At 69.3% G+C, this 55,909-nt stretch carries 56 protein-coding genes and 3 tRNA genes (2 of these 59 cut by a window edge); 26 read left to right on the forward strand and 33 right to left on the reverse strand.

The genetic code is table 11. The features are described 5' to 3' along the window. From JEQ17_RS22760 to JEQ17_RS22820, 13 genes are all read right to left on the reverse strand, one after another. Positions 1-422, reverse strand: partial view of a hypothetical protein gene (locus JEQ17_RS22760; RefSeq protein ID WP_200396947.1) — the 5' portion only. Its footprint begins 211 nt before the window's first position; 422 of the gene's 633 nt are visible here — the first part of the coding sequence; it begins with the start codon at positions 420-422; its stop codon lies beyond the left edge, outside the window. Between the two features lie 241 nt (positions 423-663). Then, the gene (locus JEQ17_RS22765) at positions 664-1,011 is read right to left on the reverse strand and encodes a hypothetical protein (RefSeq protein WP_200396948.1); all 348 of its coding nucleotides are present in this window, start codon (positions 1,009-1,011) and stop codon (positions 664-666) included. Continuing rightward, entirely contained in the window at positions 1,008-1,409 is a 402-nt protein-coding gene (locus JEQ17_RS22770) for a hypothetical protein (protein WP_200396949.1), read from the reverse strand. The genes JEQ17_RS22765 and JEQ17_RS22770 overlap by 4 nt, the downstream gene beginning before the upstream one ends. Before the next feature lie 90 nt (positions 1,410-1,499). Beyond that, complete coding sequence (locus JEQ17_RS22775) at positions 1,500-1,949, reverse strand: hypothetical protein (protein WP_200396950.1); 450 nt, start codon at positions 1,947-1,949, stop codon at positions 1,500-1,502. 125 nt (positions 1,950-2,074) lie between these two features. Beyond that, a complete protein-coding gene (locus JEQ17_RS22780; protein ID WP_200396951.1) occupies positions 2,075-2,713 on the reverse strand; it encodes a DUF4326 domain-containing protein in 639 nt (212 codons plus the stop codon). 73 nt (positions 2,714-2,786) lie between these two features. Next, entirely contained in the window at positions 2,787-3,002 is a 216-nt protein-coding gene (locus JEQ17_RS22785; RefSeq protein ID WP_200396952.1) for a hypothetical protein, read from the reverse strand. Between the two features lie 78 nt (positions 3,003-3,080). After that, positions 3,081-3,410, reverse strand: a complete 330-nt coding sequence (locus JEQ17_RS22790) for a hypothetical protein (protein ID WP_200396953.1) — start codon at positions 3,408-3,410, stop codon at positions 3,081-3,083. A gap of 92 nt (positions 3,411-3,502) precedes the next feature. Beyond that, on the reverse strand, positions 3,503-3,709 hold the full coding sequence (locus JEQ17_RS22795; protein ID WP_200396954.1) for a hypothetical protein: 207 nt from the start codon (positions 3,707-3,709) through the stop codon (positions 3,503-3,505). Between the two features lie 211 nt (positions 3,710-3,920). Further along, positions 3,921-6,614 carry a hypothetical protein gene (locus JEQ17_RS22800; RefSeq protein ID WP_200396955.1) on the reverse strand — a complete coding sequence of 898 codons (2,694 nt, stop codon included), beginning with the start codon at positions 6,612-6,614 and terminating at the stop codon, positions 3,921-3,923. Continuing rightward, positions 6,611-6,865 (reverse strand): hypothetical protein, encoded by a 255-nt coding sequence (locus JEQ17_RS22805; RefSeq protein ID WP_200396956.1) that lies wholly within the window; start codon positions 6,863-6,865, stop codon positions 6,611-6,613. Before JEQ17_RS22805 ends, JEQ17_RS22800 begins: the two co-directional genes overlap by 4 nt. After that, entirely contained in the window at positions 6,862-7,071 is a 210-nt protein-coding gene (locus tag JEQ17_RS22810) for a hypothetical protein (protein WP_200396957.1), read from the reverse strand. The genes JEQ17_RS22805 and JEQ17_RS22810 overlap by 4 nt, the downstream gene beginning before the upstream one ends. 132 nt (positions 7,072-7,203) lie before the next feature. Beyond that, positions 7,204-7,557, reverse strand: a complete 354-nt coding sequence (locus JEQ17_RS22815) for a DNA-binding protein (RefSeq protein WP_234048322.1) — start codon at positions 7,555-7,557, stop codon at positions 7,204-7,206. Further along, positions 7,545-7,721, reverse strand: a complete 177-nt coding sequence (locus JEQ17_RS22820) for a helix-turn-helix transcriptional regulator (protein WP_200396958.1) — start codon at positions 7,719-7,721, stop codon at positions 7,545-7,547. Before JEQ17_RS22820 ends, JEQ17_RS22815 begins: the two co-directional genes overlap by 13 nt. A 141-nt stretch (positions 7,722-7,862) precedes the next feature. Between JEQ17_RS22820 and JEQ17_RS22825 the strand changes: the two genes are divergently transcribed. Together JEQ17_RS22825 and JEQ17_RS22830 are read left to right on the forward strand one after the other, a co-directional pair. After that, the gene (locus JEQ17_RS22825; RefSeq protein WP_200396959.1) at positions 7,863-8,687 is read left to right on the forward strand and encodes a helix-turn-helix domain-containing protein; all 825 of its coding nucleotides are present in this window, start codon (positions 7,863-7,865) and stop codon (positions 8,685-8,687) included. Then, complete coding sequence (locus tag JEQ17_RS22830; protein WP_200396960.1) at positions 8,684-10,192, forward strand: site-specific integrase; 1,509 nt, start codon at positions 8,684-8,686, stop codon at positions 10,190-10,192. Before JEQ17_RS22825 ends, JEQ17_RS22830 begins: the two co-directional genes overlap by 4 nt. A gap of 60 nt (positions 10,193-10,252) precedes the next feature. Here JEQ17_RS22830 and JEQ17_RS22835 read toward each other — a convergent pair. Next, a tRNA-Ser gene (locus JEQ17_RS22835) sits at positions 10,253-10,346 on the reverse strand. Between the two features lie 341 nt (positions 10,347-10,687). On the opposite strand from JEQ17_RS22835, the gene JEQ17_RS22840 reads away from it, so the two are divergent. Further along, positions 10,688-11,146, forward strand: a complete 459-nt coding sequence (locus JEQ17_RS22840; RefSeq protein ID WP_200396961.1) for an SSI family serine proteinase inhibitor — start codon at positions 10,688-10,690, stop codon at positions 11,144-11,146. 278 nt (positions 11,147-11,424) lie between these two features. Further along, positions 11,425-16,077: a PAS domain-containing protein gene (locus JEQ17_RS22845; RefSeq protein WP_200396962.1), complete on the forward strand. Its 4,653-nt coding sequence runs from the start codon at positions 11,425-11,427 to the stop codon at positions 16,075-16,077. A 165-nt stretch (positions 16,078-16,242) separates the two neighbouring features. On the opposite strand, the gene JEQ17_RS22850 is transcribed toward JEQ17_RS22845, so the two are convergent. The 8 genes from JEQ17_RS22850 to JEQ17_RS22885 form a co-directional block, all read right to left on the reverse strand. Then, positions 16,243-17,898: a long-chain fatty acid--CoA ligase gene (locus tag JEQ17_RS22850; protein WP_200396963.1), complete on the reverse strand. Its 1,656-nt coding sequence runs from the start codon at positions 17,896-17,898 to the stop codon at positions 16,243-16,245. A gap of 167 nt (positions 17,899-18,065) precedes the next feature. Further along, positions 18,066-18,611 carry a SigE family RNA polymerase sigma factor gene (locus tag JEQ17_RS22855; protein ID WP_143643394.1) on the reverse strand — a complete coding sequence of 182 codons (546 nt, stop codon included), beginning with the start codon at positions 18,609-18,611 and terminating at the stop codon, positions 18,066-18,068. Between the two features lie 611 nt (positions 18,612-19,222). Beyond that, complete coding sequence (locus JEQ17_RS22860; protein ID WP_200396964.1) at positions 19,223-20,395, reverse strand: lipid-transfer protein; 1,173 nt, start codon at positions 20,393-20,395, stop codon at positions 19,223-19,225. Next, entirely contained in the window at positions 20,392-20,889 is a 498-nt protein-coding gene (locus tag JEQ17_RS22865) for a MaoC family dehydratase (RefSeq protein ID WP_234048761.1), read from the reverse strand. The genes JEQ17_RS22860 and JEQ17_RS22865 overlap by 4 nt, the downstream gene beginning before the upstream one ends. Before the next feature lie 17 nt (positions 20,890-20,906). Next, positions 20,907-21,956, reverse strand: coding sequence for an acyl-CoA dehydrogenase family protein (locus JEQ17_RS22870; RefSeq protein WP_200396965.1), 1,050 nt, complete (start codon positions 21,954-21,956; stop codon positions 20,907-20,909). Position 21,957: 1 nt separating this feature from the next. Continuing rightward, positions 21,958-22,929 carry a bifunctional MaoC family dehydratase N-terminal/OB-fold nucleic acid binding domain-containing protein gene (locus JEQ17_RS22875; RefSeq protein ID WP_407700158.1) on the reverse strand — a complete coding sequence of 324 codons (972 nt, stop codon included), beginning with the start codon at positions 22,927-22,929 and terminating at the stop codon, positions 21,958-21,960. A 74-nt stretch (positions 22,930-23,003) separates the two neighbouring features. After that, positions 23,004-24,236 (reverse strand): acyl-CoA dehydrogenase family protein, encoded by a 1,233-nt coding sequence (locus tag JEQ17_RS22880; RefSeq protein WP_200396966.1) that lies wholly within the window; start codon positions 24,234-24,236, stop codon positions 23,004-23,006. A 240-nt stretch (positions 24,237-24,476) separates the two neighbouring features. Then, the gene (locus JEQ17_RS22885) at positions 24,477-24,788 is read right to left on the reverse strand and encodes a hypothetical protein (protein ID WP_200396967.1); all 312 of its coding nucleotides are present in this window, start codon (positions 24,786-24,788) and stop codon (positions 24,477-24,479) included. 383 nt (positions 24,789-25,171) lie between these two features. On the opposite strand from JEQ17_RS22885, the gene JEQ17_RS22890 reads away from it, so the two are divergent. Beyond that, positions 25,172-26,044: a bifunctional DNA primase/polymerase gene (locus JEQ17_RS22890; RefSeq protein WP_200396968.1), complete on the forward strand. Its 873-nt coding sequence runs from the start codon at positions 25,172-25,174 to the stop codon at positions 26,042-26,044. Positions 26,045-26,207: 163 nt separating this feature from the next. On the opposite strand, the gene JEQ17_RS22895 is transcribed toward JEQ17_RS22890, so the two are convergent. Then, a tRNA-OTHER gene (locus JEQ17_RS22895) sits at positions 26,208-26,298 on the reverse strand. Positions 26,299-26,623: 325 nt separating this feature from the next. Here JEQ17_RS22895 and JEQ17_RS22900 point away from each other — a divergent pair. Together JEQ17_RS22900 and JEQ17_RS22905 are read left to right on the forward strand one after the other, a co-directional pair. Beyond that, positions 26,624-27,004 carry a HEPN domain-containing protein gene (locus JEQ17_RS22900; RefSeq protein WP_200396969.1) on the forward strand — a complete coding sequence of 127 codons (381 nt, stop codon included), beginning with the start codon at positions 26,624-26,626 and terminating at the stop codon, positions 27,002-27,004. A 16-nt stretch (positions 27,005-27,020) separates the two neighbouring features. Next, positions 27,021-28,121: a hypothetical protein gene (locus tag JEQ17_RS22905; RefSeq protein ID WP_200396970.1), complete on the forward strand. Its 1,101-nt coding sequence runs from the start codon at positions 27,021-27,023 to the stop codon at positions 28,119-28,121. Between the two features lie 155 nt (positions 28,122-28,276). Here the strand turns inward: JEQ17_RS22905 and JEQ17_RS22910 are convergent, their stop codons facing one another. The 3 genes from JEQ17_RS22910 to JEQ17_RS22920 all read right to left on the reverse strand — a co-directional run bounded on the left by JEQ17_RS22910 (position 28,277) and on the right by JEQ17_RS22920 (position 30,528). Then, positions 28,277-28,933 (reverse strand): hypothetical protein, encoded by a 657-nt coding sequence (locus JEQ17_RS22910; protein WP_200396971.1) that lies wholly within the window; start codon positions 28,931-28,933, stop codon positions 28,277-28,279. Between the two features lie 276 nt (positions 28,934-29,209). Beyond that, positions 29,210-29,752 (reverse strand): GNAT family N-acetyltransferase, encoded by a 543-nt coding sequence (locus JEQ17_RS22915; RefSeq protein ID WP_200396972.1) that lies wholly within the window; start codon positions 29,750-29,752, stop codon positions 29,210-29,212. Continuing rightward, positions 29,749-30,528: a GntR family transcriptional regulator gene (locus tag JEQ17_RS22920; protein ID WP_200396973.1), complete on the reverse strand. Its 780-nt coding sequence runs from the start codon at positions 30,526-30,528 to the stop codon at positions 29,749-29,751. The genes JEQ17_RS22915 and JEQ17_RS22920 overlap by 4 nt, the downstream gene beginning before the upstream one ends. Before the next feature lie 448 nt (positions 30,529-30,976). Here JEQ17_RS22920 and JEQ17_RS22925 point away from each other — a divergent pair, with 448 nt between their 5' ends. The 12 genes from JEQ17_RS22925 to JEQ17_RS22980 all read left to right on the forward strand — a co-directional run bounded on the left by JEQ17_RS22925 (position 30,977) and on the right by JEQ17_RS22980 (position 40,520). Next, the gene (locus JEQ17_RS22925; RefSeq protein ID WP_200396974.1) at positions 30,977-31,243 is read left to right on the forward strand and encodes a DUF6284 family protein; all 267 of its coding nucleotides are present in this window, start codon (positions 30,977-30,979) and stop codon (positions 31,241-31,243) included. Next, complete coding sequence (locus tag JEQ17_RS22930; protein ID WP_200396975.1) at positions 31,240-31,683, forward strand: Pycsar system effector family protein; 444 nt, start codon at positions 31,240-31,242, stop codon at positions 31,681-31,683. The genes JEQ17_RS22925 and JEQ17_RS22930 overlap by 4 nt, the downstream gene beginning before the upstream one ends. Continuing rightward, positions 31,680-32,570 carry a DUF2637 domain-containing protein gene (locus JEQ17_RS22935; protein WP_200396976.1) on the forward strand — a complete coding sequence of 297 codons (891 nt, stop codon included), beginning with the start codon at positions 31,680-31,682 and terminating at the stop codon, positions 32,568-32,570. The genes JEQ17_RS22930 and JEQ17_RS22935 overlap by 4 nt, the downstream gene beginning before the upstream one ends. Further along, a complete protein-coding gene (locus tag JEQ17_RS22940) occupies positions 32,570-32,947 on the forward strand; it encodes an RRQRL motif-containing zinc-binding protein (protein WP_200396977.1) in 378 nt (125 codons plus the stop codon). Before JEQ17_RS22935 ends, JEQ17_RS22940 begins: the two co-directional genes overlap by 1 nt. Positions 32,948-32,974: 27 nt before the next feature. Then, complete coding sequence (locus JEQ17_RS22945) at positions 32,975-33,529, forward strand: hypothetical protein (protein WP_200396978.1); 555 nt, start codon at positions 32,975-32,977, stop codon at positions 33,527-33,529. 21 nt (positions 33,530-33,550) lie between these two features. Next, complete coding sequence (locus tag JEQ17_RS22950; protein ID WP_200396979.1) at positions 33,551-35,659, forward strand: FtsK/SpoIIIE domain-containing protein; 2,109 nt, start codon at positions 33,551-33,553, stop codon at positions 35,657-35,659. 203 nt (positions 35,660-35,862) lie between these two features. Continuing rightward, positions 35,863-36,174, forward strand: coding sequence for a hypothetical protein (locus JEQ17_RS22955; RefSeq protein WP_200396980.1), 312 nt, complete (start codon positions 35,863-35,865; stop codon positions 36,172-36,174). An 87-nt stretch (positions 36,175-36,261) separates the two neighbouring features. Then, entirely contained in the window at positions 36,262-37,176 is a 915-nt protein-coding gene (locus JEQ17_RS22960) for a bifunctional DNA primase/polymerase (protein ID WP_200396981.1), read from the forward strand. Next, the gene (locus JEQ17_RS50130; protein WP_234048323.1) at positions 37,173-37,526 is read left to right on the forward strand and encodes a hypothetical protein; all 354 of its coding nucleotides are present in this window, start codon (positions 37,173-37,175) and stop codon (positions 37,524-37,526) included. The genes JEQ17_RS22960 and JEQ17_RS50130 overlap by 4 nt, the downstream gene beginning before the upstream one ends. Further along, a complete protein-coding gene (locus JEQ17_RS22970; RefSeq protein ID WP_200396982.1) occupies positions 37,523-38,668 on the forward strand; it encodes a DUF3631 domain-containing protein in 1,146 nt (381 codons plus the stop codon). Before JEQ17_RS50130 ends, JEQ17_RS22970 begins: the two co-directional genes overlap by 4 nt. Before the next feature lie 200 nt (positions 38,669-38,868). Next, positions 38,869-39,057 (forward strand): helix-turn-helix transcriptional regulator, encoded by a 189-nt coding sequence (locus JEQ17_RS22975; RefSeq protein WP_200396983.1) that lies wholly within the window; start codon positions 38,869-38,871, stop codon positions 39,055-39,057. Between the two features lie 71 nt (positions 39,058-39,128). After that, entirely contained in the window at positions 39,129-40,520 is a 1,392-nt protein-coding gene (locus JEQ17_RS22980; protein ID WP_200396984.1) for a tyrosine-type recombinase/integrase, read from the forward strand. A gap of 155 nt (positions 40,521-40,675) precedes the next feature. On the opposite strand, the gene JEQ17_RS22985 is transcribed toward JEQ17_RS22980, so the two are convergent. Then, positions 40,676-40,762 (reverse strand) — tRNA-Ser (locus tag JEQ17_RS22985). 41 nt (positions 40,763-40,803) lie between these two features. After that, entirely contained in the window at positions 40,804-42,297 is a 1,494-nt protein-coding gene (locus tag JEQ17_RS22990; protein ID WP_200396985.1) for a S1C family serine protease, read from the reverse strand. A 279-nt stretch (positions 42,298-42,576) separates the two neighbouring features. Here JEQ17_RS22990 and JEQ17_RS22995 point away from each other — a divergent pair, with 279 nt between their 5' ends. The 3 genes from JEQ17_RS22995 to JEQ17_RS23005 all read left to right on the forward strand — a co-directional run bounded on the left by JEQ17_RS22995 (position 42,577) and on the right by JEQ17_RS23005 (position 45,431). After that, positions 42,577-43,389, forward strand: a complete 813-nt coding sequence (locus tag JEQ17_RS22995; RefSeq protein ID WP_200396986.1) for a glycerophosphodiester phosphodiesterase — start codon at positions 42,577-42,579, stop codon at positions 43,387-43,389. Between the two features lie 121 nt (positions 43,390-43,510). After that, a complete protein-coding gene (locus JEQ17_RS23000; RefSeq protein WP_200396987.1) occupies positions 43,511-44,140 on the forward strand; it encodes an ATP-binding protein in 630 nt (209 codons plus the stop codon). 325 nt (positions 44,141-44,465) lie between these two features. After that, positions 44,466-45,431, forward strand: coding sequence for a DUF5926 family protein (locus JEQ17_RS23005; protein WP_200396988.1), 966 nt, complete (start codon positions 44,466-44,468; stop codon positions 45,429-45,431). 243 nt (positions 45,432-45,674) lie between these two features. Here the strand turns inward: JEQ17_RS23005 and JEQ17_RS23010 are convergent, their stop codons facing one another. Both JEQ17_RS23010 and JEQ17_RS23015 read right to left on the reverse strand, forming a co-directional pair. Then, entirely contained in the window at positions 45,675-46,334 is a 660-nt protein-coding gene (locus JEQ17_RS23010; protein ID WP_200396989.1) for a hypothetical protein, read from the reverse strand. A 55-nt stretch (positions 46,335-46,389) separates the two neighbouring features. Then, on the reverse strand, positions 46,390-47,055 hold the full coding sequence (locus JEQ17_RS23015) for a bifunctional DNA primase/polymerase (RefSeq protein WP_200396990.1): 666 nt from the start codon (positions 47,053-47,055) through the stop codon (positions 46,390-46,392). 472 nt (positions 47,056-47,527) lie between these two features. Between JEQ17_RS23015 and JEQ17_RS23020 the strand changes: the two genes are divergently transcribed. The 4 genes from JEQ17_RS23020 to JEQ17_RS23035 all read left to right on the forward strand — a co-directional run bounded on the left by JEQ17_RS23020 (position 47,528) and on the right by JEQ17_RS23035 (position 53,635). Further along, a complete protein-coding gene (locus tag JEQ17_RS23020; protein WP_200396991.1) occupies positions 47,528-49,039 on the forward strand; it encodes a PP2C family protein-serine/threonine phosphatase in 1,512 nt (503 codons plus the stop codon). A gap of 110 nt (positions 49,040-49,149) precedes the next feature. Next, the gene (locus JEQ17_RS23025; protein ID WP_407700076.1) at positions 49,150-50,637 is read left to right on the forward strand and encodes an aminopeptidase P family protein; all 1,488 of its coding nucleotides are present in this window, start codon (positions 49,150-49,152) and stop codon (positions 50,635-50,637) included. A gap of 169 nt (positions 50,638-50,806) precedes the next feature. After that, positions 50,807-52,174: a MocR-like pyridoxine biosynthesis transcription factor PdxR gene (gene pdxR / locus JEQ17_RS23030; protein WP_200396992.1), complete on the forward strand. Its 1,368-nt coding sequence runs from the start codon at positions 50,807-50,809 to the stop codon at positions 52,172-52,174. Positions 52,175-52,345: 171 nt separating this feature from the next. Continuing rightward, complete coding sequence (locus JEQ17_RS23035; RefSeq protein ID WP_200396993.1) at positions 52,346-53,635, forward strand: MFS transporter; 1,290 nt, start codon at positions 52,346-52,348, stop codon at positions 53,633-53,635. Here JEQ17_RS23035 and JEQ17_RS23040 read toward each other — a convergent pair. The 3 genes from JEQ17_RS23040 to JEQ17_RS23050 all read right to left on the reverse strand — a co-directional run. After that, on the reverse strand, positions 53,610-54,449 hold the full coding sequence (locus JEQ17_RS23040) for a triphosphoribosyl-dephospho-CoA synthase (RefSeq protein ID WP_200396994.1): 840 nt from the start codon (positions 54,447-54,449) through the stop codon (positions 53,610-53,612). The genes JEQ17_RS23035 and JEQ17_RS23040 overlap by 26 nt on opposite strands. 33 nt (positions 54,450-54,482) lie before the next feature. Continuing rightward, on the reverse strand, positions 54,483-55,442 hold the full coding sequence (locus JEQ17_RS23045) for an intradiol ring-cleavage dioxygenase (protein ID WP_234048324.1): 960 nt from the start codon (positions 55,440-55,442) through the stop codon (positions 54,483-54,485). 120 nt (positions 55,443-55,562) lie between these two features. Beyond that, positions 55,563-55,909, reverse strand: the 3' portion of a protein-coding gene (locus tag JEQ17_RS23050; protein WP_143643376.1) for an ATP-binding protein. Its footprint extends 109 nt past the window's final position; 347 of the gene's 456 nt are visible here — the last part of the coding sequence; its start codon lies beyond the right edge, outside the window; it ends in the stop codon at positions 55,563-55,565.

The raw sequence follows: 55,909 nt of genomic DNA on the forward strand, positions 1-55,909 counted from the left end.
CCCTCGACACCACCGTCGTCATGCCGCAGACCCGCCGCCCGCAACTCCCCGGCCGTCGACTGCACCAGCGTCGTGTACGCGGCGACCGCTGCCAGCGCCTCGGCCGCAGCCCGGTCCAGGACGGCGACCGCCTCAGCGGCCCTGTCACGGCCCTCCGTCAGCCGGGCCACCGTCTTGCCGCGCTTCTTCGCGAGCGCCGCCTCAGCCGCCTCCCGGCGCGCCTGCCCAGCCTGCTCACGCGCCCACACGGACCGCAGCCGACGCAGATAGTCGCGGGCGGCATGCGCATCGACATGCGCAGCCCGGAACTCATTCACGGCCTGCTTGCTGCCCGAGGTGTCCTGGTACTGCTCGGCCCGGTCGAGCTTCGCCTCCGCCTCCTCGGCAGCAGCCTCAGCCTCCGCGATTTCCTGTTCAGTCACCACAATGCGTCTCCCTCGCTCGATGGCCGCTATTCACATCACGGCAGACCGAATAGCTCAACTCATTCTAGCCGTTTCACCTGCGTAAATCGGCTAGAATGCAAGGGTGTTCGATGGTTGCGGTCACGGCAAAAAGGCCCGACCCCTACTCCCAGGGGCCGGGCCTCCGCATTGTGAAATCCCTCTACCGTTACCAGCTCAACGGGTCATCGAGTAACCCGTCCCACCAGCGCCTCCACGCTCATCGCTCCCCAGCCTCCAACGCCCTGGCAACCGCCCGCCCGATCAACTGCCGACGCCGACGAGCCGACGCACCCGCAGGGATCGACACCACCACCGGACCAGCCGGCGGATTGAGGCGGGCCGACGACTCCGTCACCGCCGCAAGAACGGCATGCGCATCCATCGGCTTACGGTCGACCAGCTCCTTGATGCGAGCCAACTCGCACGCGAACGCGGGGTCCTTCTTCCAGGTGCCGATCGTCGCCGGATTCACACCGACCTCCTCGGCCACCGCCTTGTTGCTCTTACCGCCCGCCAGAGGCAACAACGCATCAACACGCTTCGCGTTCCGCTCACTCGGATTCATGAGGTGGAGCCCTTTCTACGAGATCGCTTCAGATCAGGCGGGCCATCGAGAGTCGGCAGATACGGCCGCCCCCGCGGACACGCCCGCGTCCCACGCTGCGGAGGAATCGGACCAGGCGGCCGGCCATGCCACTCGGGCTGCATCCAGTCGATGAACCACCAGTGTCTGCGCCACGCAGTCGTGACCGACAGATCGAGCGCGGCGGCGGCCTGACGGAAGGAAGCGCCAGCCATGACCCGCTCGAACACGGCAAAGCCCTGAGTGGCCTTGATCCCGAGATCCAGACGCAGATACGGATACGGGCCACCACGACGCGGCCCCCAACGCCCCGTTGAAGGTGAAACGTTTTCGACCAGGGAGCCGGGAGACGTCGGACGCGGCGCCTGCGAGATGGTCATCACGGTGGTCCTTTTCCTCGCGCGCGGTAGTGGTCAACTTGGGCCCGGCCGCCGCGGCGATGACCGGGCCCAAATCATCGAGCAGTGAATTTACGACCCAGGATTCTGCCTGCCATGGGCAAACAGGTGAGGCTGCGCCAACTGCGCCGCGTAGACATGCCCAACCTGCGGCAGAGGCGCCCGACCACGGTGAGCCGCCAAGGTCGCCTGATGCTCAGCCTGCTGCCGCTGCCGCTCCCGGCGGGCGTAACGCTCGGCCGTCGACACCGGCTCGTCATCCTCCTCGACGTCGTCCTCGTCAATCTCCTCCTCGTCGACGACTTCGTACTCCTCGTCCTCGTCGGGCGCCTCATCGGCGGCCGAGATGACGCCACGCGCCCGGAGCTCACCCATGCGGGCCTGCGCGCGAAGCTCCTCATCCCGCCGGTAACCAGGCAAGATCCGCGCGGCGATCCGCTCGGCAGTCGACTGCCCAGCCGTAGTACCGGGCTCCTCGTCGGCCCGCACCTCCGTACGCGCACGAATCCGCTCGGCGTGCACGGCCGCACTGGGGGTGACAGGCGGCCTACTCGGGTCCCTCATCGTTCTCCTCCTTCAACTGGACTACTTCGACCCGGGGGTACGGACTGGCCCGAACCCCCGGCGCAGGGCGGCCGTTGGGCGGGTCAACCGGCCTGGCCGACGGTGGCGAGGAACTCCGCGTTCTTCACGGGGTCCTGCAACTCGCGGGCGGAGGCCACCTGCAGCTCGTACATCCGCGGGGCGTTGCCCTCGTGCTCGGCGCACATCGTGATCCGCAGCGTGCTGATCTCGTCGGGGCGCAGCTGGCCGATGGTGACGCGGACCGCGACGACCCCGGGCTTCCCGCAGCTGTCGCTCTCGGCGCTGCACTCGCCCGTACGAACCGGGGTGGTCTGCACGGCGAACGTGGTGTCGCGGTCATCGCCGAGCGCGATCACCGCGACCTCGTCCGCGCGACGCAGGAGTTCGTCGACGTGGCACGGCTGGTCGAGCTCGCAGCGGCACGCGAACTGCACGTCAGCCTCGACCGTGGCCGCGAGGCGCACGAGGTCGGGGTTCTGGTCGAGGTGCCGCCGGTAGAGGCTGAGCGCCTCGGCGAGGGTGTGCCGTACTCCGCAGCTGGGGCACGGCGTCTTGCGTCCGCCGTCAACAGGGTGCGGGTTTGCGAACGGCGACTCGGCCAGGTGCGGGCGCTGCCGTCCGGCCCAGTGGGCGCGGGCGGGGAGCTGGGGGTGGAACATGTCGCCGGTCACCTGGACGCGGCGGGGGTGGGCGGTGGTCATCTTGGGTTCCTCCGTGGTCTGCTGGGGGTGGCCGGCCCCGATACCCGCGGGGCCGGCCGATTCCGTGTGCGGGCTACAGGCCGTGGGCGTCACGGGCGGCGGCGAAGATCTGGTCGACCTTGGCGTGCGCCGCAGGGGCGCCGTACGGCGAGTGGTCGGCGAGCTTGCGCATGCCGGCCTCGTTGATGACGAGGAGCGTGCGGCCGAAGGTGTCGGTGACGGTCTTGGTCTCGATGCCGAGTTCGGCGCAGAGGGCCTTGGCGTCGGCGTCGGTGAAGTTGTCGGTCATGTGGTGCTCCTTGGTGTGGTTGTCTGGGGGTGGCCCGCCCCATCTGCCTTGGGGCGGGCCGATGTCGTACGGGCGCAGTCAGACGAACATGACGAGCTGCTCGCCACTGCCCGTGATGACCGTCGCCTTCCTCGTCGCGGGCTCCGGCTCGGGCGTACGACCGTTGAGCCGGTCGTTGAGCGTGCGGATCTCGGCACGGACCTGGCCGGCCTTCTCCGCACGGAACGCGACGAACGTGCACGGCTCACAGCTCGCGGCGATACCGCGGCGCCAACTGCGGTGCTCGTGGCAGACGGCGCCCAGCTCCGGATGTGAGCCGGGCGCCTTGAGCGTCCAGACCTTCAGGTCGTAGCGGAGGCCGCGGAGTTCCTCGCGGACCTTCTTCTTGTCGTCGCGGGTGATGGTCACGGTGCTGCTCCTTCTTCGGGTTGGCCGGTCGCCGGGTGACGGCCGGAAGTTCCTACGCGTGAGCGGGCAGGTAACCGAGTACCGGCCGAGCCTCACGGCGGTGTCGTGGCTTCGAGGCGCTCCCTGATCCGTGCGAGCGCGTCGAGGAGTTCGAGGTGGTTCTCGTCGTCCCGTGTCCAGCCGCCGAGGCTGACGACGACGTGGACGAGCACGTCGTGTTGGGTGGCGCCGGCCTGCCACACGTCCCGGGCGTCCTGGCCGAGCTGGTGAAGCTGTCGTTCGAGTTCGGCGTCTGCCATGGGTGATCCGTTCACTCTCCGTGGTGTCGGAACTCTGGTGTCGGAACCCGGAAGTTCCGACAGTGGTTCGCGAACTGACCTGGGGATTCGCGCGGTACGTGACTCTCAACTCGATTGTTTTGTCTAGCAATGTCCGCATTCACCGAGAGAGACTGTCGGAACTTTCGTTCCGACGGTTCCGACGTTCCGACAGCACTCTCAGTCGCCACAGCTACTCCGGTGCCTTCGCACCAGCGGCGAGAAGGGCACCCTCGGAGAGAGCCACCAACCAGCCCTGCTCGCACCCGTACTGCAGCGCCGCGGGCCACAGGGAATCCTCCGCTCCGGACGCCCGGTACTTGTCGCGGTCCTTCGTCGCCACGCACGACCGGTTGACGTCGCGGGCGGGGATCTCCTCGCCCTTGCGTGTGAGGAAGCGGTGTGCCCGCTTGGCGACGTTGACGACGGAGGGGTGTACGCCGTTGACGACCTCGTACACGGCCGCCTGGGACTCTGCTGCGGTCAGCACCGCCTCGGCCCGCCGCGCGTCCGCCTCGACCTGCGTGCGCCGCCTGGCAGCTTCCTGGACTCGGTCTCGAACATTCCGGGAGGTCCGCCACATCACGGCCGCCAAGTCCCAGTCCTCATCCTTGACCTCCGTCCGCCCGTGCAAGAGGGCCAGCAGCGCGGCACACTTCAACCGCCACAGGGGCTCGTGCGTATCGAGCGGAGATTCAGCGCCTCGGCCGAAGGAGATCTCCAGCGCAAGTTCGTCGAGTTCCTCGGTGACGCGTTCGGGCACCGGGATGGTGAGGTCGCGCAGCGTGGACACCCACGTGGTGACGGGCGTGTCCTCACCGTTCCTCGTCGTCACGAGGACAGGGCCCGTGACCGCGGGCCTCTTCTTCGGGGTGTCGGGGCCAAGGGTGGCGTGAGCCCAGGCGAGGCGCTGCGGGAGGCCGATGGACCCCATCTCCAGCAGCTTCGCCGCGGGTTCCTCCTGCACGCCGAGGGACATCGAGAGGGTGTAGGCGTCCTCGGGTAGGGCGCGCCGCCGCTCGACCTCGGCGTTGGACGTCCCCTGCCGCTCGCTCATCCACGCCTTGCACAGGACGCCGTTGAGCGAGGCGGCTGCGGACATCTGTGCCATGGCGTCGAGGACGCTGCCTTCGGTGGCGAGGGCGTAGCCGCGGGTCCTCTTCTGCACGAGGACCTTCTTCTTCCCGTTGTCGTCGTCGGGGTCGGTCTCAAGGTCGAGGTAGGCGGCGATCAGGCCCTGCCCGGTGGAGATGTCGATGTACGCGAGGTCGACCATCGGGAACGGGGTGAGTTCTCTGGCTGCTTTCTCGGCCTGACCTTTGCCAGCTCCGGACGGCCCGAACAGTCCGCAGTACCACCCGATGGTCGCTGGCTGGTGGATGCCGCTGTCGACGCGGACGGTGGGGTCTGCCATGGCGGCGGTGCGAGCGAGGGCTGCGTGCAGGACTGCGTCCGGGGAAGTCCGGCGGGCCTGCGCCATCTGCCGAATCTGGCGGAGCACGGCCGTGGCACTCCAGAAGGTGGCGGGGAGCCGGTCCGCAGGCTCCGCGGTCGCCTCTCCGGTGCCCTCCGGGGGTTCGTCCTGCGGGCCGTCCCACGGGTCGTCTGCAATCAGTGCGCGGAGGCTCGCCTCGGTGTCGCGCTCCTGCGGCCCGTCCGGCATGCACCGTCGCTGTACCTCGGCGAGGACCGTCACGGGCAGTCGCCCGGCCGCCCCGCGAGCCTGTCGACCGGCTGCGGCCCGCATGATGTCGCGAGCCGCCTCCGAGGTGTTCCCGGCGTAGTGGAGGTGCGACCACAGGGTGCCGATCGTGAGCTTCCGCCCCGACGGAAGCGCACCCACCGGCAGGTCCGAGCGCTCGGACCAGTTCACTGCGACATGGTCGTTGCACTTCAGGCTGTACGCACTGCTCGGCGCATCACCGCCGGCAGTGGGGCGCAGCCACTGCTCCCACCCGCCGCTGTGCCTGGCGTACGTCCACCCCTCGGGTTCGAGGATCTCCCGAAACGTCAGCATGTCGGCGAGGACGTCGAGCGGCCCGTCACCGGTGTGCAGTCCCACCGGCCGCTCGCTCCGCGGCGGGGCCAAGGGCTCGCCCTTCCGCTGCGCCTTGCGCTCCTGCTTCTCCCGGGTGGCCTGCGCGAGGATCTCCTGAGCCGCAGGCGCGTGCTCCGTGATGAGCGCAGCCAACTCGGCGAGCCCGTACAGGACTCCGCTTCCGGAGCCGATCTTGGCCATGCGCTCGGGGCACTCCGGCTTGCGGTTGACGGTGCCAGGGAGCTTCATCAGCCGGTCGAGGTTGCTGACCTCGGTGTCCCATGACCAGCCGTACTGGTAAGCCTGCGCCCCGAGGATCGCTTGCACCCCGATGGTCAGGTCTTTCACCCGCGCCCGGTCGTCGTCGCTCTCGATGGTGAACGCCTCGTCGAGCAGCCACACAGGGTTGTAGCCGCCGCCCGACTCGGTCCATCCAGTGGGCTCAGGGAGCGGTGACTCGGCAACCACCTTGGCCACTGCTTCGGCGTCCGGAGGCGCGGGCAGATCATCAGGGCTCGGCTTGTGACCGAGGGTGCCGTAGTCCCCGTCCGCCCACAGATGGGTGAGGTCGTAGGCCGCCGCTTCACCGCCGCGCCCCTCCGGCGGCCGTGTAGCCACGGTGGTGGACTGGAAGTAGATGCCCTGCGGCTTCCGGCGGTCGAGCTTCATGGCGTACTGCACCGCCGCCGCCCGACCCCCGTCGGTCGTGGGGAAGAAGTCGTACTCCAGTCGCCCCCCGCCGACGGCGGCCGCGATGCTGAGCTGCCCAGTCGCGTGAGAGAACGCGGTGTCGAGCCATGCCCGGATCGCTTCCGGGTCGGCGGTCAGCTGTGGCTGCACGTCGTTCACTCGGGGTGCTCCATCTTGTTCTTCGCGACCTTCTCGGCGATGGCAAGAAGATCTGCGACCCATCTCCGGGCGGAGGCGCGGACGGCCCGCGGGGAGGGCTGCTCGTCGAGGTGCGCACGGATGCTGTCGAGCACGAGGGCACGCCGCGCGCGTTCGCGGTGGTACTGCGCGAGCAGGCGCTCACGGTCGTACTCGTCGGAGTCCCCGGCTGTCGTGGCGGCCAGGGTTCCGAGAGCGGGGCGGGTGGTCACCCGGTCCTCGTCAGAAGCTGGACCGCCCGCAGCTCGGCGCGCACCCGGTTCCGGGCCGTGCGCTCCGTACCCGCGAGCGTCGACGTGCCGCTGCCTCGCCGGTCGTTGGCGCGGTGCGGCCGGTATCCGTGCCGCTTGCGCCCGCTGCGGTTCTTCGCCGCGCGCACGTCCTGTCTGGTGTCGGCGCGGTATGCCAAGATGTTCACGGTGATGGATCCACTTCTGTGAAGCGATTCCCTGGGTGCTGTCGAGGCGGCCTGGGGTTTCGCGCTTTCTCGGGTCTGTTGCTTGGCGCCCCTCGCCGCTGGTGCTGAAGACACCGGCGCCGGGGGGCTGTCTCATGAGCCCCGGAGGGGGCGGATCACCGCCGAAACGTCAGGGGTACAACCGCATGAGGCATGCGGTGCGCCGCCTGTGACCTGCGAGTACTCGCCCTGTTGGCACGGCGATGGCACGCTCGGGGTGGCCTGCGGAACAGACTCCGGGGCGTACAGGAGGGCGATCAGGTCCCGCGTCGGAATCTTGATCTTCCGACCGATGCGGAGCACGCGGGTCAGCTCCCACTCGCCCCGTCGGATCGCCGCGTAGATCGTGTCCGAGTTGACCTCCACGATCGCGGCGGTCGTCGGAACGTCGGTCGTCGGGCCGAGCGCTTCGATGGCTTCGCGCGTCCACGCGGTCACGACGCGCACTCCCGTGACTCGCCGATCCCGAGGTACTTGCACACCTCGGTCGGGTTGTAGCGCACGAGCCGGGGGCCGATCTTGCGCGGTCGAGGACCGATCCCGAGGCGCGCCCAACGCTTCACCGTGTCGGGGTGCACCCCCGCCAGTGACGCGTACTCGCGTCTCGTCATCCCCCGCGTGTTGTTCGCTGAGGTGCCGATTGCGGCATGTTCGTTGTCCACGCTGCTAAGGGTGCACGAGGGGGTGCAAGGTGTCAATAAACGCTGTACCGTCATCTGAGAAAACGGACTCTATGGTGAAGGCGGCGGCGCGTGAGTGAAGAAGAGTGGAGGTCCCGGCTCGTCTACGTCGTGGCCCAACAGGTCCGGCGACGTCGGCTGGAGATCGGCCTCAGCGTCCAGAAGTTCGCGGACATCTGCGCCGAGGAGTACGGGCTCCCGCTCAAAAGGTCGGTGCTGGCCAACTTCGAGGGCGGCCGGCGGCCCGCGCTGAGCGTGGTGGAACTGCTGGTCTTCGCCCGCATCCTCGCCGTCCCCCCGGCTGAACTGCTCTTCCCTGTCGGGCGAGAGGAGGAGACAGAGGTACTCCCCGACGTCCCGGCGGACACCTGGTCCGCTCTGAAGTGGTTCACGGGCGAAAGCGACCGGCTCCCCAATGACGACGAATTCACCCAGGACAACAGGACAGTCGGGCTGTATCGAGACCACGACCGGCTGATCGCAGAGTGGTGGGCCAGCCGCCAGAAGCTCACCGGCATCCTCGCCACATTCAGGGACCCGGAGCTGAAGCAGTTCCGGGCGGAACCCGATCCCGACTCGGTCGATGAGCTTCGGATGCGGGACGCCTCGGACGCTATGCGGGCAGCAGAGGAAGCGGTCCAGATTGTCCGCCAACAGATGCGCGAACTGGGGCTTACTCCGCCAGCGCTCGGGCTGGAGTCCGCCTACATCGAGCCTGAGTCCTTCGAGGGGTCGACGCTCGATGACCTCGCCCGCACCGTCTCCGACATCAAGCGGATCAGCCTGCATGATGCGGTCCGCGAGGTGTACCGGCGCGCTGGCGAGGTGCCGCCTGCGGAGCCGGACATCCCGATGGAACCGATCGACACCATGCGAGAGGAAGACGACGAGACGTGAAGCCCTACAAGGCTTGCTCGTGCCGGGACCCGGAGACGAAACGGCTCCTCGGGAAGAAGTGCCCGAACCTGCCGAAGAAGGGGCACGGCGGCTGGTACGCCCGGTACGAGGCGCCCAAGTCCGCATCCGGGAATCGCCGGCAGCCGCGCGTCGGCCCGTACACCACGGAGACGGAGTGCAAGAAGGAGCTGGCCAAGGTCCTCGGCACGGCCGCCAACCCGAAGGCACACGACGAGCGGAAGACCACGCTCGGCGAGTACCTCGAACGCCGGTACAAGTGGCGGACGTCGGAGGCCGAGACCGGCGAGGGCCTGAAGAAGAGCACGCTCGACAGCGAGCGCGAGGCCATCGACCTCTACCTGAATCCCGGCCTCGGTCACATCAAGGTCGTCGACCTGGACGACGAGCACATCCGCGAGCTGTACGCCGCGATGCGGAAGATCAACCGGCCCGACGAGCGGACCGAGCGGACCGAGGTCCTGCGCCGGCTGCAGGAAGTCCGGGCAGTGCGAGACGGGAAGCGGCTGCACAGTCGGCCCATCTCGGAGTCGCGCATCCGGCGCGTACACGCGGTGCTGCACGGCGCTCTCGCGGACGCGTCGAAGCTGTCGAAGATCCGGACTGACAACCCGGCTGACGGGGTCTGGCGGTCGAAGGGAGGGAAGCGCAAGCAGGGCCGCGCGAAGCCCCTGCTCTGGACGAGCGAGCGTGTCGAGCAGTGGGAGAAGACCGGCGTCATCCCGGCGAAGGTCATGGTGTGGACGTCCGACCAGTGCGGAGCGTTCCTCGACTTCGCCGAGGCCAGCGAGGAGCGCCTGTATCCGGCGTTCGTCTTGGATGCGTACTACGGTCCGCGCCGCGGCGAGCTGGTCGGTGCCGAGGAGCAAGACCTCAGCCTCGAACGGAAGCGGCTGCACGTCCTGCAAGCCCAGTCGGATGACGAGCTGGACGACACGAAGACCGAGGCCGGCTACCGGCAGATCCCGCTGCATGACGGCCTCGTCACCGTGCTGAAGGCGTGGCACAAGCGCAAGCTGCGCGAGCGCTTCCAGTGGGGCGAGGCCTATCAGGATGCGGGGCGCGTCTTCTGCTACGAGGACGGCACGGCGCTGAAGCCTGAGTACCTGTCGAGTCGCTTCCGGATCTTGATCGAGCGGTACGGCAACATCCGCGCGAAGGCCGAGGAGGGCTGGTCTGTCGAGCGGATCGCCCGGAAGTACCGGACGACCGAGGCGGCCGTCGAGGTGGCGCTCCGCATGCCGCTGCCGCCGATCCGTCTCCATGATCTGCGGCACGGCGCGGCGACGATGCTGATCGCTTCCGGGGTGGACGACAAGTTCGTGAGCGAGGTTCTCGGCCACGCAAGCGTGAGCTTTACAAAAGACGTCTACGCCGTGGTGGCCGAGGAGTTGGCGGAGGACGCCACGCGCCGGATCGCCGCCTTCATTCCCCGCCAGAATCGCCTTTCCGCGGTTGGTGCCAGCACCGTGCCATCTGGGGGCTGAAAGTGGCCCTGAACGCAAACCAGGGAGCCCATGCCGATTGGCACGAACTCCCTGGTCAGGTGGCGGAGGCGGAGGGATTTGAACCCTCGATGGGATTGAAGTCCCAAACCGCATTAGCAGTGCGGCGCCATAGACCGGACTAGGCGACGCCTCCAGCACAACCGTCCGCGCGAGCGCGAATGGTGCGTGCAGATGATGACACAGCCGAGCGGGCTGTCACCAATCGCCCCCCACGGTACTAGGCGGAAAGGTCAGAGGGCAAAGCCCATCCCGCGGCGCAACGTCATGGCGCGGACGGCGTTAGAGGAGTGGGGCGCACGCCCCCGGACGACGAGACAGAGACGGGACAGACAAGACAGGCGAGAGACGAGAAGCCAGAGACGAAGGACGAGAGACGAGACACCGGAGCCCGACACGGAGGTCGTCCCTCAAGTCCCCGCCGAACAGGTCCCCGCCGGCAGGTCCCGTCGATCCGCCTCACCCATTGGAGCCCTCATGCTGCGCCGCCTCGCCCTCACCGTCGCCACCTCCGCCGCCGCGTCCCTCGCGGCGCTGTCCGCGGCGCCGCCGGCCGCGTACGCCGCGTCGGTTCCCGTCATGCCGCCGCCGGTGAGCGGGGCGGACGGCGCCGACCGGCTCACCGTGACCGTGAGCAAGGCGGGCGGCGGCAAGGACGGGACGTTCGAACTGGACTGTCACCCGGTGGGCGGCAGCCACCCCGACGCCCGGGCCGCCTGCGACCAGTTGGACCGGAAGACCACCTGGGGCAAGGACCCGTTCGCGCCGGCCGCGCGGGGTGGAATGTGCACCATGCAGTACGGCGGTCCGGCCACCGCGCACGTCACGGGGACCTGGGCCGGACGGCCGGTCGACGCGACGTACGCGCGCGCCGATGGTTGCGAGATCGCACGCTGGGACGCGCTCGTGCCCGTGCTTCCGGGGTTCGGATCGTAGAAATGCCCGCTTTTGGGAAGTTCGGTGCGTGGGGAACGAAAGGCCGAGTGGACAGGAATCGCACAGCGGGCTCATGGGCCGAGGGGGCGAAACGCACGGTCACAAGTTCTCCGTGTCTTCTGCGTCCGTTCTGCGTCCCCTCTACGTGCGACCTCCCTCTCATCCGGCGCCGCGAGCGCAACCACTGCCCGTAGACTCCCTCGCGTGACACGTCGCGGACCGGTTGGCAAGATGGCACCCGCGGTCGGCAAGGTGCGGTAACAGGGAGGAAGCGTCTCGTGAGCAGCAGGCCATCCCGAGGCGCTGCTCGCCTCGCAGCCATACTCGACGCGCTTCCCGATGCGTTGGTGCTGGTCAACGCCAATGGAACGGTCGTCAACGCCAACACCATCGCCCTGGAGGCCTTCGAGGCCCCAGGCACGGCGCTCGTCGGTCGCGGCCTGCTGGATCTGCTGCCGCAGTTCGACTCCAGGCTCATCCCCGGCACGATGCGGCGGCCCGACACCGTCGACGAGAGCGGTCGCACCAGGCCCACCCGGATGATCGCCCGCCGCACCGACGGCAGCGAGTTCCCGGTCGAGGTCACCAGCGCGAACCTGGAGAACGGCCAGCAGGCGTACGACGGTTACGGCTACACCAGCGATGAGCTGCTGATGCTCGTCGTACGCGACCTCTCCGGCACCGTCGACACCGAGGCCGAGCTCGCCCGTTCGCAGCGGCAGACGGAGATGATCCTGCGGGCCGCCGCCGAGGGTGTCGTGGGAACGGACACCGAGGGACGCGTCGTTCTCGTCAACCCGGCCGCCGCTCAGATACTGGGTTTCCGGGCCAGCGACCTGGGCGGGCAGGAACTGCACCCGCTGATGCTGCACTCGCGCGCCGACGGCGAGCCCTTCCCGTACGAGGAGTCGCCGCTCGCCGACACCCTGCGCTCCGGGCGCAAGCACCGGGTGCGCGGGCAGGTCCTGTGGTCCAAGAGCGGTGACAAGGTGCCGGTCGACCTGACCACCGCGCCCGTACGGGACGGTGACCAGCTCGTCGGGGCCGTGATGACCTTCACGGACCGCCGGCCGTACGACTCGCTGGCGGAGGAGAAGGACGCCGAGGCCCAGCGCCACCAGGAAGAGCTCGAACGGGCCGCCGAGGAGCACGCGAAGGAGCTGGCGGCGCTCCGCGAGGAGCACGGCACTCAGCTCGCCGAGCTTAGTGAGCGGCACGAGGAGGAGCTGGCCGCCGGTGACGACCGGTACGCGGCACTCGCCGAGCGCGAGAAGGACCGCTACGAGGCACTGGCCGCGCGGCACGAACAGCTGCTCGCCGTGCTCGGGCGTTCCCTGCGCGGGCCGCTGGATCAGCTGCGGACCGAGCTGTCGGTCCTCGCCGCGGACGACGCCGGGCAGTTGTGGCCCGAGGCCAACCAGGTGCTGCACCACCTCTCGGCGGGCTACTCGCGCATCACCACGCTCGTCGACAACGTGCTCGCCTACCAGCGCCTCGACTCCGGGACCGAAGAGGTCACGCGTACGAAGGTGATGCTGGACGCGGTCGTCGCGGCCGGTGTCGACGGGGCGGTCGAGCTGATCGGGCCCGGACGGGTGCAGTTCGCCGTGCACGCGCCGCCCATCGAGGCCGAGGTCGACCCGCAGCGGCTCGCGACGGCGCTCGCGCACCTCGTCGCGGACGTCGCGGGCGTCGACTCCACGGGCAACGCGCCGGTCTCGGCCGGTGGCTACATGGACAACACCGTCGTCGTCGCGGCCGCGCAGCGCGGCGAGGTTGTACGGATCGAGGTGCGCGGGCCGTACACCGGGGGAGACCCGGTGCACGAGCCGATCGTGCGCGGCATCGTGCGCGCGCACGGCGGAGTGCTGCAGACGCACGAGGTTCCCGGGATGAGCGGCAGCGCGTTCGTTCTCGAGGTGCCGATCGGGGGCGGGGCCGGGGCGGTTCCGGCTCCCGGTGCGGACGCCGGAATGGCCGTGGCCGTGAGTACGGGTACGGGTCCGGGCGGCGGTGTGGATCCGGGCTCGGCTCCGGGCGGTGGCGGCGTCGGTTCCGCGGTCGCGCTGCCCGAACAGGCCTCACCGCAGGGCGGGGGGCGACGACGGGCCCGGCGGGCTTCCGTCGACGCCTTCCTGGAGAGCGAGGTCGGGCCCTCGACGGAGACGGCCGTGCCCACCGGGCGGCGCAGGCGCGCTGCCGGGGACAGTGGCGGAGGCGGGGCTCAGCTCGCGCTTCCCGCTCAGGTCTCGGCCGACGAGGGCGGCGCCGAGGGTTCCGGTGGGACCGGACGGCGGCGAGGGCGGCCCAGTCCGGCCGAGGGCGACGGCGTCTCCGAGGGCGCGGTCGTGACCGCCGCCGAGCACGCCGCCGGTGCCGCTGCCACGGGGCTGGGGGAGACCGTGCCTCCGCAGGGCGTGCCCGTACCCGCCGGTGGACGGCGAGCGCGACGGGACGGCGAACGGCAGGCGCTGCCGGCGGCATTGCCCGCGGCTCCTTCGCCCACTCCGGACGCGGGTGCCGCCGGGGACGCCAGTGGTGGCACACCTCAGCCGACGGGACGGCGTCGGCGTGCGCTGGCCGCCGCGGCCGAGCGTGCGGCGGCGCAGGAGGCGGGGCCGCGCGCGGTGTTCGCGCTCCCGCCAGCCGAGGCGGACCGCTCTCCCGAGTACGCCGCCCAGCAGGCCGAAGCACACGGCCAGGCAGCCCTCACCCAAGCGCCCGTCGGTCAGCCGGCTCTCAGCCAGGCAGCGCTGGGACATGCTCCCGCCCAGGCCGACGACGGACGCCACGACATGGCTTCGCACAACGCGGCCGACGATCACACGCCGCCCCAGCCTCATCCGTTGCAGGCGCCCAGCGGGCGTCGGCGGGCTCGACAGGCGGCGGGCGAGTTCGATGCGGCCACCGCCACCGGGGTGCCGGGAGTTCCCGGGCAGATGGCTCCGGCGCAGGGTGCTCCCCAGGCCCAGGCCCAGGCCCAGGGTGTGCAGGGTGCGCCCGTCGCTCCGGGACAGGCCGTGGCGGTTCCGGGTCAGGGAGTTCCTGGACCAGGGGCTCCTGGGCAGGGAATGCCCGCGCAACTGGGTCCCGTACAGGGCGTTCCCGGGCAGGCGCTGCCCTTGCCCGGACAGCTGCCCCAGGCGCAGGGCGTACCCGGTGAGGGCATGGCGCCGCAGGCTGCTTCCGGGCAGCCTCTGCCCGTCGCCGTGCCTGCCCAGGAGAACCAGGGAATCCAGGGAAACCCCGGTCAGGGCGCCCCCGCCCAGGCCGGCCCCGGCGGTCCCGTTCCCGGGCAGGCCGTTCCTCCGCAGGGCATGCCGCAACCGGGTGCTCCGGGGCAGGCCCTTCCGCCGCAGGCTGTGCCGGGCCAAGCTGCTCCGGCCGGTGCGGCGGGCCCCGCGGGAGCCATCGGCCCCGGCGGAATCCCGGCAGCCGCTGTGCCCGCCCAGGGCACCCAGGCCCCCGCGCAGAACGCCCAGCAGCAGCCGCCCCAGACCCCCGCAGACGCGGCTGCGGCACAGCAGCCCTGGCCCGGTGCGGCCGACACCTCCGGCGCCGGAGTCCCCGTACAGCCGGAGGCCGGTGCGGCGGGGCAGCCCTGGCCGGGTACGGCCGACGGACCGGCGGAACCGGAGCCCGCGGCCGCGCCTGCCTCGGAGCAGCCCCGTGCCGCCCAGCCGCTCCCCGCCGAGGCCACGGCGCCTCCCGTCGACCCCAACTCGACGCAGGGCCGCGCGTTCAGCGTCCGTACGCTCGGGCAGGGCGTCCCGTTCGGGCGCCGTATGACGGACGCGCAGCAGCCCCGGCCGAGCCGGCCCGCGTCCCCGACGCCCCAGCCGATTCCTCAGGCACAGTCGCAGGCTCAAGCTCAGGTCCAAGCCCAACCCCAGGCCCAGGGCGCTCCGCAGCCCCAGGCGCCCACGCCTCCTCCGCACTCGACCAACGGCTCCGGGCGGCGTCGTAAGCTCGGCACCCGTCCCGAGCCCGTCGTCGAGGCAGCCGAGCAGTCGGACACGGCGGCCCGCCCGCACCCGCAGGGCGGCGGAGCCCAGTCCCGGCTGGCCAACACGACCGAGGGCACCGGCCGTTCGTACGCCATAGGAGCCCCTGACGAGAACGCCGATGAGGGCCCCGAGCCGCTCGACGGCCCCGGCGGGGCGGTCGAGGTCGCGAATCAGCCCCATCCGCAGCCGATGGACGACGAGCTGCCCCCGGAGCCGCTCGACAACCCGCGCCGGCTGCTGGTCTGGCCCGCGCCGGACATCACCACCCAGCAGGCGCTCAGCGACCGCGGCTACCGGCCCGTCATCGTGCACTCGCGCGAGGAGGTCGACGCGCAGATCGCCGCCTTCCCGGCCGCGCTCTTCGTCGACCCGCTCACCGGCCCGATCACGCGCACGGCGCTCCAGTCGCTGCGTCAGGCCGCCGTCGCCGCCGAGGTCCCGGTCCTAGTGACAGCGGGCCTCGGTCAGGCGACCCGTGAGGCGGCGTACGGCGCGGACCCGGCCGTACTCCTCAAGGCCCTGGCTCCGCGCGACAGCGAGCAGCACCCGCCGCGGGTCCTGCTCATCGAGGAGCACGCGGAGATCGCGCTGGCGCTGACCTCGACGCTGGAGCGGCGCGGGATGCAGGTCGCACGCGCCTCGTCGGACGAGGACGCCGTCACGCTGGCCTCGCAGATGCGGCCGAACCTGGTCGTGATGGACCTGATGCAGGTACGCCGCCGACGTGCCGGAATCGTCGACTGGCTGCGGGCGAACGGCCAGCTCAACCGCACCCCGCTCGTCGTCTACACCGCCGCCGTCGACCCGACCGAACTGCCGCGGCTCGCGGCGGGGGAGACGGTGCTGTTCCTCGCGGAACGGTCGACGAGTACCGAGGTGCAGGGCCGGATCGTGGACCTGCTGGCGCGCATCGGCACGAACTGAGCGCCCTTCCTGCCCAGCACCGCTGGTTCCGTGAGAAGTGCGCGTGCGCATACGTGAGTTGGGGCGTTGTTTCACGTGAAACAACGCCCCAACTCACTTACTGCATCAAATGCGGACAGAAGGCCATCACTCAACGCCCTCGATGACCGTCAGATCTGGGTACCGTCAGATCTGGGTGACGTCCAACTCGCCCGCCGCGTACTGCCTGCGCAGCACCTTCTTGTCGAACTTGCCCACGCTCGTCTTCGGTACCGACTCGATGATCGTCCAGCGCTCGGGAAGCTGCCACTTGGCGATCTTGCCCTCGCCGGCGAGGAACGACCGCAGGGACTCGAAGTCGGCGCCTGCGCCTTCCTTCAGCACGACGGTGGCGAGCGGACGTTCACCCCACTTGTCGTCCGGGACGGCGACGACCGCGGCCTCGGCGACGTCGGGGTGGGCCATGAGCGCGTTCTCCAGGTCCACCGAGGAGATCCACTCCCCGCCGGACTTGATGACGTCCTTGGCGCGGTCGGTGAGAGTCAGGAATCCGTCGGGGCTGATCGTGCCGACGTCGCCGGTCTTGAGCCAGCCGTCCTCGCTGAACTTGTCGGCGGGGCGCAGGACTTCGGCGCCCTGGCCGCCGTAGTACGCGCCCGCGATCCAGGGGCCGCGCACCTCGAGCTCGCCCGCCGACTCGCCGTCCCACGGCAGCCGCTCGCCGCCCGGGCCGGTCAGCCGGGCCTCGACGCTCGCCGGGAAACGGCCCTGCGTGAGGCGGTACGCGAACTCCTCGTCCGTGCCCACCACCTGGGCCGGAGGACGCGCGATCGTGCCGAGCGGGGAGGTCTCCGTCATGCCCCAGGCGTGACAGACGCGCATCCCGAGCTCGTCGAAAGCCTTCATCAGGGCGGGGGGACAGGCCGAGCCGCCGATGGTGACCTGGGTCAGCGAACTCACGTCACGGGGCTTGGCCTTGAGCTCGGCGAGCAGTCCCTGCCAGATGGTCGGGACGGCGGCCGCGTGTGTCGGGCGCTGGCTCTCGATCATCTCAGCGAGCGGGGCGGGCTGGAGGAAACGGTCCGGCATCAGCACGTTCACGCCGGTCATGAACATCGCGTGCGGCAGGCCCCAGGCGTTCACATGGAACTGCGGGACGACGACGAGAGAGGTGTCCGCGTCGGTGAGGCCCATGGACTGCGCCATGTTGACCTGCATCGAGTGCAGATAGATCGACCGGTGGGAGTAGATGACTCCCTTGGGGTCGCCGGTCGTGCCGGAGGTGTAGCACATGGCCGCGGCCTGGCGCTCGTCCAGCTCCGGCCAGTCGTAGCTCTCCGGCTTGCCGGCGATCAGGTCCTCGTACTCGTGCACCTGGACCGACGCCCCGTCCAGCAGTGAACGGTCGCCGGGGCCGGAGACCACCACGTGCTCGATGGTCTTGAGGTGGGGCAGCAGCGGCGCGAGCAGCGGAAGCAGCGAACCGTTGGCGACGACCACGCGGTCGGCCGCGTGGTTGACGATCCAGACGAGCTGCTCGGGGGGTAGCCGAAGGTTGAGCGTGTGGAGGATCGCGCCCATGGCGGGGATCGCGTAGTACGCCTCGACGTGCTCGGCGTTGTTCCACATCAGCGTCGCGACCCGGTCGTCGTCCCGGACTCCGAGGTCGACACGCAGCGCATGCGCCAGCTGTGCCGCCCGCCTCCCGATCTCGGCGAACGAGCGCCTCTGCGGCTCACCCTCACCGGTCCAGGTGATCACCTGAGATGAACCGTGGATCGTCGACCCGTGGGTCAGGATCCTCGAGATCAACAGCGGTACGTCCTGCATCGTGCTCAGCACGGCGTCCTCCCGGGGGCGACATTGCCTACGCGGTAGTAAGGGTTGGGCTGATTCTGCTCACATACCGCGCGGTATGTCACTACTCCGGGATGATCGATCACGTCACGACAGGATTCCTTGCCCCGGCGTGAGCAGTGTGCTTGCCCCGCACTGATCAGCCACACCGATCAGCGCACAGGACCCAGCTCGGGGTCCTCGCGAAGCTTGCCGAGCGCACGCGACACGGCCGACTTGACCGTACCGATCGACACTCCCAGTACGTCCGCCGTCTGCGCCTCGCTCAGGTCCTCGTAGTACCTCAGGACGACCATCGCCCGCTGCCGCGCGGGCAACTTCATGATCGCGCGCCACATCGCGTCGTGCAGCGCCTGCTGTTCCGCCGGGTCCCCGGCCGGCGGAGCCTCCGGCTCCGGCAGCTCGTCGCACGCGAACTCGTCGACCTTCCGCTTTCGCCATTGCGACGTCCGCGTGTTCAGCAACGCGCGCCGTACATAGCCGTCGAGGGCCCGGTGGTCCTCGATCCGCTCCCACGCGACATACGTCTTCGTGAGGGCGGTCTGCAGCAGGTCCTCCGCGTCGCTCGGGTTCGCGGTCAGCGAGCGAGCGGTACGCAGCAGCACTGGTTGGCGGGCCTTGACGTACGAGGAGAACGACGGGTACGCAAGGGTCCGCGTCGCCGCATTCGAAGCGCTGGTGCAGACGGTTGTGGTCATGGCTCCACGCTAGGAGCGCCCCCTACTCCAGCGGATCGGCCGCAGGTCCCGAAGCCGTGTCCGCCTCAGGTTGTAGGAGGGGGGCTGGCCCCACCTACTGAAGGTGGACGCCGGGCCCCGGCCCCCTGAGGGTTCACCCCTGAGAGACGGCTCCCCCTGCAGTAGCCCGGACCCAGGAATGATGCGGGAGCAGTACGGCCGCACTCCGTGAGCTCTCCCGGAGGGTACGCCGGGGCGCGCACCAAGCGCGAAAGCGAGCGCCTTGGGCTGCGCCGAGCTCCGGCCGAGGCCGCGCTGTAGCGCGGACGCCGCGCCGAGACCCGACCGACGCAGACACCGACGCCGACGCCGACGCCGACGCCGACGCATCGACCGAGTCGCATACGGCGAGTGAGGCGAGTGAAGGACGGCCTCGCTCCGGCGCCCGGCCTGGACATGCGTCCCGCCCAGCCTGGGCATGCCCCCGCCTGGCCCGGGCCCACACTGCTGTCATCCGCCCTGCCCAGTCCGGACACACATCGCGGTCACCCGCCCAGCCCGGCCCGGACGCGCGCCTCCGCCATCCACCCCGCCCAGTCCGGACGCGCGCCGTCATCCGCCCCGCCCCGGCATCAGCCCCGGTCGTCCGAGCCCAGGATCAATCCCGATGTGGGGACCCCCGTCCCCGCCGTCACCAGTACCCGGTGGGCCCCGGGTATCTGGTTCACGGACGTGCCCCGGAGCTGTCGTACGCCTTCCGCCACACCGTTCATCCCGTGCAGATACGCCTCCCCGAGCTGCCCCCCGTGCGTGTTCAACGGCAACCGCTCCTCGGCGACGAAGTCCGCGGCCTCGCCCGGCTTGCAGAACCCGAACTCCTCCAGCTGCGTCAGCACGAACGGTGTGAAGTGGTCGTACAGGATCCCCACGTCTATCCCGGCCGGCGTAAGCCCGGACGTGCGCCAGAGCTGCCGTGCCACCACACCCATCTCCGGCAGCCCTGTCAGGTCGTCCCGGTAGAAGCTGGTCATCTGCTCCTGCGCGCGTCCCGCGCCCTGGGCGGCCGCGGTGATCACGGCGGGCGGATGTGGCAGGTCCCGCGCCCGCTCCACCGAGGTGACGACCAGGGCCTGACCGCCGTCGGTCTCCTGACAGCAGTCCAGCAGCCGCAGCGGTTCGACGATCCACCGCGACGTGGCATGGTCGGCGAGTGTGATCGGTTTGCCGTGGAAGTACGCCGCCGGGTTCGTCGCCGCGTACTTCCGGTCGACGACCGCGACCTGCCCGAACGCCTCGGGCGTCAGTCCGTACGTGTGCAGATAGCGCTGAGCCGCCATCGCCACCCAGGACGCGGGTGTGAGCAGTCCGAACGGCAGTGACCAGCCGAGCGCCGCGCCCTCGGCCGACGGCTCGCGCTGTTGCACCCCCGAACCGAATCTCCGTCCCGACCTCTCGTTGAACGCCCGGTAGCAGACCACCACCTCGGCCACGCCCGTGGCCACGGCGAGAGCCGCCTGCTGGACGGTCGCACAGGCCGCGCCTCCGCCGTAGTGGATCCGCGAGAAGAAGGACAGCTCGCCCATGCCGGCCGCCTGGGCGACGGTGATCTCCGGGCTGGTGTCCATTGTGAACGTCACCATCCCGTCCACGTCGGCCGGTGTGAGCCCCGCGTCGTCGAGCGCGGCCCGCACCGCCTCGACGGCCAGCCGCAGTTCGCTGCGCCCCGAGTCCTTGGAGAACTCGGTGGCCCCGATCCCGACGATCGCCGCCCGCCCACCGAGCGCGTCCCTCGTCCGTACGCTCATGGCCGACTCCCCGCCTCTTCGACCGCGGCGCCCTCGGCTCTCCCAGCTCCCTCAATGCCCTCAGCGCCATCAACTCCACTGGCTCCACTGGCCGCTCCGGCTCCGGCTCCGGCTCCGGGGACAGTGACCGTCACCGTTCCGGTCACATGTCTGCCGATTCCGTTGGCCCCCACCACCCTGACCGTCGCCGTGTCGCCCTCGACCTTCTCCACCGTGCCGGTCAACACCATCGTGTCGCCCGGGTAGTTGGGCGCACCCAGCCTGATCGCGACCCTCCGCAGCACGGACCGGGGTCCGAACCGGTCCGTGATGTAGCGCCCGACCAGCCCGTTGGTCGTCAGGATGTTCATGAAGATGTCCGGCGAACCCTTCTGCCGCGCGAGTTCCGCGTCGTGGTGCACGTCCTGGTAGTCCCGCGACGCGATCGCACCGGCGACGATGAGCGTGCGGGTGATCTCGATCTCCAGCGGCGGCAGGGTGTCTCCGACCCGCAGCGACCCGACCTCGGTGTTCATGCGTCCCCCTCTCCGTGCACGATCAACTCCCCCAGTTCCTGGAGCACTTCGCTCCCGCACCCCAGATACGCGTCCAGCTGCCGCCCCCACAGAAAGTGCCGGTGCACGGGATGGTCGAGGTCGGCCCCCATACCGCCGTGCAGATGCTGGCCCGCGTGCACCACACGGGACCCCGCCTCCGACGCCCACCAGGCCGCGGTCAGCGCGTGCGTCGCGTAGTTCAGCCCCTCGTCCCGCCGCCATGCCGCTTCGTAGGCCGTGACCCGTATCGCCTCGGTGTCCATGTACGCGTCGGCCGCCCGGAGTTGGACCCCCTGTTTGGTCGCGAGCGGTCTCCCGAACTGCTCGCGGGTGTTGGTGTGGTCGACCGCCCGAGCCACCGAACCCGCGCACACTCCGGCCTGCAGCCCCGCGAAGGCGGTACGCGCGGTGGCCAGTACGTCGTCGTACGCCCCTATGCCCTCCACGTCCCCCTCAGGACCGCCAAGGCGCTCGCCCGGTGTGCTGTCCAGCGTCAGCCGTCCCGCCGACCAGGGCGCTGTCAGCTCGACGGGCTCGCACTGCGCGTCGACGGTCCGTACGAGCCACAGGCTGTGCTCGTCGTCGGCGACAAGCACATGCGTGGCATCGCGGAGCCACGGCACCACGGGGACCACACCGCTCAACTCCCCGGAACCGCCCACCCGTACGGCAGCCTCGGGCAGGGCGCCGGCCACGACCACTGTCCCGTCCCCGATCGCGGGCAGCAGCCGCTCCCGCTGCTCCGCCGAGCCATTGGCTGACACCGCCAGCAGCCCGTACACACAACTCGCCGCGAACGGGACCTGGGCCGTGGTCCGCCCCTGTTCCTCCAGCAGGAGCACCAGCCCGAGGAGCCCTATGTCCTCGATGGCGGCCGGCAACCCGGCTTCGCACAACGCCTTCCACAGCTCGGCGTCGCTGCCGGTTCCCGCGGCGGTCAGCCGCTCGTGGGTGGACAGGTCGCCGAAGATCCGCGCGGCCAGCTCGCGGGCCGCCGCCTGCTCCTCCGTGGGCGTGAAGTCCATGTCAGCCCCCGCTCCTCTCGACGGCCCGGAAGACCGGCAGCTCCAACTCCTCGTCCACCTGCTCGAACTCCAGCCGAACCGGCATCCCGATCCGCACCCGGTCGTGCGGCACTCCCACCACGTTGCTGATCATCCGCACGCCCTCCGCGAGTTCGATCAGCCCCACCGCATACGGCGGGTCGAAGGCCGGGAAGGGCGGGTGGTGCATCACCACGTACGAGTAGACGGTCCCCTCGCCGCCCGCCTCGACCGTGTCCCAGTCCGGGCAACCGCACGCGTTGCACCCCGGCAGCCAGGGGAATCGCAGCGTCCTGCATCCGTCGCAGCGCTGTATGAGGAGCCGGTGCCGGGACACGCCCTCCCAGAAGCCGGCGTTGTCGCGATTGACGACGGGGCGGGGCCGCTTGGGCGGTGAGATCTCGGCAGCCACCCCTGCCTTCGGAAGCGCGGCCGCCCCCTCCGGACTCGGAGCACTCCTTCTCCGAACCGCGGGCGCGTACTTCAGGATCCGGAACCGATGTGTCCCCACCGTCCGGCCCCCCACGCGTACATCCATCCGCGTCGTGACGAAGTACCCCGTGCCCAGCTTGGTCGTCTTGCGCTCGGAGACCGATTCGATCACCGCGTCGAAGGTGATCGCGTCCCCGGGCCGCAGCGGCCGCAGATACTCCTGCTCGCAGTCGGTGGCGACCACCGACGCGTACCCGGCGTCGTCGAGCAGCCCGAGCAGCTCGTCGTACGCATCGGAGCGCCCCGCGTGCCCGGAGAGGCCCCCCATCGTCCACGCCTGGAGCATGGTGGGCGGCGCTGTGGCGTCCGCACCCGCGTACGCCGGGTTCGTGTCTCCCATCGCCTCGCACCAGTGCCGGATCATCGGCTCGTTGACCAGGTCCTTGCCCACACCGCCGACCGCGGCGGCCTGGCCCTCGTACGCCTTCGCCCGCGCGAACACGTCCTCGCACCCGCCGCCCACGCCCAAGGCCGCCGCCCCCTCGCCGCCCTCGCCCGAGGCCGCCGCCCCCGCTCCGCCCGGAACCTCCCGCTCGCTCACCGCCGCCCCCTGGTCATCCCGAGCCGCATGGTCGCCACGATCTCCCGCTGCACCTCGCTCACCCCGCCCCCGAACGTGTTGATCTGAGCCGCCCTGTTCATCCGCTCCAGCTCGCCGTCCCCGAACACACCCGGCGATCCGGAACGGACCAGCGCGTCCGATCCGACGATTTCCTGACACATTCGGTACACCGCGACCGCCGATTCGGTTCCCACGACTTTCACGCCGCTCGCATCGCCGGGTGCCAGCCGACCGGCCCCCACATCCCCCACCAAACGCCAGTTGAGCAGGCGTGTTGCCGCCAGCCGGGCATGCACTTCGGCCAGCCTCGACCGCACCCACGGCTCGTCAACCCTGCGCCGCCCCGTCACCGGATCGGGGGTACTCGCGGCGGCCAGTGCGGCCGCGTAGAAGTCCTCGGCCTGCATACCGATCGCCGCGAGCGCGACCCGCTCGTGGTTGAGCTGATTGGTGATGAGCCCCCAGCCGCCGTTCTCCTCACCGACGAGGTTGCCCGCCGGGACCCGGATGCCGTCGTAGTACGTGGCTGTCGTGGTCAGCCCGCCCACTGTGGCAATCGGTGTCCACGAGAACCCGGGGGCGTCGGTGGGCACGAGCAGGATCGAGATCCCCTTGTGTTTCGGCGCGTCGGGGTCCGTACGGCAGGCGAGCCAGATCCAGTCGGCCTGCTGGGCGTTGGAGGTGAACACCTTCTGCCCGTCGACGAGCCACTCACCGCCGTCCACCCGCACGGCCCGGGTCCGCAGCGACGCCAGGTCCGTCCCCGCGGACGGCTCGCTGTACCCGATCGCGAACACGAGTTCCCCGCGCAGGATCCGCGGCAGGAAGTAGTCCTTCTGTTCGTCGGTCCCGTACTTCATGAGCGTCGGCCCGACCGTGTTGAGCGTGACCATGGAGACCGGAGCGCCCGCCCGGTAGGCCTCGTCGAAGAAGACGAACTGCTCGTCGGCGCCGCGCCCTTGGCCCCCGTACGCGACGGGCCAGCCGAGCCCCAGCCACCCGTCGGCCCCGATCCGGCGCAACAGCGCCCGCTGCCGTTCCGAGGCACCCGGACCACCCGATCCCGAGGCCGAGCCCGGGGCCGATTCCGAGGCCGACTCCGAGGCCGATTCCGCGGGCAGCGGCGGTCCGTCCGGCATCAGTTCCCGGAAGTACGTGCGGAGTTCGGCGCGCAGTCGTCGCTGGCGCTCGGTGGGGGCGAGATGCACGACGACGGCCCTCCCGGACCTCGTACGAACAAGGGTTTCTGACTGTCCGTCAGATGCCTGTGACTGTCAAGGTCACGGACCTCGACCGCAAGGGTCACGGCCTCCCGCCCGGCACATATGCGGAAACGTCTGCGCGGCGGCACCCAAGTGCCGCCGCGCAGACGTGTTACCACCCCACAAAGCACCCCACTGAGGAGGCGTTCGACCGCCGGGGGTCTCCAGTCCCCGGCAGCCGCCGGCTCACCAGAGCTCGGTGAAGTTGACGGCGACGTTCTCGTTCGACTGGTCGATGGCCGTGAACGCGGAACCGTTCACCTGAGCCGTGTTGCTCTGGTTCGAGGCACCGGAGCCGACGGCCTGCTGCTGAGTCGTGGACGAGGTCCCGTAGTTGTCGCCACCGACACCACTGCCGACGACGTTCGCCACGGCCGCGTTCGATCCGTTGTCCGCGAAGGCGCCGTTGTCAGCCGTCGCAACACCCGAGAAGAGGGCGACGGCGAGCGGCAGGGCTGCCGCGGCGGCGAGAAGGCGGGCGGTACGGATGCTTGCCATGTCTATTCCTCCAGAAGCGGAAGTTCGCACCGGCCAGGACCGGCTGAGTACGGCTTGTTCCGGGGCAGTTGGCCGACCGCCTCGGTGTCTGTCACGACGTCGCGAGACCAGAATTGCCCACCGAATCCCCGGCGAACCACCCCGGAAGGCACTATTCGCTCGCAAGCGTGAGGACATGTCGATAAACCCCCTTCACGCGACCAAAACCGCAGATCAGGGCGGTGCGGGCGACTCAATCCCATACGCCGCAAGGGACGAAGCGTTCCGGCAGATTTTCAGCCAATCCTGCGGGGCCGGTTTCCACCCCTCCGGGACCGGCCTTCCTTCACCGCACCCCCGGAGCACCTCTTCCTTTTTTCGAACACTCGTACGAACATGGAGTCATGGCCACCATCGACCGGCAGGCCACGACGCTGGCCCTCGCACACGCCCTGTCAGCCGCCGAACGCGGACTGGCCGTCATCCCGCTGTCCCGAACCAAACTTCCGGCACTGCGCTCCCCGCACCGCGACGACCCCACGGCCCCGCTCTGCCACGGCGAGTGCGGCCGCTTCGGGCACGGTGTGTACGACGCCTCGATCGACCCCGTTCGCATCCGAGAGCTCTTCGCCGCCGCCCCCTGGGCCACCGGCTACGGCATCGCGTGCGGGCTGGACCCGCATCGCCTGATCGGCATCGACCTCGACACCAAATCAGGTACGGACTCGTCCGCGGCGCTCCGGGAACTGGCCCTGCGCCACCTGTTCACGATCCCGGAGACGGTCGTCGTGCTGACCCCCAGCGGCGGCCGCCACGTCTGGCTGAGCGGCCCGCCGGACGTCGTCGTCCCCAACTCGGCGGGCCGCCTGGCCCCCGGAATCGACATCCGCGGCGCGGGCGGCTATCTCGTAGGTCCCGGCTCACGCACCGAACACGGCGCCTACAGCACGGCCCCGGGCACCGCCCACCTGGCACCCGCCGCCTGCCCGCCGTCCCTTCTGCAGCTCCTCCTGCCGCCGCCGCGCACCGGCCGCCACGCCGCCGGCCCCGTCTCGGCGGGCCAACACGGCCAGGGCCTCGTCCAGTTCGTCCTCGCCGCCCACGAGGGACAGCGCAACACCCGCCTCTTCTGGGCCGCTTGCCGCGCCTACGAGAACGGCCTCGGCCCGGACCTCACCGAGTCCCTGGTGGACGCCGCCGTCCGCACCGGCCTCACCGAACGCGAGGCCCGCTCGACCATCACATCGGCATCCCGCATGACGAGGCACCGTCCTTAGCTCCGCCGCGATCGAAAACGGCCCCCTAGGAGCCCAGAAAACCGAGGAGAGCCGGAAAACAACCACTCACGCGCGCGTGCACCCCAAAAACACCCACGCACCGCCAACGACAGCAGGGGCGTCCGGAACCTCTCGGTTCCGGACGCCCCTGCTCCTCGCACTGCGGTGGGTGTGGGATTTGAACCCACGGTCACATCGCTGCGACGACGGTTTTCAAGACCGTTCAGCGGTCCATGCTGGATCTAACCCTGACCAGCATGTACGCGGTCGGGGATCGTCGCGTAGGGATGAACTTGGCCAGAGGCTGGCCGCGAGTGAAGACTGCACCATCGAGACTGCGTCACACCAAGCCCTCGAGAGCCGCGCCATGGTGGTGTAGCGCTTGATCAAGCTTGGGCAGGCGCTACCGGATGACTGTCGTTGCACGCCAACATCGGTGTGCGGGCTGTGCACGTCCACCCGACCAGCCCAGAAGGGATGCACCTGCGCGTCGCGGAGTGTCCGGCGCGCGTCCTCGCGAGGCACGCAGGTCCAGGAATCTCGGCTCCCTCCATTCCCGACTCCGGGTAGCCTTGCCACGTGCAGCCTGACAGTTCGGCGAAACTCCAGAAGGCGGAAGAATTCCTGACCGTTGCTGATACCGCGCTGAGCTGCGACTTCTTTGACGCCGCCATCAGCCTCTCCGTCTCGGCAGCCATCAATGGCGCAGACGTTCTATGCATTGAGGTCCTGGGAAGGTATTCCACCGGAAAGAGTCACGACGAAGCCTTCTCACTCTTACGTCAATGCGGAGTTGCCGGAACAGCCGTCTCCCGACAACTTCAGAAAGCACTGAAACTAAAGTCGAAATCGCAATACTCCACCGCTCGATGCCGAAGAAGGGAAGCAGAGGAAACTTACAAGCATGCGGAACGATTGATTGACACGATTAAAACCTGGATTCAGCAAAACAAGCGATAGATGAGGATGCAGAGCGATGGTCAGGTGCTTCGTTATTGGACCTATCGGCAATAAGTTTGCCCCCCTCGACGATCCAGGACGCCGAGCGTACGAGGATTCTCTTCAGGTTTTCGAGGATGTGATTCAAGCAGCATGCCAGAAGCTTGACATTGACCCCGTAAGGGCTGACCAGATCGCCGTGGCAGGAGAAATCACTGAGCAAGTATTTCGGCATCTATACGAGGATGACGTGGTGATTGCTGATGTGAGCGGTGGAAATCCCAATGTTATGTATGAACTTGGTCTACGCCACACGACCGGGAAGCTAACTATCCAGATCGGAGAATTTGGGCAACTTCCTTTCGACGTAGCCGCCATTCGCACAATTCAGTTCTCTCGCTCACGACGCGGTCTTATCGATGCCCGAAACGAGTTGGAGAGGTCGTTGCAGGCAGGTCTAGTTGACGGGCAAGATCTGCTAACGGCAACGCGTGTCCTCCAAGAGGTGGCGAGCGGGCAGGTAGAAATCACTCTGCCCAGCGTAGAGGGCGCTTTTGAGGGTGCCGTAGAGGATGACTCTCCCGGCCTCCTCGAAAGAATGGAGGAGGTTGAATCTGGGCTAGGTTCCATGGTAGATGACGCCAACGCCATCACTGAGGCGATGCAAAGAATCGGCATGGTAACCGAGATCTCGGCGTCCGAGATTAATATGGCCAATCAATCCGGGGCTTCAAACAAAGACCGGTTGACGCTTGTAACAAAATTCGCGGCGGAGGTCAGCGGGCCAGCCGATCAACTCGAAGAATCCTCCAACAGCTTCGCCTATCACATGGAGTCCCTCAATGAGGGAATTTCGACAATTCTCAAAGTAATCCAAAAATCAGAACCTGACGAGCTTCCAGACGGTGCAGCCGATTTCCTCGATCAGCTGATCGCCATGGCAGAGACGTCACGCGAAGGCATGGAAGGGTTGAATACATTCGGGGTCGCCGCCCAAGGAATGGCATCGCTCAGCAGACAGCTTCGCGGGCCAGGAAAGAAGATTGATCACGCTGTGTCCAATATGCGCAGAGCAATTGCAAATATTGACGCATGGGAGCGAATGGCACGCTCAATCAAAAGCGAGATGGAGGCCTGAGGTAATCGATCCCTCCATGCAGGCGGCATTCTCGACTCGTAGCACGATTCGAGTTTAGGGAAACACCGTTGGTCAAGTGGGAAAGGACTAGAGCGAGCCACGCTGAATACACACGCCCGTCACAAGCCTGGAGTGACACCCTTCCCACACTTCCGTTAGTTTTGCGGAGAGATCCAGGCAAAAACTGAAACAATAAGTGCGGCAATCCCTGCAAAGCTTCCAATAACAGCCCAGATTGCTTGCACTCGCGGTGAAGGACTCCAACCCAAAATCCTACCCATGTACGTAGACCTCGCACGCAAATAGATATGCGCACCATTCGGACGCACGAAGAATACGAGCCTCCAATAGAAAATACCCACTAGCGCAAAGAAGTAGCCAACGTCAGCCGAATCCGTTTTCGAGAGAATGAGCGCCACAAAAAAAGCAAGGCCGATAATCTCGGAAAATTGAGGGATTGAAGAGAACGCCCAGACGTGCGTCGTAGTGATCCGGTGGCCACGCAGAGCGGACAATGCCGAAGCAAGGATCCTATCGGCTTCTTGGGCGCTACCACTCTGGGCCGTGATTCTTACATCCCACTCTTTCACTCGTCGAAACCAACCCCTGAAGGCTTGGAGGCGAGAGAGACCTTCCGGGCTGCCAAACACAATTCTCACCGAGTCAGGCTGCGGATTTACATCCACCTTAGCTTCAATTACTAGGTAGTGAAGCTCCTCCAGATCAGGCGCTTGACTGATCAGATCTGCAAGAGTGGATCCGGTGACTCTCACCTTTCCAAGTTTTGCGGCGCCAACGAGTTTGATCGTCATATTAGGGAAAGTGCTTTGGATGGCCTGGATGGCCGCGTCAAGCTTGCTTGGTCTCGGCGCTGTAAAGGGAACTCTTTTGCGTCTAATCTCAGTGCGCACGCCAGATCCTTATCGGTCATACTGAGCCTGTCGCACTAGGCGAAGCAATCAGGCACCCAACTCACCTGCGTCGCTGATCTTCAGTGCCGCAGTTTCTGAAACAAGCTGGAAAATATCTACCACGTTCAGGGTGATCTGGGTGCGGGTTACAGAAATTGACGTAGCGGATCTTGCACGTCACTCGGTGAGATCCTCAAAACCATGCTCCGTGGGCCCAGTAAGCCGTTGGCCAAGCCACCCCGAGACACGCGGCCCACCATTCACAGCACCGCCCACTCGGACTGTGCGTACGTGTTCGAATCCCTGCCGTAGGTAGTAGCGCTGGAGCGCCTCATTCGTGGTCCACGCGTCGAGCCGTAGCCACTTCGCCGCGTCACGGTAAGCCCGGTCTCCCGCCCAATCGACTAGCCGACCCCCAAGGTTCTGACCAGCATGGGTGCGCGCAACGGTCAGTTTGTTGATGAATTGGGATGGCTCGCTCAACTCATCTTCTGTCCAGAGACCTGGTTCGGCGTCCGGCGTGAGCGTAATGGTCGCCGCAGTCGTCTCGCCATCCATGACCATGAAGACAGTGCCTGCCTTGATCGTGGCCAGCAGGAATTCAGCAGGATATGGGCGCTGCCACTGGTCGGAGCCTAGGCGCGCCAGCCAAACGGCAGCCTCCTCTCGGAAGGCCAACAGCTTGGCTACATCGCCGGGTTGGGCGGAGATGATTCTCACTGAATCCCGTTCTCGCTTCTGACGGACTGGTCGCCGATCTCGTAGTTCATGCGGTTCAGGTCACCCCGGAACGTGGTGATCGTGCAGCGGATCGGCCGTTCTGATGAGTACCCCGTACGCATCCAGAGCAGTACGGGAACGCCCGCACCGATCTCCAGCAACCTGGCTTCGTCGGGTGTGGGCATCCGCGTAGAGATCTCATCGAAGTACCCCACCTGTTCGATTCCTCGTGCGGCGAGGTAGCGCGTGGTTCCTTCCTCAATGTCCCCGGGCTCCGCTAGGCGAGGCGCCTCATCAGCGAGCCACGCCGGGTAGTACGTGGCCTGGGTTGACCACGGCACGTTGTCGACGTACCGGTGACAGAACCGCAGGACCGCGCGGGAATCGGGCTCAACCCGCAGCCTCTGAGCAATGTCCTTTGGCGCGGGGAGGATCTCCACTCGGAACGTCTGATGCGGCTTGCGGCCGGCGTTGGTCACGTCCGTGTTGTACGAGTCCCCGTGCTGCGGGAAGTTCAGGTTCTCGAACCGGGAGGCGTTCAACTCGAACGGTTCGTGCCTGGTCACCTCATAGCCGAGCCCTTGGCTGGACGTGATCAGTCCCTCGCTTACGAGCAGGGCGAGGCCTGACCGCACCGTGTTCCGGGACGCGTCGAAGCGCGTCGCGAGCTCGCTCTCAGAGGGCAGCCGCCGCTTATTGGGCGGGGCGTACGCGCCTTCCTCGATCTCACGGCGCAGGACATCGGCCAGTTGCCGGTACTTCGGCTGCTTGCTCATGACCCCATCATGACGCACTCGCGCAACTTGTTGGTACATGCGGGCTCCAAACGCTTGACGGCTCACAGCCTGTGGGTGCAGCATCACTACATCAGCTTGTACCAACAAGTTGAGCAGGTGGTGCAGCACCATTAAGTGTGTCTGCCTGCACTGACAGTGCCCGGCGGGTCCCGTGAAGACGGGAGCCCCTTTGACCAGGGGTTACCACGCTCTCCGACAGCTACTGCGCCTTGAAAACTCAACAGAGTGTTGAAGCAAGACCATCGCCCCGGCAACCGGCCGTGAAGGGCGCGGGATCGAATCCCGCCCGGGGCACTCCGGCCGCTGTCCTGCGGACGTGCCGCACATCGCTCGTGCGGCTGTTCACCACACAACGGCGCGCGGCCCCCGGGGTGCCACCCGGGAGCCGCTGTTCGGGCCGTTCCACCTGCTAGGGAGAACACGACCCATGGTGCACATCGGTACTGCTCAGGCGGTTGTTACCGCCGACGAGTTCGACCGCGAGCCGACGTTCGCGGAGCTGGACGCGATCGAGTGCGAGATGCCCGTCATTCAGGCGAACATCGAGCTGCTGGACGCGCAGATCATCACGCTGGACCGCACGCTGACGGAGCTGGACGCGCGGCGTATCCGCCGGGCCCACCGCAAGGTATTGGCCGCTCGCCGGACGCTGGCGAACACGGCCGCGACGCGGGTCCCGGGGGTGGGCGCGTGAGCACCCCTCAGACCCTCGCCGCCGCGCATGCGGAGGTGAAGGCGGAGATCGCGCGGACCGACACGAAGACCGGTCTCCTGTTGGCGTTCGTCGGTGCGGTGCTCGCCGGTTCGTGGACGGTCGCCAAGGACGTCCCCCTCACCACTCCCGCGTACGTCGTGGGTGGTCTCGGGATGGGGGTGCTGGTTGCGGCGGCTGGTCTGTTGCTGCGGTCGGTGCGCCCGAATCTGCGGGGCGGGCACGGCTTCCCGCTGTGGGCCACGCTCACCGCTGAGCAGATCGCGGCCACGCTCTCGGAGGATCTGAGCGCGGACGTCGCGAATCTGTCCCGTATCGCGCTGGCCAAGTTCACCGGCCTGAAGCGCGCGGTCGACCTCACCATGACCGGCGGGGCGCTGCTCATCCTCGCCGTGCTGCTCGCGGTGGGAGGTGCGCGATGAACCTCAACCGCAAGGGGAGGGCCGCCCTCGTTCTGGCCCTGGTCGCTGTGGTCGGCATGGCTTTCCGGGTCTCCTGGAACGCGCTGCGGGACATCGCGGGCGCGGTGGGCGCGGATGAGACGGCCGCGACGCTCTATCCGTTCGTGGTCGACGGCTTGATGGCGCTCGCCCTGATCGCCACCCTCGTGCTCACCGACGATGCGCGGAAGTTCGCGCTTCGGGTGCTGGGCACCTACACCCTGGCCTCGCTGGTCCTGAACTACGTGCACGGCCTCGTGCCGGAACTCCACAGCGGCCAGGGCGTGCAGGTCGACTGGACGCGGCTAGCGGACTGGGACCCGGCGAACTGGGCTCTCGTGCTGCTGGCGACGTCGCTTCCGGTCGGGTCGATCTACTTCGGCTCCGATCTGGTCGCCAAGGTCCTGCACCACCGCCCCGCCCCGATTCCGAGCCCGGTCGCGAATGCGGAGAAATCGACCGAGAGCGTGAGTAATCGGTCTACGGCTGACCTCGTGGAATCGGCCCCCGGGCCGATCACGGTGGAGCCGTTGCGGATGCCCGATCCGGTCACGGTCGGGTTCGTGAAGTCGGCTCTCCCGCTCAAGCCGGTACCCGCCATCGCGTCGATCGCGCCGCGTCCGGTCCCGGCGGTGTCGACCCGCCCGCGTCGGGCAACTGGTCGACTTCCCGAGGCCGCTCGATCGAGTCGGCCCAAGCGCACTGCCGCTCAACTGCTCGACGAGGCACGGCAGGTGACTGCCGGTTGGTCGGATGCCGCTTTGACGGCGGAGGGCATCCGCCGCGTGGTGCACACGTCGCCGGCGAACGCGCGGATGCTGCGGGACACGTTGAAGGCTGAGCGCAACGGCACCGCCAAGGCGTCCTGATGTCCGCCGTGTGGGGCAAGTGCTTCGACCCCACGGGCGCCCGCCACGGAGTGCCCACTTTCCCGTGGCGGTGCGCCCCGGACGGCTACGCCACCCTTCGGCAGTTGCGGGCGCGAGGGCTGCGCCCGGGCGGTCAGCCGATCGCGGCTCAGGTCCTGCGTCCGCGCTACCGGCGCGGCCCTCTGGTCGCCTACCTGTACCGCGAGGACCTGGCCAAGCAGGTGCGACCCATGACGGCGCGCAAGTGGGCGGCCCTGGCTAAGGCCAACGCCGCCCGCCGCACCTGCCCGGCATGCCGACGCGACGCGGGATACGTCATCCCCATCTCGCTCGGCATGTGCGTGCCCTGCGCCTACCCCGATGACTCTGCCGCCTGACCTGCGGCATTCGAGACGGAGACACGTGTGAAGACCACCGTGAGCACCCACAAGCTGCCCGGATACGGCGCCACCCTGCGCACCGCAAAGCGCCTCACCGACCAGGCCGTACGGATCGTGGGCCGGTCGGTGCCCGGCCGGATGCCGGACATCGAGGTCATCCTCACCAAGGCGCGCGGCATGGCGGAACTCGCCGTGACCGCCGAAATCGAGTTGGCCGGTCAGGTCGACAAGCGGGCCCGTACCCGCGCTGAGCGGGCCGCGAAGCGCCTCGCCCGTGAGGCCGCCGCACGCGCCATCCCGCGTCCGGACGGTTCGGTGTTGGTGCTGGTCAACGTCGACCAGCACGCCAACGAGGCCGAGTTCGCCATCACCCTCGTGCACGAGTTGGTGCACGCCATGCAGTTCAGCCGCAAAGACATCGTCGAACGCCTCGTGCGGGACCTGCGCGACGCCTTCGGCATCGAGCGCCAGTCCCGCCGTCAGGCCCGCGAGCACCTGCACCTGTTGGAGCAGGAAGAGCGCGAGGCGTACGGCTGCGAGTACCTCGCCAACCAGCTCGTTCCCGCCGCCGCTGCCTAACCCCGTCAGGAGTCAACTCGCATGAGCGAGAACGTCGTTCACCTCTTCAAAGACCCCCAGGACGCCCCTCAGGCGGCCCCTGCCCCTGTAGCAGCGACCGCCGCTGAAACGCCGTCTGTGCCGCTGTGGGCCCGCTCCGCGAAGGCCATCCGGCACGCGGTCACCCACGAACACACCCAGACCACGTGCCGCGCGGTGGCCCGTCACGGCCTCTACGTGGTCGGTGGGACGCGGATCGTGGCCCGCCGCACCTGGGAGAGCCGCACCCCCGCCCGCTACGAGCGCATGATCCGTGCGGCCGAAGCCGCCGGAAACTATGAGGCCGCGACCGAGTGGGAGGAGCGTGGGCAGCGCTTCCGCGACGCGCGCCACCGCCGCCGGATGGACCTGCTCACCGCGCCCCTGGACGCGGCCAAGGGCGTGGCTGCCGCCGCCGGAATGGGCGCCGGCATGCTGCTCCTGGTCGGCATCGCGCTCGCGGTGGCGAACGAGAACTTCGCTGACGTCGCCACCCCGACCATGGCCGTGGTCCAGCTCATCCAGTGGCTTGTGTTCGTCGCCTCAGTGACCTGGGGACCGGCCGTGACGATCGGCCCCTGGGCAGCCCTGATCGGGCTGTGGGCCGTGGGCAAGCACCAGCAGGCAGCACCTGCGTGGGCGATGCCCGCCAACTTCCGCGACACCGATGGGGAACCCATCACCCCCTCGATCGTGGTGCTGGCCCTGCGCAACCTCGGAGTTGCCCCGCTCCGCAACGCCATCAAGGACATGGGCGACGCGGGCGCGAGCATGTTGGGGCCGATCCGGATTGCCGGATGTGGCGTGGAAGTCGACGTGACGCTGCCCTCGGGGGTGTCGACGGATGAGGTCCAAAGGCGCCGGCGGAAGCTCGCCGAGAACCTGGGACGGCATGAGCACGAGGTGTTCATCACCATCCCGCAGGCTGCCCGTACGGTCCGGCTGTGGGTGGCGGACTCGGGGGCGCTGGATGAGCCGATCGGTCCGTCTCCGCTGGTCACGGACGAATCGATGACCGCCGACTACGCCAAGGGCCGTGCCCCGTGGGGCGAGGACCTGCGCGGCGACGCGGCCGTGCTGAGCCTGTATCAGCGTCACCTGCTCATCACGGGGTTGTCGAACCAGGGCAAGACCGTTGCCCTGCGCGCGCTGGCCCTGTGGCTCGCGCTGGACCGCTCGGTTCAGTTCCTGATCGGAGACCTCAAGGGCGTGGGTGACTGGGCCATGTTCGACGGGCTCGCCACCACCCTGATCCAGGGCCCGACCGATGAGCACGTCATCCAGGTGACCGAGATGGTCGAGGGCGCCGTTGAGGAGATGAACCGCCGTATCCAGGCGCCGCCCGGCACCGTCTTCCCGGCGCTGGTCGTGCTGGTCGACGAGGCGCAGATGGCGTTCATGTGCCCGGTCAAGGACGAGGACAAGCGCCCCTATGGCGGGTCCAAGTCCAACTCCCGGTATTTCATGGCGGTCCGGAAGATCCACAACCAGGGGCGTGCGGTCAACGTCCTGATGTGGCAGGGCACTCAGGACCCCACGGACCAGAACCTTCCCAAGCTGGTCCGTGAAGGGGCGCACACTCGCGCCTCGCTCGCCCTGGGCACGGAGTCGCAGGCCCGCATGGCACTGGGGGACAAGGCGGTCGACGGCGGTGCCGCTCCCAACATGCTGCGTCCCGGCCTGGACCAGGGAACGTTGGTCGTTGCGTCGTCCGGCATCGACATTCCCGCCGGGCAGGCAGCGATCACGGTGCGCACGCACTACATCGACGACGACGGAGCCAAGGCCATCACCGACCGGGCCAAGGCCCTGCGTGACGGCGTCACCACCCTGCACGCCATCGAGCGGGGCGAGGACCGCGACCCGCTCGCCGACATCCTCACCGTGCTCGGAGACGCGTCGCGCGTGCTCACTCAGGACGTGCTCAAGCGGCTCGCCACGCTGAACGAGGACGCCTACGGCACGTGGACCAACGGCGACCTCAAGCGCGTCCTCGACGGCACCGGAGCCGAGCCGTACAAGTCCGACGGCCGCATGGTCGTCGGTCGTGACCGCGTCGCCCGCGCACTCGCCAACCAGGACGACGAGGGTTCCGCTTCCGCCTCCGGATGACAGGGAGCCGACCCCGGGCGGGGCAGGGAGGCAGGGAGAACTCCCTGAACCCCTCCCTGACCCGCCTCCCTCGCCCTGACCTGCACAAATGATCTCTCAGGGAGTCGGGGAGGGCCGCAGGTCAACGGCCCTGAAACCCCCTCCACACGCTCACCTCAGGGGGTGCCTCCGCCTCCCTGAACCGTTCCGCTAAGGGATTCCGGATGAACCACCGCGACCCGCCAGGGATCATCGCCCCGCACATCCCCGCCGACGCCTACCGCCGCGCTGAAGCCACCGGAGCACCGGTCGTCATCGTCGTCCAGACCACCGACCGGACCGGGCGCCCACTACGCCACTACCTCTTCCCGATCGCCGTCGCGGGCGCCGCAACGATGGGCGTCTTCGGCCTCGTGGCCGCGTTCCTCGCGCTGCTCGACTTTGCCGCGCACACCGCCGCCGCGATCGGTGGCGTTGCCGGGACGCTCGGCATCGGCGGCATCAGCCTCAAGCTCGCCCGCCCCACCGGCAAGTAGCTACGCCAAGGGCGGCCCCCCTCTCGCCAAAGAAACGGGGCCGCCCTTGCCAACCAGCATCCGCCAAAGGAACTGGAGACCCCCAGAATGACCCAACCCACCGACAACACGCGAGCGTCCTTACTGGATGCCGCCCTCAACGCCGCTGAGCGCGGTTGGCGTGTCTTCCCGCTCCGTCCCGGCACCAAGCGCCCCGCACTGCACGGGGAAGCGTCCTGCCCCGGCACCGGTCCCTGCGCAAGCGGGCACCGCAAGTGGGAGCAGCGGGCGACCACCGACGCGGACCGTATCCGCGCCACGTGGGCGCGCGGTGTGTTCAACGTCGGGATTGCCACCGGTCCTTCCGGGCTACTGGTCGTGGATCTCGACATGCCCAAGCCCAACAGCAGTGCGGACACGCCTGACGGCGTGACGTCCTTTGAGGCGCTCTGCGAGCGCACCGCTCACGCCGTGCCCGACACCTACCGGACGCGGACCGCGAGCGGCGGACGCCACCTGTACTTCACCGCACCGCCCCACACGCGGATGTGCAACACGGCCGGCACCATTGCCCCGTTGGTCGACACCCGCGCGTGGGGCGGCTACGTGGTCGCGGCGGGCAGCATCATCCCCGCCGGACCCTACGAAGCCGTAGGCGGCTCCGTGGCGGCCCCTGCGCCCGCATGGCTGCTGAGCATCCTCCAACCGGCCCCCAGGGCCGTACAGGCGCCTTCAGTGGCCGTAGTGGGGCAATCCCGTCGATACGCGGACGTAGCGCTCACCGCTGAGACGCGCAACGTCGCGGGGGCCCAACTCGGGGAGCGCGAGGCGAAGTTGTTCCGGGCAGCGCGAGCCCTGGGACGGTTCATCGCGTGGGGCGACCTCCCCCGGCACGAGGTCGAGCAGGCTCTTCAGGAGGCGGGCGAGACGGTTGGACTGCCGCCGTCCCAGTGCCGCGCCACCCTGCGCAGCGCACTCGACTGGTCCATCTCCCACAACCAGCGCCGCCGGGACGCGGCATGAGCGCCCGCCGGCATCCCCCTCTGAAGAGCATCACCCCCACCCCGGACGGTCCGCAGGACGCTCCACAGCCTGTGGACGCTCCGGCCGTGGGCGACCCGAAGGGCGTCGCCGAAGGCGTCCCCATTGCTGTTCGTCCGGACCCGCAAACCGGAGACGGCCGCTACCCCGTGGCGTGGCTGACCATCAGTGTTCCGTACCGCGCCGTGCCTACCGCGACCTCGTGGTGCGCATGCGGCCGTGACCGCAACGCCACCGGAGACGCCGACGTGTGGGCCCTGATCGCCGACCACGAAGCCCACCGCGACACCTGCCCGCTCCGCACCACCCAGGAAGGGAAGGCCGCCGCATGACCGACACCATCGACGGCGCCGCACTGCTCAACGAGGTGGAAGCCTTCCACCGCCGCTTCAACGTCTTCCCCCACGAGGCCGCCTACGTCGCCGTGGCGCTGTGGGACGCCCACGCCCACCTGCTCGACTGCTTCGACTCCACACCCCGGTTGGCGTTCCTCTCACCGGAGCCGGGGTCGGGGAAGTCCCGGGCGCTGGAGGTCGTGGAGACCCTCGTACCGGCGCCGATGACGGCGGTGAACGCGTCCGCCGCCGCCCTGTTCCGGTCCGTGTCCAACCCGAACGGGCGGCCCACGATCCTGTTCGACGAAATCGACACGGTCTTCGGGCCGAAGGCAGGCGACAACGAAGAGTTGCGCGGGTTCCTCAACGCAGGTCACCGCCGTACCGGGGTCACCTACCGGTGCATCGGCGACGGCGGGAACCAGACCGTTCAGGCCTTCCCCTCGTACTGCGGGGTCGCGGTCGCCGGACTCGGCAACCTGCCCGACACGATCATGACCCGCTCCATCATCATCCGCATGCGCCGGCGGGCTCGCAACGAACGCGTGGAAGCCTTCCGTGCCCGCCTGCACGAGGCAGAGGGGCACGCGTTGCGGGACCGGCTCGCCCAATGGGCCGAACACGCCCGGGGGTTCGTCATGGGTGCGTGGCCGGAGATGCCGGACGGCGTCTCCGACCGGCCGGCGGACGTGTGGGAATCCCTGCTCGCCATCGCCGACGCGGCCGGCGGACAGTGGCCCGAGCGGGCACGCGCGGCATGCGTGACGCTGGTGACCGCCTCACGGGCCAACGACAAGGGCAGTCTCGGGGTTCGGCTGCTGACTGATCTGCGTGATCACGTCATGGTCGGCATCGACCGCCTGCCCACGGTCGCCATCCTGGACCGGCTCAACGCCCTCGATGACGCCCCGTGGGCCGATCTGCACGGCAAGCCGCTCGACAACCGGCGCCTGTCGAAGATGCTCGCGGAGTACATGACGGTCGACACCGAGCCGATCGCCTCCCGCAACATCAAGACCGCCGGAAGCGTCCTCAAGGGCTACTACGCCGCCGATCTGTGGGACGCGTGGGCCCGCTACTGCCCCCCACCCCCGGAAAGTCCGCTACCTCCGCTACCCGGCACGGAAAACGTGGCCTGACCAGCAGCAATGCGGTAGCGGCAACCGGCCCCGGTTGCCGCTACCCCGCCGCTACCCGTCCGCTACCGCTACCCCTTCCCGCTACCTCGAACAGGCCCCTGACCTGCGCGGTAGCGGCGGTAGCGGAAGTAGCACCCCTCAGAAGGGGGCCCGACGAGCCCCCCGCCCCGCTCCTTCCTTCTGTCCCAAGGAGTCATGCCGTGGCACGCCCCCAGAAGCTCAAGCTCTGTGAAGTCCTCGCAGAGATCCGCATGAGCCGCGCCGCGTTCTACCGCATGCGCGCCCGTGGCCAAGCCCCCCGCCTCCAGAAGCTCCCCAACGGCGAGATCCGAGTGAACCGCGCCGACTTGGACGCGTGGTGGGCGAGCTGCGACCAGCGCGCCGCCTGATTCGACGCCACATCATCCGAACGCCCGTTGAGGGGACCGCTCCGGCGGTCCCCTCCGTCATGAGGTGATCAATGAAGAGCCACAACGTGCGGATCTGGGGTATCCGCCGCCGCGACAGCAAGTCGGCACCTTTCCAGGTGCGTTGGACCGTGGCGGGCAAGGTCTGCCAAGAGCCCTTTGCTACCAAGACCCTCGCGGACGCCCGTCGTTCGAAACTCGTCACTGCGGTTGGCGCTGGTGAAGCGTTCGACGTCGCTACAGGACTCCCGGCTTCCGAGCTGCGGGAGGCGACGTCTCCGACCTGGTACGAACACGCCTGTGCGTACGCGCTCATGAAGTGGCCCAACGCGTCCGCCAAGCATCGCGCTGGCATCGCAGAGGCCCTGACTGCACTTACGGTGGCACTCGTCTCCACCTCCCGTGGGGCCCCGGACTCTGCCGTCCTGCGCCGCGCTCTCCAGGGATGGGCGTTCAGGGCCACGCTCGGGGACGGCGGGGAACATCAGGCTCTGAAGGATGCCGATCACGACGTTCCGCGCGAGATCCGCAGTGCCCTGGACTGGGTGGCCGGCGCCTCGCTGAAGGTGGTCGACGTGGCCGAGTCGGACAACATCCGCCGTGCCCTGACTGCTCTGTCCAAGCGGCTGGATGGGAAGCGTGCGGCGGACAACACGATGAGGCGTAAGCGCATGGTCTTCAGTAACGCCATGCGGTACGCGGTCGAGCGGGAGGTACTTCCTGCGAACCCCTTGGGCCGAATCGACTGGGCCGCGCCGGACACCACGGATGAGGTGGACTTCCAGTACGTGCCCGACCCACAGCAGACGCGACGGTTGATCGACGCTGTACGGGATGCCGACGTGCGCGGCCCACATCTGCACGCGTTCTTTGGCTGCCTCTACTACGCCGCTATGCGCCCGTCCGAAGTGGCTTCGCTCATGCGGCGGAACTGCAAGCTCCCTGCTGAGGGTTGGGGGGAGTTGGTGCTCACGCAGAGCCGACCAGAGGTCGGGAAGGGGTGGACCGACGACGGCCGCTCGTTCGACGAACGAGGGTTGAAGCGGCGGGCGCGTAAGGCCACACGTCCCGTGCCGATCCCGCCCACGCTGGTCGCGATGCTCCGCGCACACTTGGACCGGTTTGGTACGGCGGCGGATGGTCGGCTCTTCCGTGCACCCCGTGGCGGTCGTATCGGGTCCAACGAGTACACCGACCTGTGGCAACAGGCCCGAAAGGCTGCCCTCACAACCGAGGAAGCGGCCACCCCGCTCGCAGACGTCCCGTACTCGCTCCGGCACGCCGGGGTCTCGCTGTGGATCAAAGCGGGTGTCGATCCGGTGGAAGTCGCGCGGCGTGCCGGTCACAGTCCGGCGGTGCTGTGGCGGTTCTACGCGAAGATCCTTCGTGGTCAGCAGACGGTGTCGAACCAGATGATTGATGCCGCGCTGGCCGATGGCGCCTGACCAGGGCTTATGGCGCCTGCCTGTTGGCCACAGGTTGGCCGCACGCACTGGTCAAGGGTGGGACAACCCGACTCAGGGTGAGACAGGCTGAACACAGAAGGGGTGCCCCTCCGGAGAGGTGCACCCCTTCTGACCTGCATAGCTTCTGACCTGCGCGGTGGGTGTGGGATTTGAACCCACGGTCACATCGCTGCGACGACGGTTTTCAAGACCGTTCCCTTAGGCCGCTCGGGCAACCCACCCCGCGCCGCTGAGAGATCGGCGCGGGGACAAGACTAACCGGTCAGCTGTCGCCCTCGCGCTGGCCCAGGGTGACTTCGGCCGTCTGCTGCTTGCCGTCGCGGGTGTAGGTGAGCTTGACGGTGTCGCCGGGCTGGTGGGTCCAGATCTCGCCGATGAGGGTCGGGCCGCTGTCGATCACCCGGTCGTCGAGCTTGGTGATGACGTCACCGGGCTTGAGGCCGGCCTTGGCGGCGGGGCCGTTCGGCGTGACCGCGTCCGAGCCGCTGGCGCCCTGCTCGGTGATCTTCGCGCCCGTGCCCTCCTCCAGGGAGACCGAGGCGCCGATCACCGGGTAGACGGGCTTGCCGGTCTTGATCAGCTGCTGGGCGACGGTCTTCGCCTGGTTGATCGGGATCGCGAAGCCCAGACCGATGGAACCGGACTGGCTCGTGCCGCCCAGGCCGCCGCTGGAGGACTGGATGGCGGAGTTGATGCCGATGACCGAGCCGTTCGCGTCCAGCAGCGGGCCGCCGGAGTTGCCCGGGTTGATCGAGGCGTCGGTCTGCAGGGCGCTCATGTACGAGGCCTTGCTCTGGGCGCTGCCGTCGCTGGAGGCCACCGGGCGGTTCTTTGCGCTGATGATGCCCGTGGTCACCGTGTTCGACAGGCCGAAGGGCGCGCCGATCGCGATCGTCGAGTCGCCGACGGCGACCTTGTCGGAGTTGCCGAGAGGCAACGGCTTGAGGTCGCTCGGTGCGTTCTTGAGCTTGATGACCGCGACGTCGTAGCCCTGGGCGTGGCCGACCACCTCGGCGTCGTACTTCTTGCCGTTCGAGAACGTCGCCGAGAGCTTGCCGCTGTCGACCGCCTCCGCCACCACGTGGTTGTTGGTGAGGATGTGGCCCTGGGTGTCGAAGACGAAGCCGGTGCCCGTGCCGCCCTCGCCGTTGCTCCCCTCGGCCTCGATGGTGACCGTGCTCGGCAGAGCCGTGGCGGCCACGGACGCGACCGTGCCCGGGTCACGCTTGAGGTCGCCGCCGCTCTGGGAGGCGGCGACCGTCGTGGAGTCCGTGGAGTTGTCGTTGCGGTCGGCGGCCCAGAAGCCGATGCCACCGCCCACGCCGCCCGCGACCAGCGCGGCCACCAGAACGGCGGCCACCAGACCGCCGCGCCCGCCGGACTTGGGCTTGGGCGCGGGCTGTTGGTACGAGGAGCCCCAGACATCCCCAGAGCCGCCCTCGCCGCCGCTCGCGTACGAAGGTGTGGCCGGCGGCGGAGGCGGCCAGGCACCCGCTTCCGGTGCCGGGCCCGCGGCCTCGGGCGCCCCGGAGGGAACCGGGGGCAACGTGGCCGTCGGCGTGTCCCCTTGGGGAGCGCCCGTCCCCTGGGGGTAGGCCGGGCCCTGGGACGGAGCCGTGCCCTGGTGGGGGTCCACAGGGTCCGTTCCCCGCGACACCCCCTGCTCCGGCGGCACGGAAGCAGCAGGAGTGTCCACCGGCACAGGAGGTGCAGACGGGGCCGGGGGTACCGCAGTGCCCTCGTTCTCGGTGCTCACAGCTCTTCCTCTCGATCCACGGCTGTTCATTCCGGTCGCGCCCGGTCACGATCACTCACGTGTGTTCATGACTCCACCCGCGTGTGTTCAGGAACCGGCGCGATTCAGCTGTGCATGTGCTTTTGTATGCCGTCAGCTTTTCCCATGGGCCGTCAGGGCACCATAAGCGGTGCCTGTGACTCCGGGATCTTCATTTATATCGGACAGGTCTGACAAAACCATCGCATGCACCACGCCACCGTTCTCACGCCTACCCACTCGCGATGGCACCATGACGCGGTGACCCACGCACGACAGCACCTGAACCAGGTCGTCGCCCACCGCGGGGCCTCCGACGAGGCCCCGGAGCACACCCTGGCCGCGTACGAGAAGGCGATCGAGGACGGGGCGGACGCCCTGGAGTGCGATGTACGGCTGACGGCGGACGGACATCTCGTCTGTGTCCACGACCGTCGCGTCAACCGCACCTCCAACGGCCGCGGCGCCGTCTCCGCCCTGGAACTCGCCGACCTCGCCACCCTGGACTTCGGCTCCTGGAAGAACCGCGACGAAGCGCCCGACTGGGAACAGCAGCGGCCCCCGTCCTGGGAGCAGCAGTCCGTCCTCACCCTGGAACGCCTGCTCGAACTGGTCGCGGACGCCGATCGCCCCGTACAACTCGCCATCGAGACGAAGCACCCCACGCGCTGGGCGGGCCAGGTCGAGGAGCGCCTGCTCGTACTGCTGAAGCGTTTCGGCCTGGACGCCCCGCCCTCGGCCGCCGAGTCGCCCGTACGCGTCATGAGTTTCTCGGCGCGCTCGCTGCACCGCGTCCGCGCCGCGTCCCCGACGCTGCCGACGGTCTATCTCATGCAGTTCGTCTCGCCCCGGCTGCGCGACGGACGGCTGCCCGCGGGGGTGCGGATCGCCGGCCCCTCGATGCGCATCGTCCGCAATCACCCGGCCTACATCGAGCGCCTGAAACGTGCCGGACATCACGTTCACGTGTGGACGGTGAACGAGCCCGAGGATGTCGATCTCTGTGTCGAGCTCGGCGTCGACGCCATCATCACCAACCGCCCGCGCGCGGTGCTCCACCAGCTGGGCCGCTGACCTGGGGCCCTGCGGGAGTCCCCTGCGCGGCCACCCCCACCCCTCGGCCACACCAGCGAATTCAGGCCACGCGATTACAGGGAGTGCTCCGGCGCGTTCATTCCGTATTCGATCGTTAAGAGTGCGTCACTGCACGTGCATTGGCCGGTTTCCGGTCCAGTCCAGGGGGGCATTCACACCGTGGCGTGGGGCAAAGGAGGTCTCGGGGGTGGCGTTGGTGGTGGCACAGGAGGTGCCCACGTCGTCGAGCATGGCCGTACCCCATGGCCCTGCGGGCGTGGGGGAAGCAAGACACCGGATGCGGGCTCAGCTGCGCACCGGCGGTGTGGCGGAAACGGTCATCGACGATGCCGTATTGATCCTTTCCGAACTATTGAGCAACGCCTGCCGGCACGGCAGGCCGTTGGGTGACGCACTGGCGGGGGACGGCGACGTCCGGGCCGCGTGGCGCGTCGAACCGACCGGCAGGCTCACCGTCGAGGTGACGGACGGCGGCGGTCCGACCCGTCCGGTTCCGGCCACGCCCTCGGTCACCGCGCGCGGCGGTCGCGGGCTGAACATCATCACGGCGCTGGCCGACGACTGGGGCGTCCGGGACGACGCCCGCGGTGAGGTCACGGTGTGGGTGGTCGTGCACAAGGACGCGCACGCGGGACATCGCCGCGACGACTTCGCCTCGCGTGTCACGGCCCCGTCGGTGTCCGCGATACCCGACCTCGACTTCGGGAACGCTTTCGACGGTCTGGACTGAGCCGGACTGAAGACGACCGGACTGAAAACGACCTGAGCGGATCGCGGTCCAAGCCGGGGAGCGCCTGAACCGGCGGCGACCCGAGACGACAGCGACCGGAGACGACAGCGGCCCGAGTCGAGGACGAACCGAGTCGGGGACAACCCGAACCCAGGACGACCTGGTCCGAAGCAACCCGAAGCAGACGGAAGCATTCGTTCAAGGACGAACCGAATCACCGCTTCCGGGACGACTCGGCACGTTGTCCACAGGGTCCCGTGACTCCCCGTACGAGCGGCTAGGCTCGCGCCCGTACGAGTCGAGCCGTAACCGGGAGACATCCACGATGGCCAAGAAGCGACCCCAGACGAAGGCCAAGCAGCCTCAGCTGACGGATGGAGAGATCCCGGTCGTCGGGGCGCGCGAGCCCTGCCCATGCAACAGCGGCCGCCGTTACAAGGCCTGTCACGGACGGGCCGCCGCGCACGCAGTGACCGAATTGGTGCACCGCCCCTTCGAAGGGCTGGCGGGCGAGGCCGACTGGGTCGCGCTGCGCGAGCTGGTGCCCGCGGCCACCGTCGAACTGCATCTGAAGGAGGCGCTCCCGGAGGGCGTCCCGTCGGTCACGCTCGCCACGGTGCTGCCGATGGCGTGGCCCGCGCTGCGCCGCGAAGACGGCTCGGTCCTGATCGGCCTGCAGAACGACACCGCGTCCGGTGACATCAGCCGCGACCTGGCCGACACCCTCGGGCGCGCGCTCACCGCGGAGCCCGGCACTCCGGTCCAGGGCCGCCGCGCCCCGGCCGACGGACCGCGGCTGCAGGACCTCCTCGACCCCGAAGGCGCGTTCGAGCCAGTTGTGCACCCGGGCTTCGAATTCTGGGTTCCGGACGCGCAGAACGCGACCACGGAGGTGACCGCCTCCCTGGAGCGGGCCAACGCCGCCGCCATCCCCACCGTGAAGCTCGCGGGTGTCGACGCCGCGTACTGGTGCGAGACGCCCGACAAGAACCACCTGCGCTGGGTCATGCCGCACCCGGAGGAGCAGCTTCTGGACGCGCTCGCCCGGCTGCACGCCGCGGGCCGTTCGAGCCTCGGCGACGGCACCCGTCTCGTGGGCTCCTTCCGTGCCCACGGCCTCACGGTGCCGGTCTGGGACCTGCCGACCGGTGTCACGGCGGAGGATGTCGAGAAGCCGGCCGCCGAGTTCGCCGAGCGGCTCGCCGGCGCGCTGGCCTCGGACGCACCGCTCACCCCGGACGAGCGCCGGGCGCGCGGCGGTCTCACCAACCGGCAGGTCACGCTCAGCTGAGACACAGCCGGCACCCAGGTGGGACTGGCCGACCGGCCAGTCGGCCGACAGGGCCGTGAACCTGGTGACTCCTGTCACAACTCCCTGTAGTGGCAGGCAAGTCGGTGTCCGAATAGCCGAGATCGAATTTGCGAACCGCCGATCTCTTGTTACCGTTCCATTAGCCCGGTTGCTGGTGCATCCCCCGTCGCCAGCAACCGGGTCTTTTCATTCCCGGATTCGGGCTCCTCGTCGGCAGAAGCCTCAACGCGCAGTCTGCGCAGGTGAGTTGCTCCCCGAGCGCAGCAACAGCGGCCCGTCGGCCCCCCTCGCGAACTCCACGACCGCCGTGTACGCACCCGCGTCTCCCGCCGTGCGCTCCCGCGGTGTCTCACACACCCCCGGCTCGTCGTCCGCGCCCACGGCGCAGTGCATCCGTACGGTTCGGCCGGCGGGCCCCATGAGGGTCAGTACGGACGTGAGATCGTCGCCGGTCGCGTTGCGGTAGTACGTACGCGCCCAGGTGTCCTCCCCCTGGGTGAGCACACAGGTCTGTGCCTCGATGCCGTCGGGGGAGGCGAGTTCGGGACCGCAGCGGGCGGCGGTGGCGAGGCCCAGGCCGAGCGTCAGGGGGCTCTCGGAGGGCGCGGAACGAGGTTCGGGCGCCTGTGGTGCGCCGGCGCGACCGGCGGCGGCAGCAGGCGCGTCGTCGGATACACGGGTGCCCGAGGCACGTACGGCGTCGTCCGAGGCGCGTGAGCCGTCGTCCGAGGTCCGTGGGGCCGCGGAATCCACGTCACCCACAGGTCCCGCGGAGGCCACGGCCAGTGGCAGTGCGGCCATGAGAGCTACCACGCCCGCCAGCGCGATCGGGCGGACTCTTCGAGGGCCTGGGGCTCGTCGTCCCCGGGAGTGACGCAGCATGAAAGGAACATAACGAGCGAGGGCGGGCGCGCGGCTCGCCGCGCGCCCGGTATCCCTACAACTCGGGGGCGCTCACACCCGTACGGGTGAGGGCCTCCACCACCGCGTCCACCACGGCCTCGACATCGGGCACCCAGGGGGCGGCCGATCCGGGCAGCGGAGCCCGCTCCCAGCGGAGCTGGCCCTGGCCGGTCTCGGACGGGGGCAGCGCCACATAGCCGCCCTCTCCGTGGAAGCGCAGCGAGCCCGGAACGTGGTCCTGGGCGTAGAGCAACTCGCCGAGCTGCTCCAGGGAGTACGGCTTCACGAGCAGTGCCCAGCGCGTCGGGGACGCGATCACGGGGCCGAGGCGCATCCCCATGTGGTCGAGCGCGAGGAGCGCGCGCGACGCGGCGAGCGCCGGCAGGCTCACCGCACAGGGGGCCTTGTCCCCGGTGGCCAGGATGATCGGCGCCGTAGGCCGGTTCGTCCACCACCAGCGCACCATCCGCTCATCGGTGGTGGCCGCGAGGAGGCCGGGGTCGAAAGGATGGGCACCGGGCACTGTGCATTCCGGGTCGGGGCACGCGCATCGGGCCCGCCCCTGCGGGTCCGCCGCCACTCCCGGGAGTACGGGCCACTGCCATGCGGTCGCGAAGGTCAGGGCCGCGCCGAGCATCTCAGGCTGTCCGCCGTTTCGCTTGGACAGGAGCCTGCGTCGCCTTCCGAGGATCTCGCGCATGAGCGCTCGTTCCTTTCCGTTGCACGCCTGGCAACACCGAGGACCACATCACACCATGTGTCGATCACTTCACTGTGCGTACCTACTGGCGCATCACACCCCCGTCCGAGACAAGGGGAACCCCTATGGGCCGAGCGTTTGGCTGCGTCCGCGTCCATACTGCGTCTGGCAAAAGCACGGGCATGGCGTGGGGTGGCGGCGCCTGGCGTTTGCCGTCGCGCGTATTTCTCGCCGCCTCCGCCACGGGAGGATGGGGCACGGTCGTCGGTGGTTAAGACGCCCGGGTCCGTCGCCAGGTTCCGGGACGATCCCAACCACCCCTGGCCTTCACCGAGTACGTACCCATCACGACCGCTGTGACGCTCTGTCGAACAAGGCCAGTCGACCTCAATACGCCGAGACTCGAGTCAGTTTTAAGCCAACTTTGCATTTCCGCAACGGTCCCACGGACACCAGGAATCCCGGCAGGACAATGCTGGACATCCCCTCACGAGTGCGTGTACATGTGGAGACACTGCTAGCGGCGCAGAATGACATGGGGGTTTGCGATGCTATTGAGCAATACGCACCGGTCGGAAAGCCGGACGCCATGAACGCCCCTCACCTCCCGAAAGTGGCCGGAATCGATTCAACGGTTCCATCGCCCACACACACTGTCGCGCCCGCGCCTGCCGCCCCGGGTACCTCTTCGACCACTTCTCCACACGCCCCCGGGGCCGTTCTCCAGGACAGACTCGCAGGTTGGGTCTCTGATCTCACCACTCTGCACGAACTTACCGAGCGCCTGGCGCGCACCGCCGCGCTGCCGGACGCGCTGCAGGAGCTGTTGCGCGCCGGAGCCGCCCTCGTGGGCGCCCGGCGCGGTCTCGTGGTCCTGGAACCGGGCGACGGACTAGGCCCCGACACCACCATCGGCCTGGGTCTGGCCCGAGCCGATCTCGGCCACATCGAGACCGTCCCGCGCAGCGCCATGTCGTACGGCAAGATCCTCGACGGTCTCCCCGGGGGCGAGGGCGAGATCGCCCAGCCCGATCTGCTCTCCGAGGACGGCCTCGACCCCCGCCACCGCGAGGTCGCCGCCCGCCTCGGCTACGCCGCGAGCTACGCGCTCCCGCTGTCCACGGAGGCCGCGGGCCGCCTGGGCGCCGCCGTATGGCTGTACGACGAGCCCGCCGAGCCCGTCGAGCGCCAGCGGCACCTGGTTGGCCTGTACGCGCGCTACGCGGCCGAGCACCTGGCCCGGCTGGTGGAACTGGACCGCACGCGCGCGTGCATGACGACCATCTCCGAGGAACTGCTCCCCTCGCGGCTGCCCCGCGTCTCCGGCGTCCAGCTCGCCGCCCGGCACCGCACCGGGCCGCGCGGCGGCGGCGACTGGTACGACGCGCTGCCACTGCCCGACGCGGCGCTCGGCCTCGCGGTCGGGTCGGTCACTGGTTCGGGGCCCAGCGCGATCGCCGCCATGGGCAGGCTGAGGGCCTCCCTGCGGGCGTACGCGGTGATGGAGGGCGAGGACCCGGTCGCCGTCCTGTCCGACCTCGAACTGCTGCTGCGGCTGACCGAGCCCGCCCGTTCCGCCACCGCCCTGTTCGCGTACTGCGAGCCCGCGCTGCGCAAGATCACGCTCGCCGGGGCCGGGCACAGCCCGCCGCTGGTGATCGGCGAGCGGCGCACGGAGTACGTGGAGACGTCCCTCTCGGCGCCCCTGGGGATGCTCGCCTGCTGGGAGGCGCCGAGCGTGGAGTTCCAGGCCGAGGCCGGAGAGACGGTTCTGCTCTACACGGACGGGCTGCTGCACCGCACCGGCGACCCCATGGACCGTGCCTTCTCGCGGCTGCACGCGGCCGCCGCGTCCGTGCCCCGCGCGCTGCGCACCGACCCGGGCGCGGTCGCCGATCACGTCCTGCGGAGTGTGCTGCCGGACGGACTCGACGTCGTCGACAGCGACGAGGACGTGGTGCTCCTGGCGGCACGCTTCGAGTGAGCGTCCGGTCCCTTCGGGCGAGCCCCGCGTGACAGGTCTTCCGGCCCTGGGCGTCCTTCCGTACGACCGTACGATGGAGGGCGTCCAGAGTCGTATCGAGGAGGCAGACCGTGTCGGAGGCGCTCAACCCGGAGACCCCGGAAGCTGTGCTTGACGATGACGCCGACCAGGCGGAAGAAGAGAAGCCGCTCAAGCAGCGCAAGAACGGCCTGTACCCGGGCGTGTCCGACGAGCTGGCCGAGAGCATGAAGTCCGGCTGGGCCGACACCGAGCTGCACGGCCTGGAGCCGATCCCGCAGGCCGCGTACACCGCCGCCCGCCGTGCCGCGCTCTCCGCGCGCTTCCCGGGCGAGCGCCTGGTGATCCCGGCGGGCAACCTGAAGACCCGCTCGAACGACACGGAGTACCCCTTCCGTGCCTCGGTCGAGTACGCGTACCTGACCGGCAACCTGACCGAGGACGGCGTCCTCGTGCTGGAGCCGGCCACGAACGGCCACAAGGCCACGATCTACCTGCTGCCGCGCTCCGACCGCGAGAACGGCGAGTTCTGGCTCTCCGGCCAGGGCGAGCTGTGGGTCGGCCGCCGCCACTCCCTGACCGAGGCCGAACAGCTGTACGGCATCCCGGCCTCCGATGTCCGCGAGCTCACCGACGCGCTCCGTGAGGCGACCGGCCCGGTGCGGGTCGTGCGCGGCTACGACGCCGGCGTCGAGGCGGCGCTCACCGACAAGGTGACCGCCGAGCGCGACGAGGAGCTGCGCGTCTTCCTCTCCGAGGCCCGGCTGGTCAAGGACGAGTTCGAGGCCGGTGAACTGCAGAAGGCCGTCGACTCGACGGTCCGCGGTTTCGAGGACGTGGTGAAGGTCCTCGACAAGGCGGAGGCCACGTCCGAGCGCTACATCGAGGGCACGTTCTTCCTGCGCGCGCGGGTCGAGGGCAACGACGTCGGGTACGGCTCCATCTGCGCCGCCGGGCCGCACGCGTGCACGCTGCACTGGGTGCGCAACGACGGACCCGTGCGCTCCGGTGACCTGCTCCTGCTCGACGCGGGCGTGGAGACCCACACGCTCTACACCGCCGACGTCACGCGCACGCTGCCGATCAACGGCACGTACAGCGAGATCCAGAAGAAGATCTACGACGCCGTGTACGAGGCCCAGGAGGCCGGTATCGCGGCCGTGCAGCCGGGCGGCAAGTACCGCGACTTCCACGACGCCTCGCAGCGCGTGCTGGCCCGGAACCTGGTCGAGTGGGGGCTCGTCGAGGGCCCGGTGGAGCGTGTTCTGGAGCTGGGGCTGCAGCGGCGCTGGACGCTGCACGGCACCGGTCACATGCTCGGCATGGACGTCCACGACTGCGCGGCCGCGCGGACGGAGACGTACGTGGACGGCACGCTGGAGCCGGGCATGTGCCTGACCGTCGAGCCGGGGCTGTACTTCCAGGCGGACGACCTGACCGTGCCCGAGGAGTACCGGGGCATCGGCGTCCGCATCGAGGACGACATCCTCGTCACGGAGGACGGCAACCGGAACCTGTCCGCCGGGCTGCCCCGCCGGTCGGACGAGGTCGAGGCGTGGATGGCGTCCCTCAAGGGCTGACACGCATGGGCTGACGCGCATGGGCTGACATGGCATCGGCTGACATGACATGAATGGCCGGGTACTGGTCCAGTACCCGGCCATTTCGTCTGCGCGTGGTTCGTACCTGGTCGCGCAGTTCCCCGCGCCCCTGAAAGAAGAGGCGCGTTCTACTCAAGGGGATGCATCCGTGGACGCGTTCTGGTCCGGCGTCGGTGTCGATCTGCACCTCGAACCCGACGCCGCCGACGGGCGCCGGGCAGGGCTCGAACGAGCGCTGCGCGATGCCGTGCGGGACGGGCGGCTGGCGCCCGGGACACGGCTGCCGGCGACGCGGCGGCTCGCGGCCGAGCTCGGGATCTCGCGCGGGACGGCCAAGTCGGCGTACGACCAGCTGATCGCCGAGGGGTATCTGACCGCACGGCAGGGATCCGGCACCCAGGTCGCCCCGCTGCCCTCCCCGGCCGCTGACGCGCCGGAGGCGACCGCACGCGCGCGTGCACCCCGTTTCGATCTGCGGCCCGGCAGCCCCGACGTCGGTACGTTCCCGGCGGCGGCCTGGCTGCGGGCGCTGCGCCGGGCCATCGCGAGCGCGCCCTCCCTGGCCTACGACTACGGGGATCCGCGCGGCCGGATCGAGCTGCGGACGGCGTTGTCGGGGTACCTGGGGCGGGCGCGCGGGGTGATCGCGCCGCCCGAGCGGATCGTCGTCACGTCCGGGTACGTGCAGGGGCTCGCGCTCCTCACGCGCGTGCTGGACGCCGGTGTGATCGCCATGGAGGACCCCGGCCTCCCCTTCCACCGGGACGTGGTGCGGCACAACGGCGGAACCGTGGCTCCTGTGGAGGTCGACGAACGGGGCGTTTCGGTACGGGGGTTGGACGACGCGGCGGCCGTCGTCGTCACGCCCGCGCACCAGTACCCGACGGGGGTGACCCTGCACCCGGAGCGGCGGCGGGCGCTCACCGACTGGGCACGCGCGCGTGGAGGGCTGATCGTCGAGGACGACTACGACGGGGAGTTCCGCTACGACCGGCAGCCCGTGGGCGCCCTCCAGGGGATGGCGCCCGGACATGTCGTCTACCTGGGGACGGCGTCCAAGACGCTCGGGCCCGCGCTGCGGCTCGGCTGGATGGTGCTGCCGCCGCACCTCGTGGACGCGATCGCCGACGCCAAACTGCACACCGACCACCACACCGAGTCCATCGGCCAGCTGGCCCTCGCCGAAATGATCACCAGCCACGCCTACGACCGGCACGTACGCGCGTGCCGCCTGCGATACCGGCGGCGACGGGACCAGTTGCTGGACCGGCTGGGGACGCGGCGTGGTGTACGCGGCATCGCGGCGGGGCTGCACGCGCTGATCGACGTGAGCGACGAGGGCGCGGTGCTGGCACGGGCCGCGGAGGAGGGGCTAGCGGTGGGGCACCTCGGGGAGCACTGGCACACGGCGGGCGGCGGCCGGCCGCAGGGGCTCGTGGTCGGGTACGGGACGCCTCGGGAGCGGGTCTATCCGGAGGCGTTGGAGGTGTTGGGGCGGGTGCTGGAGGGGGCATGAGGGGCCGGTCGGGGGCCTTGAGCCGGGACCTTGACCTGGGGCCTGGGCCGGGGCTTGGGCCGGGGCTTGAGCTGAGGCTCGGGCCGGGGCTTGAGCCCGGCCGATTGGGCCAAGAAAGTGCGAGAATATTGGACCTGTTGAGGGTTCCATTCCGCCCGTAGCGTCGTAGTCATGACGAACCGAGTCGCACCCGCCGGAGCCCCCGCGAGGACGAGCCGTGTGATCCCGCCCGCGGGTCCGCAGCGCGTTCTGGCCCTGGCCCAGTTGAGCAACTCCGTCGGGGACGGTGCCTACTACGTCACGTCCGCCCTCTACTTCACCCATGTCGTCGGGCTCGCCCCCGCGCGCGTGGGGCTCGGACTCACGGTCGCGTGGGCGGTCGGGTCGCTGGTCGGCGTGCCCCTGGGACGGCTCGCCGACCGGCGCGGGCCGCGCGGCACCGCGGTGCTGCTGGCGCTCGCGACGAGCGTCGCGGTGGCGTCCTTCCTCGTCGTACGCGGCTTCGTGCCGTTCGTGCTCGCGGCGTGCGTGTACGCCTCCGCGCAGTCGGGGCTCGCCGCGGCCCGGCAGGCGCTGCTGGCCGGGCTGGTGTCCCGGGAGGAGCGGACGGGGCTGCTCGCGCACCTCCAGTCGACGCTCAACGCCGGTCTGGCGGTGGGGGCGGGGCTCGGCGGACTCGCGCTGCACCTGGGCACGCGGGAGGCCTACCTCGGGGTGTTCGCGCTGGACGCGGTGAGCTTCCTGCTGTGCGCGGCGGTGCTGCTGCGGCTGCCCGTCGTGAAGGCGGTGCACACGCGCGTGGCGGACGAAAAGGGACGGGGAGATGCTCTCGGAGTGCTGCGCGATCGCCCGTACGCCCTGGTGACGCTTCTCAACACCGTGCTGTTGCTGCGGATGCCGCTGCTGAGCCTGGGCATCCCGCTGTGGATCGCGGAGCGGACCGAGGCGCCGACCTGGGTGGTGTCCGCGCTGTTCGTCCTCAACACCGGTGCGGTGATGCTCTTCCAGGTGCGGATGGCGCGCGGCGTGCGGGGGCCTGCGTCGGCCACGCGCGCGGTGCGGCGTTCGGGGCTCGTGATGCTGGCGTCGTGCGCGGTGTTCGCACTGTCGGCCGGGGTCTCGCCCTGGGTGGCGGTGGCCGTGCTGACGGTCGGCGCGGCGCTCCAGGTCGTCGCCGAGATGCAGCAGTCGGCGGGCTCCTGGCAGCTGTCGTTCGACCTCGCCCCCGCCGACCGGGTGGGCGAGTACCAGGGCTTCTTCGGTACGGGCGTGACGGTGGCGCGGACCGCGGGGCCGCTGGTGCTGACGTCGCTGCTCGTGGGGTGGGGGACGCCCGGGTGGCTGCTCCTCGGCGGCCTGATGCTGGCGGCCTCGTACGCGATGGGGCCTGCCGTGCGGTGGGCGACGGACAGCCGGTCCGCCGCCGCACCGATGGTCAGGCGGCCAGTACCGGTGAACTGACCGTCACCGGCAGCGAGTCCACGAACAGCGCCCCCGCGAGCAGCCCACTGCTTCCGCGGGGGCTCCACGCACGCGCGTGGAGGTCGTCGTCGAAGGCGGCCAGCGCCGCTCGGCCCGCCTCGGTGGACGTGCTGCCCGCTTCCAGGACCCCGCGGGCGCCCGCCTGGACGTGCCGCAGACCGTGCGGGCCCGCCGTGTAGAGCAACTCCGTGTCCTGGAGCGTCGACATCACGGTCATCAGGGCGTCGAGCCGCGCGTACGGCTCGGGGACGCCGGCCGAGCGGGCCGTGGCCAGTGCCTCCAACGCCCGCCGTACGTGCGGGAATCCGGCCCTGGCCTCGCCCCTCGCTCCGGCCGCGCCGTACTGCGCGGAGACCGACGAACCGCGGGAGGGCCGGCGCGGCGCCCGCCGGTCGGGGTGCGCCGCGATCCGCTTGGCGGTCGCGGCCAGGTCGCGCCCGGTGGCGCGGGGTTCCAGGGCCGCCGCGGCCACCAGCAGGCCGAGCACCCACAGGGCTCCGCGGTGGCCGCCGCCCGCCAGGGCCACCGAGTGCTCGGTGGAGCGTCCGATCGCGCCGAGCTCCGCCCTCAGTTCGGGTGTCGCCGAGCCGGTGCGGCGGGCGGCCGCCGCCATCGCCGCGAGGCCGGGCGCCAGCGCCTTGGCCGACCAGCGCAGGGAGCAGTGGTCCTCGCCGGTTGCGCGGGCGGCGAGATCGCGCGGGTCGGGCAGTCCGGGCTTGGGCGCCAGCGCCAGGTGTCCGGTCAGCGCGGTCACGGCGGCGTGGGCCAGCGTCTCGTCGTCGCGGCTGCTCATCGAAACTTCACGGCCTCTCATCGACGTAAACGTTTACGAGGAGGAGTCGGTGGAGGAGGCCGACGCGCTCGGGGCGTCGCTGGGGGCATCGCCGGGCGTGCCGCTCGGGGGCGTACCGCCGCCGCCACCGCTGCCCGCGCCCGTGTTCTCGGTGTCCGGGTCGATGCCGAGGGTGATGGATCCCTTGTAGCCCTTGGAGGGGTCCTTCTTGTGGACGGGTTTCAGGGAGAGCAGGCCACTGGAGGCGCCTCCGCCGTCGTAGACCATGTCGTCGTCGAGCTTGGTCCAGGTGCCGGTGTGCTTCGAGTACGGCTCCAGCTCGAAGATCTGCTCGGCGACGGTGTCGTCGAAGAAGAGCTGGCCGGTGAAGTTGACCTTGCCGCCCTCGTAGGTGCCGTCCTCCTTCTCGCCGCCGGTGTGCACCTTCACGTGGATGTGGCAGGTCCGAGGCGTGTACCAGCCGGGGACGATCGTCTCGAACTTGACGACCCCGTTGGCGTTGGCGACCTGGTAGCCGCGCAGGTACGTCTTGTCGTCGGCGGTCGAGCCGTCCTCGCTCTCGGCGGGCGCCGAGCCGCCGGGGTTGGCCGTCGTGTAGCCGGAGTAGTAGCCCCAGGCGTCGCAGTGCCAGATCTCCACGGCCGCGCCGGCCACCGGGGCGCAGGACTCGGTGGTGTCCTGGACGGTGATGCGCAGGGTCAGCGGGACGCCGCTCTTGCCCTCGGTGATGTTCTTCCGCACGAGCGCGCCGTCCAGGTAGTACGGGCCCTCCGTGACGCTGGACATGAGGACACAGGTGCCGCTGCTCGAACCGGCGGACGCGCTCGCGGCGGCCGTCTCCGTGGCGGTCGTCCCCGTGGCTGCGGCGGTCGCCCCGTCGGCGAAGGCGGACTGGTATCCGGCGATCGCGAGACCGCCTGCCGCGACCGTTCCGCCGGTGACCGCGATCGCGCGGCGCCGGGTGATCGTCGTGTCTTTGTGTGTTCCCGTCATGCCGGGAAAGCTAGGGAGGCCGCCAGTCAGGGACATGGGGGGCGGCTGTGAGGACCCTGAGAATGCCGGGGAGACCGAGGTCAGCGGGAAAACACCCCTCCTAGGGCGTCAAAAAGCCCTTTACGTGGCCACCAGCGGCGCGTCCTCGCGCCACTTGAGCATCTTGTCGAAGCTGACCACCGCGCCGCCCCGGCCCGGTTTGTTGCCGATGTGGACGTGGTCGGCGAGCTCCTGGATCAGACAGAGACCCCGGCCGTTCTCGGCGTCGCTGTGGGCGGGCCGGACGGGGGCGCGTCCCCGTCCCGACGGGAACCCGGGTCCGGAGTCGGCCACTTCGATACGGCACGTCTCACCGTCCAGATAGGCCGTGACGCGGTAGGCCTCGCCGGACTCCCCGTGGACGGACTCGCCCCCGTGCTCGACGGCGTTGGCGCAGGCCTCGCTCAGCGCGACGGAGAGGTCGTAGG

It is taken from the genome of Streptomyces liliifuscus (genome assembly GCF_016598615.1).
GTDB lineage: Bacteria > Actinomycetota > Actinomycetes > Streptomycetales > Streptomycetaceae > Streptomyces > Streptomyces liliifuscus.

What these genes read in the sequence shown, in the direction of transcription:
- JEQ17_RS22765 (WP_200396948.1), bottom strand. Translation starts at nt 1,011, where the DNA reads ATGAATCCGAGTGAGCGGAACGCGAAGCGTGTTGATGCGTTGTTGCCT.
- JEQ17_RS22770 (WP_200396949.1), bottom strand. Translation starts at nt 1,409, where the DNA reads ATGACCATCTCGCAGGCGCCGCGTCCGACGTCTCCCGGCTCCCTGGTC.
- JEQ17_RS22780 (WP_200396951.1), bottom strand. Translation starts at nt 2,713, where the DNA reads ATGACCACCGCCCACCCCCGCCGCGTCCAGGTGACCGGCGACATGTTC.
- JEQ17_RS22785 (WP_200396952.1), bottom strand. Translation starts at nt 3,002, where the DNA reads ATGACCGACAACTTCACCGACGCCGACGCCAAGGCCCTCTGCGCCGAA.
- JEQ17_RS22795 (WP_200396954.1), bottom strand. Translation starts at nt 3,709, where the DNA reads ATGGCAGACGCCGAACTCGAACGACAGCTTCACCAGCTCGGCCAGGAC.
- JEQ17_RS22820 (WP_200396958.1), bottom strand. Translation starts at nt 7,721, where the DNA reads ATGACGAGACGCGAGTACGCGTCACTGGCGGGGGTGCACCCCGACACG.
- JEQ17_RS22840 (WP_200396961.1), top strand. Translation starts at nt 10,688, where the DNA reads ATGCTGCGCCGCCTCGCCCTCACCGTCGCCACCTCCGCCGCCGCGTCC.
- JEQ17_RS22855 (WP_143643394.1), bottom strand. Translation starts at nt 18,611, where the DNA reads ATGACCACAACCGTCTGCACCAGCGCTTCGAATGCGGCGACGCGGACC.
- JEQ17_RS22860 (WP_200396964.1), bottom strand. Translation starts at nt 20,395, where the DNA reads ATGAGCGTACGGACGAGGGACGCGCTCGGTGGGCGGGCGGCGATCGTC.
- JEQ17_RS22870 (WP_200396965.1), bottom strand. Translation starts at nt 21,956, where the DNA reads ATGGACTTCACGCCCACGGAGGAGCAGGCGGCGGCCCGCGAGCTGGCC.
- JEQ17_RS22885 (WP_200396967.1), bottom strand. Translation starts at nt 24,788, where the DNA reads ATGGCAAGCATCCGTACCGCCCGCCTTCTCGCCGCCGCGGCAGCCCTG.
- JEQ17_RS22890 (WP_200396968.1), top strand. Translation starts at nt 25,172, where the DNA reads ATGGCCACCATCGACCGGCAGGCCACGACGCTGGCCCTCGCACACGCC.
- JEQ17_RS22905 (WP_200396970.1), top strand. Translation starts at nt 27,021, where the DNA reads ATGGTCAGGTGCTTCGTTATTGGACCTATCGGCAATAAGTTTGCCCCC.
- JEQ17_RS22910 (WP_200396971.1), bottom strand. Translation starts at nt 28,933, where the DNA reads ATGACGATCAAACTCGTTGGCGCCGCAAAACTTGGAAAGGTGAGAGTC.
- JEQ17_RS22920 (WP_200396973.1), bottom strand. Translation starts at nt 30,528, where the DNA reads ATGAGCAAGCAGCCGAAGTACCGGCAACTGGCCGATGTCCTGCGCCGT.
- JEQ17_RS22925 (WP_200396974.1), top strand. Translation starts at nt 30,977, where the DNA reads ATGGTGCACATCGGTACTGCTCAGGCGGTTGTTACCGCCGACGAGTTC.
- JEQ17_RS22935 (WP_200396976.1), top strand. Translation starts at nt 31,680, where the DNA reads ATGAACCTCAACCGCAAGGGGAGGGCCGCCCTCGTTCTGGCCCTGGTC.
- JEQ17_RS22940 (WP_200396977.1), top strand. Translation starts at nt 32,570, where the DNA reads ATGTCCGCCGTGTGGGGCAAGTGCTTCGACCCCACGGGCGCCCGCCAC.
- JEQ17_RS22950 (WP_200396979.1), top strand. Translation starts at nt 33,551, where the DNA reads ATGAGCGAGAACGTCGTTCACCTCTTCAAAGACCCCCAGGACGCCCCT.
- JEQ17_RS22955 (WP_200396980.1), top strand. Translation starts at nt 35,863, where the DNA reads ATGAACCACCGCGACCCGCCAGGGATCATCGCCCCGCACATCCCCGCC.
- JEQ17_RS22960 (WP_200396981.1), top strand. Translation starts at nt 36,262, where the DNA reads ATGACCCAACCCACCGACAACACGCGAGCGTCCTTACTGGATGCCGCC.
- JEQ17_RS50130 (WP_234048323.1), top strand. Translation starts at nt 37,173, where the DNA reads ATGAGCGCCCGCCGGCATCCCCCTCTGAAGAGCATCACCCCCACCCCG.
- JEQ17_RS22970 (WP_200396982.1), top strand. Translation starts at nt 37,523, where the DNA reads ATGACCGACACCATCGACGGCGCCGCACTGCTCAACGAGGTGGAAGCC.
- JEQ17_RS22980 (WP_200396984.1), top strand. Translation starts at nt 39,129, where the DNA reads ATGAAGAGCCACAACGTGCGGATCTGGGGTATCCGCCGCCGCGACAGC.
- JEQ17_RS23005 (WP_200396988.1), top strand. Translation starts at nt 44,466, where the DNA reads ATGGCCAAGAAGCGACCCCAGACGAAGGCCAAGCAGCCTCAGCTGACG.
- JEQ17_RS23010 (WP_200396989.1), bottom strand. Translation starts at nt 46,334, where the DNA reads ATGCTGCGTCACTCCCGGGGACGACGAGCCCCAGGCCCTCGAAGAGTC.
- JEQ17_RS23015 (WP_200396990.1), bottom strand. Translation starts at nt 47,055, where the DNA reads ATGCGCGAGATCCTCGGAAGGCGACGCAGGCTCCTGTCCAAGCGAAAC.
- JEQ17_RS23020 (WP_200396991.1), top strand. Translation starts at nt 47,528, where the DNA reads ATGCTGGACATCCCCTCACGAGTGCGTGTACATGTGGAGACACTGCTA.
- JEQ17_RS23035 (WP_200396993.1), top strand. Translation starts at nt 52,346, where the DNA reads ATGACGAACCGAGTCGCACCCGCCGGAGCCCCCGCGAGGACGAGCCGT.
- JEQ17_RS23040 (WP_200396994.1), bottom strand. Translation starts at nt 54,449, where the DNA reads ATGAGCAGCCGCGACGACGAGACGCTGGCCCACGCCGCCGTGACCGCG.
- JEQ17_RS23045 (WP_234048324.1), bottom strand. Translation starts at nt 55,442, where the DNA reads ATGACGGGAACACACAAAGACACGACGATCACCCGGCGCCGCGCGATC.